The organism is Streptomyces sp. NPDC088147, assembly GCF_044741565.1.
GTDB lineage: Bacteria > Actinomycetota > Actinomycetes > Streptomycetales > Streptomycetaceae > Streptomyces.
This window is the reverse complement of sequence record NZ_JBIUSY010000002.1, coordinates 57,672-114,293: the sequence shown is the minus strand read 5'-3', so window position 1 is coordinate 114,293 and position 56,622 is coordinate 57,672. Positions and strand designations below refer to the sequence as shown.

Below are 56,622 nucleotides of genomic sequence, written 5' to 3'. Positions count from 1 at the left end.
ACGGCCGGGAGGATGGTGACGCTGTCGCCGTCGGCGAGCTTGGTGGAGACGCCGTCGAGGAAGCGGACGTCCTCGTCGTTGAGGTAGACGTTCACGAAGCGGCGGAGCTGGTTGTCCTTGGCCGGGTCGATGAGCCGCTCCCGGATGCCGGCGTGCCGGGTTTCGAGGTCGTCGAAGAGCGCGGAGAGCGTGTCGCCACTGCCCTCGACGGCCTTGGCTCCGTCGGTGTAGGTGCGGAGGATGGTCGGGATGCGGACCTCGATGGCCATGGCATGGGCTCCTGTATCGGGAGAGGGCGTGACGGGGGCGCGGCTCGGGCCCCCGCGCGAGGGGATACGTGGTCCGGACGGCCGGATCGCGGCAGGCGTCGCTCGGGGGCGTCGCTCAGCCCGCGGCGCCGGGACAGATGGCACTGGCGAGGCGGCACAGATCGACGTGCAGCCGCGCCACGAGCAGCGGGGTGCTCGGCGTCTTGTCGCTCACGTCGTGGGAAACCATGCGGTCATCGTAACGATTCCCGGTCGGCGGTCCGGCATGTGATCTCGTATCCCGGACGGTCCCTATCCGTCAGGCGGACGGGGGCAGATAGACGACGGTCGGCGCGCCGGTGGCGGGGTGCGTGCTGACCTCGGCGGTCACCCCGTAGACGGTGGCGAGGAGTTCGGCGGTGAAGACCTCGTGCGGGGTGCCGGAGGCGACGATCCGGCCTTCCTGGAGGACGTAGACGCGGTCGCAGTAGTACGCGGCGAGGTTCAGATCGTGCAGGGCGAGCAGGTTGGTGGTCCCGGACTCCCTGATCAGGGTGAGGATGTCGAGCTGGTAGCGGATGTCGAGGTGGTTGGTCGGTTCGTCGAGTACGAGCAGGGCGGGCCGCTGGACCAGGGCGCGGGCGACCAGCGCGCGCTGGCGTTCGCCGCCGGAGAGGGAGGGGAACGCGCGGTCCGCGAGGCCGGCGATCCCGACGCGGCCGAGCGCGGCTTCCGTGAGGGCGGCGTCGGCGGCGGTGTCGGCCTCCCAGAAGCGTTTGTGCGGGGAGCGGCCCATCGCGACGACCTCGCGGACGGTCAGCTCGAAGTCCAGCTGTCCGTCCTGCGGGACGGTGGCGACGCGGCGGGCCCTGGCCTTGGGGGTCATGGTGAGCAGGTCGTCGCCGTCGAGCAGGGCCCGTCCGTGGCTGGGGCGGAGTGTTCCGTAGACGCAGCGCAGGAGGGTGGTCTTGCCGCTGCCGTTGGGGCCGACGAGTCCGACGGTCTCGCCGGGGGCGGCGGTCAGGTCGGCGCTGTCGACGAGCAGGCGGCCGTCGGTGGTGCAGGAGAGTCCTTCGAGGCGGAGTGTCGCCGTCATACGGGGGCTCCTTCGGGGCGGCGGCGCATCAGCCACAGGAGGGCGGGGCCGCCGGTGAGCGCGGTGAGTACGCCGACGGGCACGTCCTGGGGCGCGGCGACGGTACGGGCCGCGAGGTCGGCGACGACGAGGAGGACGGCTCCGCCCAGTGCCGCGACGGGCAGCAGGGCGCGGTGGCCCGCGCCGACGGCCATTCTGGCGGCGTGCGGGACGAGCAGCCCGATGAAGCCGACGGCGCCGCTCGCGGCCACCATCACGCCGGTGACCAGGGAGGCGAGGACGAAGACCGCGGCGCGGAAGCGCGAGGTGTCCAGGCCGAGCGCGGTCGCGCCCTCCTCGCCCGCCAGCAGCAGATCGAGCGGCCGGGCCAGCGCCATGAGCAGCGCGGTGCCGAGGGTGAGGACGACGCCGGGCAGGAGCAGGGTGGACCACCGGGCGCTGCCGAGGCCGCCGAAGGTCCAGTAGACGGCTTCCTGGAAGTGCTCGGGGCGTGCCGAGACGATCAGGATGAGGGTGGTGAGCGCGGAGAGGATGTACGAGACGGCGACCCCGGCGAGGACGAGCCGGCCGCCGGTCATCGTGGAGCGCCGGCGCGCCAGCCCGTACACCAGCGCCAGTGCGAGGAGCGAGCCGGCGAAGGCCGCGGCGGGCATGGCGACGGTGGTGGTGATCCCGCCGCCGATGCCGAGGACCATGACGAGCACGGCGCCGACGGACGCTCCGGAGGAGATGCCGAGGAGGAAGGGGTCGGCGAGCCGGTTGCGTACGAGCGCCTGGAGGACGGAGCCGACGACGGCGAGCCCGGCGCCGACGATCACGCCGAGCAGCACGCGGGGCAGCCGTACGTCGAGCACGATGGTCCGGAAGGGGCTGGGGTCGGCGCCGCCGGTGAGGATGGTGATGACCTGGCCGGGCGGGATGCGTACGGAGCCGAGGGCGAGTCCCGCGACGACGGCGGTGGCGAGCGCGGCGGCGAGGCAGCCGAGCACCAGGGTGTAGCGCAGCCGCCCGTGGCCGGGCGGGGTGGTCCTGGTCATGGCCGGGTTACTTGACGGACTCGGGGTGGAGCTGCGCGGCGAGCCGTTCGATGGCGTCGGGCGCGCGTACGCCGAGGACCACGTCCGAGAGCGGCATGACGGCGAACCGCTTGTTCCTGACGGCCGGTACGTCCTTGAGGACGGGGTCCTCCAGCAGCCGCTTCTTCTTCTGGGCGACGGTGGTGGAGCCGTAGTCGTAGATGACGATGACGTCGGGCTTGCGGGCGACGACCTGTTCCCAGGTGGCGTCGCCGAAGGACTTGCCGAGGTCGGCGAAGACGTTGCGGCCGCCGGCGCGGGTGATCAGTTCGTTGCCGATGCCCGTGCCGCCGGCGGTGAAGGCGGTCTTGTCGCCGCTGTCGTAGACGAAGACGGAGAGCGGCTCGACGCCCTTGAGCAGGGCGGCGGTGTCCGTGACGGTGGTGCGCGCGGTGGCGATCCACTTCTCGGCGCGGTCGGGGACGCCGAAGGTGCGGCCCGTTTCGCGGACCTCCCGGTAAACGTCGTCGAGGGTCGCCCTGCCCTTGGGGCAGTTCTCGACGTTGAGCCGGGTGTGGATGCCCGCGGACTGGAGGTCGTCGCGGCCGCGGCCGTCCTTGGCGGCGAAGGCGCTGGCGTAGCCGCCGTAGACGAAGTCGGGGTTGGCGGCGAGGAGCCGCTCCTTGGAGGGGTACTCCTCGGCGAGGACCGGGACGCTCTTGTACGCCTTCTCGTAGGCGGGGAGGATCCGGTCGTCCAGCCAGGCGGTGCCGACGAGGGACTTCTCCAGGCCGAGCGCCAGCATCACTTCGGTGACGTGCTGGTTCATGGTGACGACGCGCTTCGGCGGCGCCTGATAGGTGGTTTTCACGCCGCAGTTGGTGACGGTGTACGGGAAGCCGGGCGCGGTCGCCGCGGCCGGGGCGCCGTCCTTCGCGTCCGTGGAGGTGGCGCCGCCGCAGGCGGCGAGCGGGAGCAGTACGGCGGATATGGCGGCGGACGTGAGCGCACGGCGGCGCCGGGACAGCACAGACACGGCAGGGCCTCCTCCGGGGGATTTCCGCGTCCCCTGGCTGGTGGGAGAAGGGCGGCAGGTCAGTTCCTGGCTGCCAAGCTGGGCTTGGTCACAGTGGCGGGACCGCGCCGGATTCACACCGGCTTCCTGATCCCCGCCGCCTCGGTTCGGCGCTCAGTGTGTCAGACCTGGTGAGCGCCGCGACGGGCGCCTCGGCCGATCCCGGCCTCGGTCGGTCCCGGGCCTCAGACGATCTCGACGTCCTCTTCCGTGACCTCGCCCTCGACGATGCGGTACGAGCGGAACTGGAAGGGGCCCGAGTCGTCGTGGTCGGCGGTGGAGACGAGGACGTAGTGGGCGCCCGGCTCGTTGGCGTATGTGATGTCCGTACGGGACGGATACGCCTCGGTCGCGGTGTGCGAGTGGTAGATGATCACCGGCTCTTCGTCGCGGTCGTCCATCTCCCGGTAGAGCTTGAGCAGATCCGCCGAGTCGAACTCGTAGAAGGTGGGCGAGCGAGCGGCGTTGAGCATGGGGATGAACCGCTCGGCCCGGCCGGTCCCGGCGGGACCCGCGACCACGCCGCACGCCTCGTCGGGATGGTCGGCGCGCGCGTGCTCGACGATCTTGTCGTGCAGGGCCTGGGTGATGGTGAGCATGGAGAAAATATAAAGGGACGAGTACGGCCCCTGGATCCGGGAGGGAGTTTCCCGGTTTTTCCAGGGGCCGTCGGGGTCTCGGCGGATTCACTCCGCGGAGGCGTACTCCGGGGTGGAGTCGCCGGCCGTGGTCCGCGGGGCGCGGCGCTTGAGGTACTGCCAGCCGATGAGGAGACAGACCGCCCAGACCGCCCCCACGTAGAGGGAGACCCGTGCGTCCTTGTCGTACGCGATCAGACAGGTGACGAGGGCGAGGAAGCCCGCCGCGACCCAGCTGAACAGCGAACCGCCGGGGGCGGGGAACGAGGAGGCGGGCAGCAGGCCCGCCCGTACCCCGCGGCGGTAGCGGATATGGCTGATGAGGATCATCATCCAGGTCCAGATACCGGCGGCGGTGGCCACGGATGTCACATAGCCGAAGGCCTTCTCCGGGACGATGTAGTTGAGGACCACGCCGATGCCCATGAGGGCGACGGAGACGGTGATGCCGAAGGCCGGGGTCTTGCGGGAGTTGAGCTTGCCGAAGAGCTTGGGCGCCTCGCTGTTGGCGGCGAGGTCGCGGAGCATCCGGCCGGTGGAGTACATCCCCGAGTTGCAGGAGGAGAGCGCGGCGGTCAGCACGACGAAGTTGACGATGCCGGCCGCGAGGGGGATGCCCATCGTCTCGAAGGCGTGGACGAAGGGGCTGGCGCCCGCCGAGAACTCGGTCCACTTGACGACCGCGAGGATGACCGACAGCGCGCCCACGTAGAAGACGATGATGCGCCAGGGCAGCGTGTTGATCGCCTTGGGAAGGGTCTTCTCCGGGTTCTCGGACTCGCCCGCGGTGACGCCGACCAGTTCGACGGCGAGGTAGGCGAACATGACGCCCTGGAGGGTCATCAGGCTGGAGCCGATGCCGTTGGGGAAGATCCCGTCGTGGGCCCAGAGGTTGGAGGCGCTGGCGGTGTCACCGGCGTCGGAGAAGCCGAGGGTGAGCACGCCGAGACCGATGACGATCATTCCGATGATCGCGGTGACCTTGATCATCGAGAACCAGAACTCGACCTCGCCGAAGATCTTCACCGAGATCAGGTTGACGCCGAAGAGCACCACCAGGAAGACCAGGGCGCTGACCCACTGGGGGATCTGGGGGAACCAGAAGTGGATGTAGATGGCCGCGGCGGTCAGTTCCGCCATCCCGGTGACGACCCACATCAGCCAGTACGTCCAGCCGGTGGCGAAGCCGAAGAACGGGCCGAGGAACTCTCTGGCGTACTCCGCGAAGGAGCCCGAGACGGGCCGGTAGAGGAGCAGCTCGCCGAGCGCCCGCATGATGAAGAAGATCACGACGCCGGCGAGGGCGTACATGAGGATGATGCTGGGTCCGGCCTTGGCGATGTTCGCTCCGGCGCCCATGAAGAGCCCGACGCCGATGGCGCCGCCGATGGCGATCATCTGGACCTGACGGCTGCCGAGTCCGCGCTCGTAGCCCTCTTCCGAGGTGCCGTCGGCGGCCGGTCCTCCGGCGGTCCGGTCGCCGCCGTACTCCTTGTCGACCTGCGCTGAGGTCATGGTCGTGCGCCCTTTCTCCATACAGATCCGCGCCGTGCTCGGCCGCGGACCAGTTCCTGATCCCCCCGGATATGGATGGAGTGCCGCCGGCGGTCGGCCGGCCGAAGCACCCCCGGGGACAGGGGTGGCGTCCCCGGGGGGTCGTGCAGATCTATCACGGCGAACCGGGCGGCCGACGGAGCGCGCTGTGGCACAGGCCACAGGGAGAAGCGGACGAATCGCACCGCGAACCGCAAAGGTCGCCGGAGCGGTGACGGGATCGTTATGCCGAATTGAGCGTCACCTGAGCGTACGGAAAGGGGACTGCCGGTAACCGGCATATGACCCGCGGGAGTCACGGCATGAGTGTCTCGACAAGCGATTCCTGGAGCGCGCCGAGCCAGAGGTAGGCCATCACCATCGGCTTGCGCGGGTCGGAGTCGGGCAGCCGGTACAGCTCGCCGCCCTCGTCCTCGTCGGTGACCTCCAGGCGGGTGCCGATCGTCAGCCGCAGGTCGTTGAGCGCGCCGAGCCAGTGCCGGCAGTCGTCGGGGGTCAGCTTGAGGACGGCGGCGCCCCCGCCCTCCACGGCGAGCGCGTCCAGCGTACGGACGAGCGCGAGGCCGTCCTCGCGCTTGCGGCCGCGCAGGTCGTTCTCCGTGAACCGTCTGAACTCTGAGGAGAATTCGCGTAGTTCGTCGTCGTCATCGCCGTACGCGTCCGGGAAGAGCCGGGCCAGCGCCGGGTCGGCGGGCGGCTCGCTCGGTCCCTCGCTGAAGAGCGAGGCGAGCGGGTCCTCGCCCTGGGCCGGCTCGTCACCCGGCCCTATCAGCTCCAGCAGCTGTACGGCGAGCGAGCGCAGGATCGAGACCTCGACCTCGTCGAGCGCGACGGCCGCGCCGCCGCCCGGGATCGCCTCGAACTGCCCGGCCATCAGGCGCGGTCCTGCGAGAGGGTGGCCCACAGCCCGAATCCGTGCATCGCCTGGACGTCGCGCTCCATCTCCTCGCGGCTGCCGCTGGAGACGATGGCGCGGCCCTTGTGGTGGACGTCGAGCATCAGCTTGTGTGCCTTGTCCTTCGGATAGCCGAAATAGGTCTGGAAGACGTACGCCACATAACTCATCAGGTTGACCGGGTCGTTGTGCACGATCGTCACCCAGGGCACATCGGGTTCGGGGACGGCGAAAGTCTCCTCGGCCGATTCGGGGCGTTCGATCTCAGTCGGGGCAACACTCACGGTTCGGGACGACCTTCTTCTCTGCGGGGGCGTGCCGGAATTCACAGCCTCACCTGACCCATGCTGCCACCCGTCGCGGCGTGTCGCACAAACGGCCACGAGAAATCGTCAAGGTGACGAGTATTGGGTAGCATCGTCGTATGAACACTGCGGACCTGGGTTTGCCGGAAGAGGAAGCGCGCGAAGCGCATCCGGACAAGGGTGGCGGCGGGCGACGGGTGGGCGTGCCGTCGACCGCGCTCTTCACCGATCAGTACGAGCTGACGATGCTCCGGGCGGCGCTCCGGGCGGGCACGGCCGACCGGCGCTCGGTCTTCGAGGTCTTCACCCGGCGACTGCCCGAGGGACGCCGGTACGGGGTCGTGGCCGGCACCGGACGCGTCCTGGACGCCGTGGAGAACTTCCGGTTCGACGCGGATGTCCTGGGCTTCCTCCGGGAGCAGGACATCGTGGACGCGGCGACGATCGAATGGCTGGCCTCGTACCGCTTCAGCGGGGACATCTGGGGTTACCCGGAGGGCGAGGTGTACTTCCCGGGCTCGCCGATCCTGCGGGTCGAGGGCTCCTTCGCCGAGTGCGTGCTGCTGGAGACCGTGATCCTGTCGATCCTCAACCATGACTCGGCGATCGCCGCGGCGGCCTCCCGGATGGCGGCGGCGGCGAGCGGGCGCGGGCTGATCGAGATGGGCGCGCGCCGTACGCACGAGCTGGCCGCGGTCGCCGCCGCGCGCGCCGCGTACGTCGGCGGCTTCGACACCACCTCGGACCTGGCGGCCGGGTTCCGCTACGGCATCCCGACGGTGGGCACCAGCGCGCACGCGTTCACCCTGCTGCACGACAGCGAACGGGACGCCTTCCGGGCACAGGTCGACTCGCTCGGCCGGGGGACGACGCTGCTCGTCGACACGTTCGACGTGGCCGAGGCCGTACGGACCGCCGTGGAGATCGCGGGCCCCGAGCTGGGCGCCGTCCGGATCGACTCCGGCGATCTGCTGCTGGTCGCGCACCGGGTACGGCAGCAGCTGGACGAGCTGGGCGCGGTGAACACCAAGATCGTGGTGACCTCGGACCTGGACGAGTACGCGATCGCCTCGCTGGCGGCGGCGCCGGTGGACGCGTACGGCGTCGGCACGCAGCTGGTCACCGGCAGCGGGCATCCGACCTGCTCCATGGTCTACAAGATCGTCGCCCGCGCGACCTCCAACGACCCGAAGGCCCCGCTGCACCCCGTGGCGAAGAAGTCGCTGGGCGGCAAGACCTCCATCGGCGGCCGCAAGTGGGCCGCGCGGCGGCGGGACGCCGAGGGGTACGCCGAGGCCGAGGTCGTCGGCACCGGCCCGGTGCCGCCGGAGCTGCTGGACCGGCAGCTGCTGGTCGAGCTGGTCAAGGGCGGCGAGATCGTCGCGCGCGAGCCGCTGGACGCCGTGCGCGACCGGCATATCGCGGCGCGCGCGGGGCTGCCGATGTCGGCGATACAGCTGTCGCGGGGCGAGCCCGTGATCCCGACCGAGTACGTGTGAGACCGGGCAGCCGGAGGAACGCGTACGTGCGAGGCGGAGGGGGCCGTGATAGCGGTGGGGGTACGGGACCGTACCGGACAACGGCCTGGGTCTCACGCGACACGGGTCCGTACCGGACACGGTCTGGGTCTCCCGCGACGGGGGCGGAGTCTCTAGGCTCGAAAACGTCCCCGAACAGTCCCCGTCACGCGCCCCGGTACCACCCCTCCCCCGGCATCACCCGCTCCCCATCGAAGGATGACCGCCATGCACCGCGCATTGATCGTCGTAGACGTGCAGAACGATTTCTGTGAGGGCGGCAGCGTCCCGGTGGCGGGTGGCGCCGAGGTGGCCGCCGCCGTCACCGATCTGATCGGCCGCGCGACCCCCGGATACCGGTATGTGGTCGCCACCCGCGATCACCACATCGACCCCGGTGATCACTTCGCGGCGCCGCCGGCCGTCCCCGACTTCGTCCACAGCTGGCCGGTGCACTGCGTGGCGGGCACGGAGGGCGTCGGTTTCCACCCGAATTTCGCCCCGGCCGTCGCCTCCGGCGCGATCGACGCGGTCTTCGACAAGGGCGCGTACTCGGCGGCCTACAGCGGCTTCGAGGGCAGCGACGAGAACGGCGTCGGGCTGTCGGACTGGCTGCGGGCGCGTGCGGTCGCCGAGGTCGACGTGGTCGGTATCGCCATGGACCACTGCGTACGCGCCACGGCGCTGGACGCGGTCCGTGAGGGGTTCGTCACGCGCGTACTGCTCGACCTGACGGCCGGCGTGGCCCGGGAGACCACGGAGCGGGCCATGGAGGAGCTGCGCGAGGCGGGTGCGGAGCTGACGGGCAAGCCGGTCGTCCAGCCCGCCTGAGACCGCTCGCCCGTCCGGCTCTCCTCGGACCTTCCGGAAGCCCCCAGCCCCCTCAGTACCCCGCCCTCGCCGCGGGCCTCAGCAGCGCTCGTATCGGCTGCCACAGCTGCTCCAGGCACTCCGGGGTGGTCCGCCACAGCAGGCCGTCCGGGTGGTGGAGCACCGCGGTGATCTCGTCCGGCGTCGGGGGCTCCGCGTTGCCCCGCAGATAGACCGCCCGCAGCCCCAGGTTCCGCAGCCTGGTCAGGGCGCGGGCCCGGTTCGCGGCGTGCACCAGAACGCGCACCGTACCGCCCTCGGCCGCCGGGCTGGGCAGGGTCAGTGCCACCACCACCGTGCCGTTCGGGAGCTTGCTGAAGCCTCCGCCTGCCATGTCCTTCATCTCCCCCGTGAGACATCGTGTCAATAAGAGATCGTAGGACGCACCTAAACACGAACGGCCGCCGCCCGCTAGAGGGCGACGGCCGATCACGCACTTGACCTGCTGTTACTTGGGGTTACTTACCGGAAGGTCCCACCTTGACCGTCATCGTCTGCCCGTCCAGGGGCTGGCTGATGATGCTGATCCTGGTGTTCGTGTCAGTTACCCGGACGCTTCCGCCCTTGTTCTCCTCGTTCCAGTAGGTGCCCTTGCGGTCGTCGAAGACCGGGGCACCGAGCTGCGGAGCGATCCGCGTCAGCTTGTCCGCCTTGTGCAGCGACAGACCGGAGGTCGGCCACCAGCTGAACGTCGAGTCGTACGCCTGGATCCTGTTGCGCATCAGCGTGCCGTCCGCCCACTTCAGCGGCTTGGCGTGCGCGTCGACCGGCAGGATCAGACCCTGGCCGGGGTGCTCGCTGGTGTTGTTGTTCTTCTGCGAGGTGTCCCACTGCCAGATCAGCAGACCGGGCTGGTACGCGAAGTGCTCGACCTTGCCGTCGTTCGGCGCGGTGAAGCCGAAGTTGTACGGGCCGACCTTGAGGGTCTTGTCGTACGAGACGTACTGACGGTTCTCGGCGATGTAGTACTGGTCGTAGTCCTGGGTGAACGACTCACCGATGCGCGAGAAGCCCTTCGCGGTCCAGCCCGCGTCGTCGCCCTCGGCGTTGTCCGTGAACACCGGCGCGCCGTCGGCGACCAGGTTGATCTCGTCCGCGGCGAAGCCCTTGCCGCCCGCGCCGCCGTCCGTCTGGTAGCGGAAGCGGAGGTCGATCTTCTTGCCCGCGTAGGCGTCCAGCGAGTAGACGAGCTTCTTGTACGCGCCCGAGACACCGGTCAGCGTCGGCTTGTCGGCGGCGTCACGGGGGATCGACTTGCCGTCGGCCGTGCCGTCGACCGGCGTGAAGCTGGCGCCGCCGTCCGTCGACACCTCGGTGTAGAGGTAGTCGTAGTCGGCCTCGATGTCCCACCAGCCCTGGAGTTCCAGCGACGCCGCGGACTTGCCGGTCAGGTCGACCGAGCGGGTGAGGGTGTTCTTGAGGTCGTCACCCATGTCGCTCCACCACTGCTTGGAGCCCTCGGTGGGCTTCACCACGGTGGTGGTCGTGGACTTCTTGGGCAGGTCGACGATGAGCGCCTGCGGGTTCTTGGTGTTGTACTCCGAGACGCCCAGCTTGTGGACCGAGTTCGTCGCGGCCTTGGCCTTGGCGTAGTTGAGCCAGCCGAGCTGGAGCTTGTCCCAGGCGGTCATGTCGCCCGGCAGGTCGCCGATCTCGTTCTTGCCGGTGCCCAGCCAGGAACCCGACGACATCAGGGACCAGAAGGCGGTGGAGTTCTCGCCGCCCGCGGTGTCGTACAGGTCGGGCAGGCCCAGGTCGTGGCCGTACTCGTGGGCGAAGACGCCGAGGCCGCCGTTCTCCGGCTGCATCGTGTAGTCGCCGACCCAGATGCCGGTGTCACCGATCTGCGTGCCGCCGGCCTTGTTGTCGGCCGGGCCCGTGCTGCCCGCGTTCGTGCCGTACGCGTACCAGCGGTGCGCCCACAGGGCGTTCTCGCCCTCGGCGCCGCCGCCGGCCGACTCGTCCTCGCCCGCGTGCACGATCTGGAAGTGATCGATGTAGCCGTCGGGCTCGTTGAAGTTGCCGTCGTTGTCGAAGTCGTAGCGGTCCCACTGGTCGTACTGAGCGAGGTCCGCCTTGATCTCGGCGTCCGACTTGCCCTGCGCCTTCTGGTCCGCGGTCCAGGCGGTGACACCGTCGCGCACCGCGTCCCAGACGTTGGCGCAGTTGCTGCTGCCGCAGTAGTTCGAGCCGTAACGGGCCTCGTTGTAGTCGACCTTGACCCAGTCGGAGACCTCGCCGTCGACCGAGTAACGGCCGGAAGAGGTCTTCTCGTAGTAGGTCTTGAGCGACTCCTTCTGCTTGCCGCTCGCGTCCTTGCCCTCACCGAAGTAGAGGTCCTGGAAGTGGGCCTGGTTGTAATCGGCCTGCCAGGCGGTGGAGTTGTCGACCTTGCGGTCGGGCTCGGCTATCTCGTTGTGCTGGGGGCCGGGCTCGCCGCCGAACTTCTTGACGGGCGGCTGCGGCCCGTCGGGGCCGTCCGGATCGTACATCGTGGTGTCGTCGACCTTGTCGCCGAACTCCACGAGGATGGTGAAGATCTTGTCGGTCTTCTCCCGGCCCAGCTCGACGTACTTCTTGTCGCCGAGCTTGACCACCTGGGAGCCGCCGCGCTTCTGCACGCTGGCGTCACCGGCGATGACCTGCTGGAGAGCCGCCTCGCGCTGCTGTGCCTGCTGCTTGCTGAACGGGCCGTCCAAGTCGTGTTCGACATGGCCCTTCTGGGGCGCCGGGTCACGGCGCTCGATGTCCGCGGAGCCGGACGCGGGGTTGCCCTGGGCCTGAGCCGTGGTGAAGGCTGAGGCCGTGGCAGCGGTCGCGGCCAGAGCCACGATCACCGCGGACAGTCTTCTCGCCCGTCGATTGCTGATCACTTGATGCTTGTCCTCCCCGGCGCACGCGATCCGCGGACCGGGAGTGATGGATCCGCGCGCGTATGCGCGTCATAAGTGACGACATTGGACCGGAGTTAAGGAAGAAAAGACAGACCTTGACTTGGACCGGTCAACTGCACTATGCGGCCTTCCGGTTCCGTTATGCGGACATGACTCCAGAGCCGGACGTTTTCGGACAACCGGCGCACCGATACGGCCAGTCGGCCAGGGGCGTGACTCGATGCGCCCCCCGTGCACCGGCACCGTGGGTGAGGTCACGCTTACTACTCGCTCCGCTCGGGCATCCACCGTCGTAGAGTCGCTTGGGAGTGCGACCCGCCCTGCGACGTACGTGCGAGATAGACGAAGCACCCCCCAACACCCCCGAATATGACGCCCCTAGGACGGATTCCGCCATGCCGCGTCCGACTGCCGCACAGCTCGCCTACGGCACCGCCACCGTCGTCTGTTCCACCCTCGTCATGCTTCTGCTCTCCGGCACCACCGCCGGTCTCGGCATCGCGGTGATCGGAATCGCCGCTCTGAGCCTGGGGCTGCTGGTCGCCCTGACCCTCCCGGCCAACAGCCGTCCCGCGACGGCGCGTACGGCCCCCGCGCCGCGGCCCGCCACGCCCACGGCGACGAGCGCACAGCTGCCGGGACAGCGGACAGGAGAGCCGGCGGGACAGCGGGCCGAGGCCCGGGTGGGCCAGCCCTCACTGCGCCGCTGACACCACGACCGTTCTGGCGGCCTTGTCGTGCAGGCCCTGCCGATAGGGCCTGCTGGCCAGGATCGACACGATGATGATGGCCCACCAGATACAGAGGCAGCACAGCAGCGCCGGCACCCAGAGGACCACCGCGCGCAGCAGCGCGGAGCCGGTGTCGGGGACCGCGCCGTCGTTGAGCATGGCGACGCGCAGCTTGAGCCAGCGTTTGCCGAGGGTCTGCCCGTACTTGTGGTTCAGCAGGGTGTCGTAGGCGACGAACAGCACGATCGAGATGACGGACCAGATCCACTGCGTGCCGGTATTCACCTGATCGGTGACCTCGTCCCACGCGCCGGTGCTGTTCGCGGTGTTCCAGCCCCCGACGAACAGCGACACGATCCCCAGCGGGATGAAGATGATCAGGGCGTCGATGACCCGGGCCAGGAAGCGCGTACCGAACGGCGCGAGCGGCGGCATCCCGGCGAGCGGATCCGTACCGCCGTACGGACCCTGGCCGTAGTCACCGGAACCGTACGGGGAGCCGGGGGGCGGCTGCCCGCCGGCACCGCCGTAGGGGGCACCGTACGGGGAGCCGTACGGAGATCCCGGCGGCGGGCCCTGCGACGGCGGAGGCTCCCCGGGTGGAGGCCCCTCGTGCGAGGGCCCTTCGGATGAGGGCCCCTGCGGCTTCTTGAGGAACGGGTCTTCCTCGGGGGGCTCGCCGGGCGGCGGCTGATCATGGCTCATGTGGGCAGTGCACCGCGCCGGGCAGGGGGCCGCAACGGCTTGCCCGCCGTTCGGAGGAACGCCCGGCCGAGGACGGCCCGGACGTCGGACCGACGGCCCGGACGTCGGATCAGCGCTGTCGGATCACTGCTGCCGGATCACTGACGTCGGATCACCGCTGTCAGATCAGCGCTGCCGGATCACCGGCTGTCGGATCACCGGCAGCCGCCCGGCCCTCAGCCCGACACGAACGTATGGGCCGCCTTGTCGTGCCAGCACTGCCGCCAGGGCCGGTCGATCAGACACCAGAGCACATTGAGGACGCCCACCACGAGCACCCCCAGTACGCCGTAGACCAGCCAGCGGCGCAGCGCGGCGCCGAACGCCGGGGCCTCGTGGGTCTCGATGTCCCGTACGTCGAGACCGCACAGCTTCTTGCCCAGTGTGCGGCCCCACTTGGCGGTCGGCAGCGCCTCGTAGAGCACCCCGACGATCAGCAGCGCGACGAGCGCGCCGCCCAGACAGGCCCCGGTCGTGCCGTCGAGCAGCCAGACGGTGACGGTCTCGCCGGTCTGTTCGGCCGCCGCGATCTTGTCGTCGATATGGGCGAGGGCCTTGGACACCAGTGGGAAGGCGAGGGCGCCGACGATCGCGCCCAGCACCACGGTGTCGATCAGCCGGGCCGCGAAGCGCTTGCCGAGAGCCGCGGGCCTGGCGTTCGCCTGGGCCTGCGCGGCTTGCAGGAACGGGTCGTTGACCGGGGGCTTCCAGGGCACGACGGGCTGGTCCGGCTGGTCGGAACGGCCATGCTGACCCGGCTGACCGAGGTGGCCCTGCTGCGCGAGCGGGTGCGCCTGCTGGGCCCAGGACGCCGCGCCGCCGCCGGTGCCGGGGCTGACGGGCGCGTTCTGGCCTGCCGTGGGCGGGGACTGCTGCGGCACGGGAAGCGGCGACGGCTCCGCCGCCCGGCCCGTACCGGCGGCGCCCTGGGTCAGCGCCCCGAGTGTCATGGTGCCGTCGGGCCGCGCCGTACCGCCGGCCGAGGCGTCCTCGTCCTTCGCACGGCGGGCGGCGCGCAGGGCGCGGATGGCCATCGTGCTGTCGACCGACTGCTGCCCGCTCTCGCGCGGCGCGGGCGTCTCTCCCGCGCCCGCGCCTTCTCCGGAGCCGGACGCTGAGCCGGACGGGGAGCCGGACGCGGAGCCGATGCCTGGGCCGGAGCCGGGCCTGACGCCGCGTCGCAGGCCGCGGATCGCGACCGTACCGTCGGTGAGCGGCGGACCATCGCCGGACCCCGACCCGGAATCGGATCCGGAGCCCGCACCGGGACCCAGCGCGCGTACACCGGGCAGGGCGCCGCCGGTTGGATCGCCCGGTGTGGGCGCGGGCAGTTCACGGGCGGGCTCGGGCGCCTGGCCCGGAACGCGCGGATCCGGCCGGGCCGCTCCCCAGGACACCCGGGCGTCGCGCTCACCGCCGAAGCCGGTCTGCCGCGAGGCGTCGGCCTGCCACGCGGACGCCGGTTCCTGGCGGGGCCCCTCGGGAGGGTCTTCGTCGAAGAAGACCGGTCCGGTCTCCTCGACGGCGGCGGGCGGGGTGGAGCTGGCCGGACCCGCCGGGGTGGTACCGGGCGCCGCCTCCCCGTCCTGCGGCGCGGGCCGGCTCGTGCCGGGCACCCAGGCCGCGCCGTTCCAGTACCGGACATATCCAGGGATGGACGGATCCGGGTAGAACCCTTCCCGGGGTACGTTCCCGCCGTCACCAGGAGGAGTAGCCACTGACCCCAACTCCGTTCACTCACACCATTGTCCAAGGAGGACAGTAACGAAGAACACGAGGCCCTGAGGAAGGAGACCGGCAGAAACGGCCGCGTTCGCGCGGCGGACCGCGGACGCCGATGCGAAGCGTGAGGCTACGGGGTGCGATTCGTTCGCCAGGGCGTACGGAACACCGTACGCACGTGCCCGCCCGCGTGGCGACCCCCGCGTCCGGCCACCGTCCGGCCACGTCCAGCCACCGTCCGGGCCCTGCCCGGGACGTGTGTGTCGGAAGTCCCGGAAACTTATCGCCGAAAGTCGCGTCATAGTCGGCGTGGTAGCACCTCTCGACTGGTACGGCCCCCGCATCGGGCCACTCGCCAGGAAAGGAAGTGCCGCTCATGCACACCGTGGTGGAACGCGAACTGGAACTGAATCTGGTGCTGTCGCCCGAGCGCGGCGTCCCCGTCCCGGCCCGGCTGACCTACCGCACGGACGATCCGTACGCCGTGCACATCACCTTCCACATCGGCTCGGACACCCCCGTGCACTGGACCTTCGCCCGCGAGCTGCTGGTGGAAGGGGTGTTCAGGCCCTGCGGGCAGGGCGATGTACGGATCTGGCCGACGAAGGTCGGCGGGCGCACCGTCCTGTGTGTCGCCCTCTCCTCGCCCGACGGCGACGCGCTGCTCGAGGCGCCCTGCGGGGCGGTGTCCGCGTGGCTGGAGCGGACGCTGCGGATCGTGCCACCGGGTACGGAGTCCGAGCAGCTCGGCCTCGACGACGGGCTGGCCGCGCTGCTGACCCCGACACCGGCCGACGATCTGTGGCTGCGGGACCCATGGCCCTCGGACGGGTCCGTGGACGACGAGGCCTAGGGCGTGTCCGTCACGTCCCGCCCGTCTGGCGACGCCCTGCGGGTGGACGGCGCTACTGTCGCAACACGTCCTAGAAGAGCTTCCCCGGGTTGAGCAGGCCCAGCGGGTCGAACGTCCGCTTGATGCCCCGCTGCAACTCCAGGCCCACCGGCCCCAGCTCGCGCGACAGCCACTCCTTCTTGAGGGTGCCGACGCCGTGTTCGCCGGTGATCGTGCCGCCGAGTTCGAGACCGAGCGCCATGATCTCGTCGAAGGATTCCCGGGCCCGCCGTGACTCGTCCGGGTCGGCCTGGTCGAAGCAGACGACGGGGTGGGTGTTGCCGTCGCCCGCGTGGGCGCAGACGCCGATGGTCAGGCCGTACTTCTCGGCGATGGCCGACGTGCCGTCCAGCATCTCGGCGAGGCGCGAGCGGGGCACGCAGACGTCGTCGATCATCGTGGCCGACTTGACGGTCTCCAGCGCGGTGAGCGACAGACGGCGGGCCTGGAGCAGCAGTTCCGACTCGGCGGCGTCCTCGGCGGGGACCACATCGGTGGCACCGGCCGCCGTGCACAGCTCGCCCACGGCGGCCAGATCGGCCGCGGGGTCGGGGGTGTCGAAGGCCGCGAGCAGCAGCGCCTCGGTGGTGTCGGGGAGGCCCATGTTGGCCATCGCGTTGACGGCGCGGATGGTCGTACGGTCCATGAGTTCGAGGAGGGACGGGGTGTGGCCGCGCTCCATGATCCGGCAGACGGCGTCGCAGGCGGCGGCAGCGGAGGCGAACTCGGCGGCCAGCACGAGCTGCTGGGGCGGCTGCGGCCTGAGAGCGAGTACGGCCTTGACGACGATGCCGAGACTGCCCTCCGAGCCGACGAAGAGCCGGGTCAGGTCGTAGCCGGCGACGCCCTTGGCGGTGCGACGGCCGGTGGTCAGGAGCCGGCCGTCGGCGAGGACGACGTCCAGGCCGAGGACGTACTCCGCGGTGACTCCGTACTTGACGCAGCACAGTCCGCCGGAGGCGGTGCCGATGTTGCCGCCGATGGTGCACATCTCCCAGCTGGACGGGTCCGGCGGGTAGTAGAGGCCCTGCTCACCGACGGCGCGGGAGAGCGTCGCGTTGATGACCCCCGGCTCGACGACGGCGATCCGGTCGACGGGGTTGATCTCCAGGATCCGGTCCATTTTCGTCAGGGAGAGGACGATGCACCCGTCCGAGGCGTTCGCGGCGCCCGACAGCCCCGTACGGGCCCCCTGCGGCACGACGGGGACGCGCAGCGCGGTGGCCGTGCGCATCACGTGCTGGACGTGTTCGACCGTGCGCGGCAGCACCACCACGGAGGGCGTGCCCGCCTCGCAGAAGCTCGCCATGTCGTTGGCGTAGGAGGCCGTGACGTCGGGATCGGTGATCAGGGCTTCGGCGGGGAGCCCCGCCCGCAGCTGTGCGAGGAGATCGTCCATGATCCCAGACTCGCATCCGGGGCCATCGGTGTGAACCCGTCTGCGATCCACCACGGCAAGTCGGGGTGTGCTCTTCATATTGACGCACAGTAATCGCCATGAACGCCATGAAAACGGAGCAGGTCAGACAGGTCAGAAGGGCGGCGCTGGCCGTCGGCGTGGGGGCGGTGCTGGTCGGGGGCGTACTGCTGTTCGTCCCCGACGAGGACCGGGCGCCCGAGCAGGGCCCCGAGGCGCGGGCGCGGGCCGCGGTGGGCGTGGGGGCACCGGCCGCGCTGTCGGATCTGACCGCGCTCATCCGCGAGCGGGAGAACTGGCTGCGGACACACCCCGAGGACGGACAGGCGTGGGCGGTGCTCGGCTCGGCGTATGTGGAGCGCGGGGTCGCGGCGGCGGATCCGGCCTACTACCCGAAGGCCGACCGGGCGCTCCAGCGGTCGCTGGCGGTGCAGCCGGGCGGGCCGGGCGAGGGGCAGGCGCGGGGCGCCGGTTCCGGATCCGCGTCCGAGTCAGGGGCCGGGTCCGGATCCGGAACCGGCAAGGACGGGAGGGGCGCGGAGGACGGCAAGCCCGGCAAGGGCAGCAGGGCGGGCAACCCGGAGGCGCTGATGGGGCTCGCCTCGCTGGCCAACGCCCGCCATGACTACGTGGCCGCCAGGCGGTGGGGCGAGTCGGTGCGGACGCAGCGGCCCGAGGCATGGACGTCGTATCCGGTGCTGATCGACGCGTACACCGGCCTGGGCGACTACAAGGCGGCGGGCAGGGCGCTGGAGAAGCTGCGCGCCCTGCACTCGGGGGCGCCGGTACTGATCCGCGCCGCCGAGGTGTACCGCGACCGCGGCCGGAGCGAGGACGCGGTGGCCAAGGCCACCGACGCGGCGGCGCGCGCCGGATCGCCCGCGGAGCGCGCGAAGGCGCTGGACACGCTGGGCGAGCTGGCCCTGGAGCGGGGCGAGCCGACCGAGGCGCTGGGCCATTACGAGGCGGCGCTGACGGCGGCGCGCGGCCGGGCCCAGTCGCTGGCCGGGCGCGCGAGGGCGCTCGCCTCGATGGGCAGGGCGGACGAGGCGACGCGCGAGTACCAGACGGCGCTCGCCAAGCTGCCCCGGCCCGAATACGCCCTGGACCTGGGCGAGTTGTACGACTCGCTGGGGCTGGACGGGGATGCGCAGACGCAGTACGAGACGCTGCGGGAACGCGCCGAGCGTGCGCAGGGGCACGGGGTGAACGAGGAGCTGGTCCTCGGCCGCTTCGAGGCCGACCACGGCGATCCGAAGGCGGCGGTCGCGCGGCTGCGTGCGGAGTGGGCGCAGTCGCACCGGAACATGGAGGTCGCGGACGCGCTGGGCTGGGCGCTGTACCGGGCGGGCCAGGGGCGCGAGGCGCTGGCGTACGCGACGAAGGCCACCGAGCCGGGACGGCGGAGCGCGCTGTTCTCGTACCACCGCGGGGAGATCGAGCGGTCGTTGGGGATGTACGGCGCGGCCCGCCGCCATATCGAGGAGGCCCTGCGGACCGATCCGCAGTTCTCGCCGCTGCTGGCGCCGCAGGCCCGGGAGGCGCTGGACGCGCTCGGCGAACCGGAGGAGGGCGGGCCGAAGGACTTCTACGGCTCGGGGCCCGAGAAGCCCACGCTGGAGCGCAGAGAGCCGGCGCCGCCGCCGCAGGTCTGAGATCCGCGGGTCCGCGAGGACGCGGCCTGAGATCGCGCGGCCTGAAGTCCGGGCGCGTGCCGGGGATGTACCGCTCCCCGGCACGCGTCACGCATCAGGCGTCACGCATCACGCATCAGGCGTCAGGCGTCAGGCGTCAGGCGTCAGGCACTCCGCCGGATCGGCCGTCGGACAGATCGTTCCGTCGGATCAGAGGTTGCCGCGCTTCTCCTGCTCGCGCTCGATCGCCTCGAAGAGCGCCTTGAAGTTGCCCTTGCCGAAGCCCATCGAGCCATGGCGCTCGATCATCTCGAAGAAGACGGTCGGCCGGTCCTGGACGGGCTTGGTGAAGATCTGCAACAGATACCCGTCCTCGTCGCGGTCCACCAGGATCTTCAGCTCACGCAGCGTCTCCACGGGCACCCGCGTCTCGCCCGCCCACTCGCCGAGCGTGTCGTAGTACGAGTCGGGGGTGTCGAGGAACTGCACGCCCGCCGCCCGCATCGCCCGTACGGACCCGACGATGTCGTTCGTGGCGAGCGCGATGTGCTGGACGCCGGCCCCGCCGTAGAACTCCAGATACTCGTCGATCTGCGACTTCTTCTTGGCGATCGCGGGCTCGTTGATCGGGAACTTCACCTTGAGCGTGCCGTCGGCGACGACCTTCGACATGAGCGCGGAGTACTCGGTGGCGATGTCGTCGCCCACGAACTCCTTCATGTTCGTGAAGCCCATGACCTTGTTGTAGAAGCCGACCCACTCGTTCATCTTCCCGAGCTCGACATTGCCCACGCAGTGGTCGATGGCCTGGAAGGTGCGCTTGGCGGCGGGCTCGACGATCGGGGTCGCGGTGGTGAAGCCCGGCAGGTACGGCCCGTCGTAGCCGGAGCGTTCGACGAGGGTGTGGCGGGTCCTGCCGTACGTGGCGATCGCGGCGAGGACGACCGTGCCGTGCTCGTCCTTGATCTCGTACGGCTCCTGGAGGCCGCGGGCGCCGTGCTCGGTGGCGTACGCGTAGGCCGCCCGCGCGTCCGGCACCTCGATCGCGAGGTCGACCACGCCGTCGCCGTGCTCGGCGACATGGTCCGTGAGGAAGCGGCCCCACTCGGTGGACGGCTTGATGACGGACGTCAGGACGAAGCGGGCCGCCCCGTTGGTGAGGACGTAACTCGCGGTCTCGCGGCTGCCGTTCTCCGGTCCGGAGTAGGCGACGAGCTTCATGCCGAAGGCCGTGGAGTAGTAGTGCGCGGCCTGCTTGGCGTTGCCGACGGCGAAGACGACCGCGTCCATTCCCTTGACCGGGAAGGGGTCGGCCTCGCGCGCGGTGTGGGGAGCGGTGTCGATGTGCATCGAGGTGTCAGCCATGGCCTCACCTTCCCGCCGTTCCACAAGGTGCGCAACAGTTCGGTGATTCGCTGGTCAATATGTAGACCGGATGCCCAGAATGGCGAGGCTATCTGCACAGTATGACTACGTTTGATTCGGCAACGGCTTGGGGAGCGGACCATGAGCATCGACGGACTCGACGGCCGGCTGATCGTGCTGCTCGCGCGGGAGCCCAGGATCGGGGTGCTGGAGGCATCGCGGCGGCTCGGGGTGGCCCGCGGCACGGTGCAGGCACGGCTCGACCGGCTTCAGTCGAACGGGGTGATCAAGGGTTTCGGCCCGACCGTGGATCCGGCCGCCCTCGGCTACCCCGTCACCGCCTTCGCCACGCTGGAGATCAAGCAGGGGCAGGGCGCCGATGTACGGGCCCATCTGACGACCGTCCCCGAGGTGCTCGAACTGCTCACCATCACGGGTCAGGGAGACATGCTCTGCCGTCTCGTGGCCCGTTCCAACGCCGATCTGCAACGGGTGATCGACCTGGTCGTCGGTTTCGCCGGCATCGTGCGGGCCGCCACGGCGATCGTCATGGAGAACCCCGTACCGCTGCGGATCATCCCGCTGGTGGAGCAGGCGGCCGAGGATTCCGCCGAGGGCGGCGGAGGCGCCGGAGGCGCGGCAGTGGGTTCCGCCGGGGGCGCCGGGGGTTCGGCCGGGGGCGCCTCCGGGGAAGGGTTCGTCAAGAAGGCGTAGCGCTTCGCGGGGCCTTCCCCAGGACGTGTTCCCGTCCCCACAGGCCGAGCGGCTGGAGGGCGGCCCCCAGGGCGACACCGCGCGGGGTCAGCGCGTACTCGACGCGCGGCGGGATCTCGTCGTACACCTCACGGGAGACGATGCCGTGCGTCTCCAGCTCACGCAGCTGGCTGGTGAGGACCTTCTCCGTGACACCGGGGAGCATCCGGCGAAGCTCGCCGAAGCGGCGCGGGCTCTCGTCCAGCGCCCAGAGGATCAGCACCTTCCACTTTCCGCCGATCACATCCATGGCCGCGTCGATCCCGCAGTGATACGCGTCGGGCGCGCCCGGCCTGCCCACGGTCGCCATCGTCCTCGCCCCCCTCTCTCCGACCTGGTCACATACCTCGGGGGAACCACCCACTTCGGAGTGCGTACTTGTTGGCCCCCGCGCCATCGACCAGCTTATTCGTCATGACCGACAACGTTTCTGACGCTCTTTCCTCTTCCTCTTTCCCCCCCTCTTCCTCTTCTTCCTCTCCCTCTTCTTCTTCCCGTTCCCTCTCGCTGCTCGGGCTCGGAGCCATGGGGACGGCCTTCGCCCGTGCCTGGCTCGCCGCCGGATACTCCGTGACCGTCTGGAACCGGACGCCGGGCCGGGCCGATGCCCTGGTGGCCGAGGGCGCCACGGCCGCCGCGAGCGCCGCCGAGGCGGTGGCCGCGAACGCGCTGGTCGTCACCTGCCTGCTGGACGACGCCTCGGTCGGGGCGGCGCTGGAGGGTACCGACCTGACCGGCAAGGACCTGGTGGACGTCACCACCGGGACCCCGGCCCAGGCACGGGCGCGGGGCGAGTGGGCCGTGGCGCGCGGGGCCCGCTTCCTCAGCGGCGGGATCATGGCCGTACCGCCGATGATCGGGGTTCCCGAGGCGGGCGGCTATGTCTTCTACAGCGGCTCGCACGGACTCTTCGAGACGCACAGGGCTGCTCTGGCGGTCCCGGCCGGCACACGTTACGTCGGCGAGAACGCCGGCCATGCAGCCCTCCAGGACGTGGCGCTGCTGAGCGGGATGTACGGCATGCTCGCGGGCGTCACGCAGGCCTTCGCGCTGGTGCGCGGGGAGGCGGACATCTCGCTGAAGGAGTTCACGCCACTGCTGAGCGACTGGCTGACGTCGATGGCCCCGGTGATCGAGCAGGTCGCCGAGCAGCTGGGGAGCGGCGACTACGCGTCGGACGTCGCCTCCAACCTGGCGATGCAGGTCGCCGGGATCCCGACCTTCGTGGGGACGGCACACGAGCAGGGGGTGAGCCCCGAGCTGCTGACCCCGTACTTCGACCTGATGAAGCGGCGGCTGGAGGGTGGTCATGGGACGGAGGGCGTCACGGGGATCGTCGATCTGCTGATGTCCGACGCCTGACACCTGACACCTGACACCTGACACCTGACGCCCGACGGCAACGGCTGACGCCTCCCGCCGGACGAGCAGGGCCGGGCCGGGATCAAGAACGTAGTCATGCAAAGACTTCCTTGCAAAGGACATGTTGCAAAGAAGCCTTTGCATGTCTACGGTAGAGGCATGCCCGAGCCCGAAGAGCCCGAAGAGCACCTAGAAACCGAAGCACCCGCGGAGCCCGTTGAGCCGGCAGAATCCCGGCCGCAGCAGCGGCCGTGGCCCACGAACCCCAAGCAGCGCACCCTCGACGCGCGCTCGCTCCGCGGTCTGGCCCACCCCTTGCGGATGCGGCTGCTGAGCACCCTCCGCCACGACGGCCCCGGCACCGCCTCCCAGCTCGCCGAGCAGCTGGGCGAGTCCAGCGGCGCCACCAGCTATCACCTGCGCCAGCTCGCCGCGCACGGTTTCGTCGAGGACGACCCGACGCGGGGAAAGGGCCGCGAGCGGTGGTGGAGGGCCACCGACGAGGGCACGACCTTCAGCCCCGATCTGCACACCGACAGCAACCCGGCGGTACGCGGCGCGGTCGACCTCTTCCTGCACGAGGTGGCCACCATCCACACCCAGGAGCTCGCCACCTGGCTGGGGACCGCGAGTGACTGGCCCAGGGAGTGGTCGAACTCCGCGGACCTCAGCGACTTCACCCTGCGTCTGACCGCCGAGCAGCTGCACGAGATGAACGAGAAGCTGCACGAGGTCGTCGAGAGGTACCGCTCGGCCGGTCCCGGCGACGGGGAAGCCCCGCAGGTCCGCATCCATCTGCATTCCTTCCCCCGCACCGGTTCCACCGACAGAAGCTGAAGGAGACCCGCCGTGCACCCCGCCGCGCACCCCGACATACATCTCCGGCTGCACGCCCTGCGCGCCGCCGAACTGCACCACGAGGCCGCCGAGTTCCGGCTCCGTCCGCCGCGCGCGAACCTCCGTACCCGACTCGGCTGGTCCCTGGTCGAGTTGGGGCTGCGCCTCGTCGGCCGGCCGACGGCGCCCCGGCGTCGGCTCGTGCGCCCGTACGCCGCATGACGGCGACGGCCGACACCGGACGCGGCACTGCCGACCGGCGCCCTTTCGCCGCCACCCTCGCCGCCAACACCATCTCCATCGCCGGGAGTTCACTCACCCTGATCGGGGTGCCCTGGTTCGCTCTCCAGACCACCGGCAGCCCGGCCAGAGCCGGGTTCGTCGCCTTCTGCGCGACGCTGCCGGTCGTCGTCTCCGCCATCGTCGGCGGTCCGGTCATCGACCGGCTCGGACGGCGGCGGATCTCCGTCGCCTCCGACCTGATCTGCGGACTCGCCGTGGCGGCGGTCCCGCTCCTGCACTTCGCGGGCGTGCTGGAGTTCTGGATGCTGTGCGCGCTGATGGCCGTCAGCGGCCTTGTCCACTCGCCGGGGATCACCGCCCGCTACGTCCTCCTGCCGGACCTCGCCGAACGCGCCGGGACGACCCTGCCGCGCGCCGCGAGTCTGTACGACGCGGCCTCGCGCGGCGCGCGGATGATCGGCGCCGCGCTCGCCGGACTGCTGATCGCGGTCGTCGGCGCGGAGGCGGTCCTGCTGCTGGACGCCGTGACCTTCGTGGCGTCGGCGGCGCTGATAGCCACCGGAATACGGGGGGTACGCGCCGCTGAGCCACAGCGTGAGACCCCGGTCTCCCTCGCGACGTACCGCACCGAACTCCGCGAGGGCTATGCCTTCCTGCTCCGTACGCGGCTGCTGCTCGGCATCACGGTGATGGTGATGATCACCAACGGCCTGGACCAGAGCTGGAGTTCGGTCCTGCTCCCGGTCCATGCCCGGCAGGAGCTGGGCGGGTCGGCCAGTCTCGGACTGCTCACCGCGCTGTTCGGCGGGGCGGCGCTGCTGGGGGCCCTGCTGTACGGGGCGTACGGCGAACGCTTCCCGCGCCGCGTCGTGTTCGCGGGCGCCTTCCTGCTCTGCGGGGCACCGAAGTTCACCGTGGCGGCGCTCACGGACGGGACCGTCCCACTGGCCGTGACGATGGCCGCGGGCGGACTGGCGGCCGGCGTACTGAACCCGATCCTCACCACGGTCATGTACGAGCGCGTGCCGGACGGGCTGCGCAGCCGGGTGTCCAGTGTGACCACGGCGGGAGTCGAACTGACCATGCCGCTCGGCGGTCTGGTCGCGGGCCTCCTGGTCGAACGCGCGGGGCTGAGCACCACGCTGCTCGCCGTCGGCGGCGTCTATCTCCTGGCGACGCTGAGCCCGCTGGTCTTCCCCGCCTGGCGCACCATGGAACGCATCCCGGAGCGGGCGAAAGACGACGCGGTCAAGGGCCTCAGCAGCTCGGCACCCGACCCGTCTCGCCCCGCTCCAGCGCCTTGAGCGCCGACACCGCGCCATTCAGCGTGGTGACCGGGATCAGCCGCATCCCCTTCGGCAGCTCGGTCCCGGCGTCCCCGCACTCCGCCTTCGGGACGAGGAAGACCGTGGCCCCGTCGCGCCCCGCGGCCTGGGTCTTCAGGGACACCCCGCCGACCGCGCCGACCTTGCCGTCGGCGCTGATCGTGCCCGTACCCGCGATCTTGCGACCGCCGGTCAGATCGCCGCCCGAGCCGTCGCCGTCGAGTTTGTCGACGATGCCGAGGGCGAAGAGCAGCCCGGCGCTGGGGCCGCCGACGTCGGCGAGATGGAGGCGGACGTCGACGGTCTTCGGGTCCTTGCCGAGCAGGCCCAGGGCCGCCTCGGTCGCGGAGTTCTGGGACTCCACCATGTCGTGGGTGTTGTGCCGCTCGATCTCCTTGTCGGACTGCCCCGACGGGTAGACCGCTTCGCGCGGCAGCACGGCGCGGTCCGTACGGAACCAGCCCTCGACCACATCGCCGAAGTCGACATCGGCCGAGGGGCCGGTCGCCACGATGGTCGTCATCCGCAGCTGCCCCTCGGTCTTCCTGGTGGGCGCCCCGCTGATCGTGATGATCTGCCGGCCCTGGTCCGCGCCGAGGACATCCGCGGTCATCCCGGGCTGTGCGACGGAGTACGGCAGCGGAGCGGCCCCGACCACGGCGAACAGCACGACGATCGGGACGGCGCAGAGGGCGAGGGCGCCGGGGCGCGAGAAGCGAGAGAACACGGGTGTCAATCTATCTGGCGCGATCCACCGCCCGGGACGCTGTGTCCCGGCTGCCGGTCCGGTGCGCGGGTACGGTACGCGGGTCCGGTACGCGGGTACGCGGGTCCGGTACGCGGGTCCGGTCCGCGAGGGGCCGGGCGTACCGGCCGCCCTTCCCCGGCCCCGGCCGCCCTTCCCGGGTCGCCCGCTCGGCCTCGGCGCCGCCCGCTCGGCCTCAGCGCAGCGCGTCCGCCACTTCGCGGGCCGCGTCCACGACCCGCGGCCCCACCCGTTCGGGTACGGCGTCCGCGAGCATCACCACTCCCACGCTGCCCTCTATCCCGGTCACCCCGATCAGCGCGGCGGCGGCGCCGCTGGCACCGGCCTCCAGCTCACCGTGGGTGAGGGTGCAGCGGGGTTCGGTGAGGGCGGCCTGACGGGCGGCGAGTATGGCCTTGCCCGCCGCGCCCCGGTCCAGCGGATGGCGGAAACCGGCCCGGTAGGCGACGTGGTAGTCGGTCCAGGTCGGTTCGACGACCGCGACGGCCAGCGCCTCCGCCCCGTCCACGAGCGTGAGATGCGCGGTGGCGCCGATGTCCTCGGCGAGCGAGCGCAGGGCGGGCAGGGCGGCCTCCCGTACCAGCGGATGCACCTGCCGGCCCAGGCGCAGCACGCCGAGACCCACCCGGGCCCGGCCGCCCAGGTCGCGGCGGACCAGGGCGTGCTGTTCGAGGGTGGCGAGCAGCCGGTAGACCACCGTCCTGTTCACCCCGAGTTTGTTGGACAACTCGGTGACGGTCAGGCCGTGATCGGTGTCGGCGAGCAGCTTGAGGACGCGCAGTCCCCGGTCGAGCGTCTGGGAGGTCTCCGCGGTCACGACGCCTTCTCCTTCGGAGTGAGGCCGCCGGCGGGCATCGGCACCACCGACTGCACTACGCGGCGGAGTTGCCACGGAGCGTTTACATTGCGGGGACAGTAACCATGGACACCGCTCAGCGGAAGACCTCGTCCAGAATCCGGGCACAGAAAGAGAGTTGATCCCTATTCGCGGACAAAGTCCGACAGAACGCGGAACTGGATCGATCATTCGTGCCATATCGGACGGCTTCGGAGACGAATACGGCCGTCGAAGGCCCCACCACCGCACCCGGCGGCCCCGCCGCGGCACCCCTCGGCGCTCACGGCGCACGAAAACCGCTACGACCTCTTTCGATCTCCGCTACGGCGCCCGCCGGAAACCTCCACGGCATTACCGCATCCGGGATCACCGCATCCGGGTGGCCCACTCCTGAACCTTCGCGATCCGCTCCCGGATCTGCCCCGCCGTCGCCTCGGCGCTCGGCGGCCCGCCGCACACCCGGCGCAGCTCCGTGTGGATCACACCGTGCGGCTTGCCGCTCTGGTGGACGTACGCGCCGACCATCGTGTTCAGCTGCTTGCGCAGCTCCAGCAGTTCCTTGTGGGAGACCACGGGCCGACGTTCGGCCGGCAGCTCCAGCAGATCCGCCTCGGCGTCCGGCTTCTTGCGGCTGTGCGCGATCTGCCTCGCCTGCCGCTTCTGGAGGAGCAGTTGCACCTGGTCGGGCTCCAGCAGCCCGGGGATACCGAGGTAGTCCCGCTCCTCCTCGCTGCCCGGGTGGGCCTGCATGCCGAATTCGGCGCCGTCGTAGAGCACCCGGTCGAAGACGGCGTCGGACTCCAGCGCCTCGAAGGGCAGCATGTCCTGCTCGCCGGTGTCCTCGTCCTGCTGCTTCTCGGCCTCCGCCATCTCCTTCTCGGACTCGGCGTACGGGTCCTCCTCGCCGGTCTTCTTCGGCTTGTCGAGTACGTGATCGCGCTCGACCTCCATCTCGGCGGCGAAGCCGAGCAGGCCCGGGATGGTGGGCAGGAAGACGGACGCGGTCTCGCCGCGCCGCCGCGACCGGACGAAACGGCCCACGGCCTGCGCGAAGAAGAGCGGGGTCGAGATGGTGGTGGCGTACACGCCGACGGCCAGGCGCGGTACGTCGACACCCTCCGACACCATCCGGACCGCGACCATCCAGCGGTCGTCGCTCTCACTGAACTCGTCGATCCGCTTCGACGCGCCGGTGTCGTCGGAGAGGACGACGGTCGCCTTCGAACCGGTGATCTCGCGGATGAGCTTGGCGTACGCGCGCGCCGAGTCCTGGTCGGTCGCGATGACCAGACCGCCGGCGTCCGGGATGCCCTTGCGTACCTCGGTCAGCCGCTGGTCCGCGGCGCGCAGCACATTGGGCATCCAGTCGCCGCGCGGGTCGAGCGCGGTGCGCCACGCCTGCGAGACGGCGTCCTTCGTCATGGGCTCGCCGAGCTTGGCCGCGATCTCGTCACCGGCCTTGGTGCGCCAGCGCATGTTGCCGCTGTAGCTGAGGAAGATGACGGGCCGGACGACACCGTCGCCGAGGGCGTTGCCGTACCCGTAGGTGTAGTCGGCGGCCGAGCGGCGAATGCCGTCGTTGCCCTCCTCGTACGCCACGAAGGGGATGGGGTTGGTGTCGGACCTGAACGGCGTGCCGGTCAGCGCGAGCCGCCGGGTCGCGGGCTCGAACGCCTCAAGGCAGGCCTCGCCCCAGGACTTGGAGTCGCCCGCGTGGTGGATCTCGTCGAGGATGACGAGGGTCTTGCGCTGCTCGCACCGGTTGCGGTGCAGCATGGGCCGCACCCCGACACCGGCGTAGGTGATGGCGACGCCGTCGTACTCCTTGCTCACCGGACCCGCGGAGTAGTCGGGGTCGAGCTTGATGCCTATCCGCGCGGCGGCCTCCGCCCACTGCTTCTTGAGGTGCTCGGTCGGCGCGACGACGGTCACCTGCTGGACGACATGGTGATGCAGCAGCCAGGAGGCGAGCGTCAGCGCGAAGGTCGTCTTCCCCGCTCCGGGGGTGGCGACGGCGAGGAAGTCACGCGGCTGCTGCTCCAGATAGCGGCCGAGCGCACCCTCCTGCCAGGCACGCAGCTTGTTGGCGGTGCCCCAGGGGGCGCGGCCCGGGAAGGCGGGTGAGAGGTGGTGGGAGGAGGCGGTAGTAGTCACGGTCTCCGGTTCGGGCGCGGGTTGACGGGTCGGGCAGGGGTACGTACGACAACCGGGCCACCCTACCGGTGGCCCGGCGCACGCCTCGTACAAATGGGGCGGGGGACGGCCAGGTGCGACGGGCGCCACATTCCGCGCGGCGGGGACGGGGCGCTGGGCCTGCCGGCGGCAACTACGGGCCGCCGCCGGGCCACCGCCGGGCCGGGTGCTGCCGCCTGTCCGACGGAGGCTCGGGCCGGGTGCTGCCGCCTGTCCGGCCGGGACCGGTGCTCGCTATGCCTGCGCGGCCGGCCGGTCGAGAGGGCCGGGATCTCCGAGCCCGCCGAGGCGCTCGTGGTGGGCCGGGGTCAGGCGGAGGTCCGCCGCGGCGACGTTCTCCTCCAGGTGGTCGATCCGGGCGGTCCCCGGGATCGGAAGGATGACCGGCGAGCGGTCGAGGAGCCAGGCGAGGGAGATCTGCGCGGGGGTGGCGCCGAGTTCGTCCGCCACGCCCGCGATCGCCTCGGACTCGGCGGTCGCGCCCGACGCGGCTCCGGCGACGGGCCGCCACGGCAGGAACGCGATCCCCGCCGCCTCGCAGGCCACAAGCACGGGCTCGTGCTCCCGGTCGACCAGGCTGTAGCGGTTCTGCACGGACACGACGTCGATGATCTCCCGCGCCTGGTCGAGTTCGGCGACGGTGATCTCGGAGAGCCCGAGCCGGCCGACCTTGCCCGCGGTCTGCAACTCCCGCAGCGCGCCGAGCTGGTCGGCGAGGGGCACCTCCGGATCGATACGGTGCAGCTGGAGCAGTTCGAGCCGCTCGACCCGCAGCCGGCGAAGGGCGTTCTCGACCTGGTCGCGCAGGACGTCCGGCCGCCCGTCGAGCCCCCACTCCCCCGTCTCCGCCGACCGCGCGACGCCGACCTTGGTCGTGACGAGCAGCCCGTCCACGTAGGGGTACAGGGCCTCGGCGAGCAGTTCCTCGTTGGCTCCCCCGCCGTACAGATGGGCGGTGTCGATCAGTGTGACGCCCAGCTCGACGGCCCGCCGGGCCACGCCGAGGGAAGCCTCGCGTTCCGGGCCCGGCTCGGTCGGCAGCCGCATCGCTCCGAATCCGAGCCGCCGTACGCTCAGGTCCCCGCCGATACGAAACATGGTCGCTGTCATCGCTCTGTCTCCGCCCCCTCGGTCAAGGGGCCAACGCTAACAGCGCAGTTGAGCGCGGCAGAGGGCATTCCGCAACAGGTCCGTATCCGCGCTCAGGGCTCCGTATCCACGCCCAGCGGGTCCGTATCGATTCTCAGCGGGTCCGTACCCGCGTCGCCACCCACACCCCGGCCAGCGCCACCGCCGCCATCGGCAGGAACACCGCGGCGAAGGCCGCCGGGTGGGATCCCGCGGCGCCGGACGCGGCCGAGACCGCGTGGCTGCCCACCGCACCGCCGCCCAGGGCCGCGAACGCCGCGCCGCCCGCCGCCAGCAGCAGCACGTTCGACAGCCCGTCGGAGATCTGGAGCGCGGCGGAGTTCGCGCCCGCCTCCTCCGGCGCCGAGAGCTTGAGCAGCAGCACGCTGGTGGAGGCGATCACGGCGCCCATGCCGAGACAGCCGAAGGCCCAGGCGACCGCGACGATCCACACCGGTACGGCCTCGATGAGCACGCTCGGCGCGGTCGCGATCGACAGGGCGACCAGCACCATCCCGCCCGCCATCAGCCGCTCGCGGTACGGCTCCAGGCGCGGCCTGGACTGGACGTACGAGCCGAGCGCCCAGGTCGCGCCGCCCGCCGCGAGCGAGAGGCCGGCCATCGTCGGCGACAGCCCGCGCTGGGTGACGAGCATCAGCGGGACGAAGCTCTCGGCGGCGATGAAGGCCCCGGCGGCGACCCCGCGCAGCAGCACCACGGACGGCAGCCCGCGCGCCGCGCGCCAGGTGCCGTGCGGCAGCAGCCCGAGGACGGCGGGGACGAGGAACGCGACCCCGGCCAGCGCCGGGAGGAGCGAGAGCCAGCGCAGATCCTGGCCCGCGTACTGGAGCAGCCCCGCGCCCAGCGAGATCCCGAGCGCGAGCCGGATCCGGCGCCGGTCGAAGACAGGGACGGGCCCCTCGGCATCGGCGGGCCCCGACGCCTTGCGGCGTATCGCGGGCAGCGCGAGCGCCAGCGGCAGCACGACCAGGACCGGGATGCCGATGAAGACCCAGCGCCAGCCGAGGTGTTCGGTGACGGTGCCGGAGGCGAGCGGCCCGACGACGGAGGGGATCACCCAGCTCGCGGCGAACGCGGCCATGATCGAGGGCCGCAGCCGCTCCGGGTAGGCCCGGCTGACGACGACATAGAGCGCGACGATGACCAGCCCGCCACCGAGGCCCTGGACGGCGCGGCCGAGGATGAACAGCCACATGGAACCCGCCGTCCCCGACAGCAGCAGCCCGACGCCGAAGGCGCTGATCCCGGTGGCGAGCGGCGCGAGCGGCCCGCTGCGGTCGGCCCACTGGCCGGAGAGCACCATGGCGAAGAGGCTGGTGGTGAAGTACGCGGAGAAGGCGAAGGCGTACAGCGGAATCCCGTTCAGCTCCCGCGCGGCGACCGGCATCGCGGTACCGACGGCGGTCGCCTCGAAGGCGATGAGCAGGACGACGGAGACGATGCCGATACTGAGCGCCCGGTGCTCGGGCCCCAGCACACCGCCCTGGCCGGGGGCGCCGCCCTGATCGCGGACCGGGGATTCGATGATGGGGTCCGCTACGGCGGATATGTCGGCGGGGGCGACATCGGCGTCGCGTGGGTCCAGGGCGGTCATGGACTCAGCGTAAGGGGCACAGCCCTGATTCGGCCCTGTCGTAGGGCTGATCGGATCTGGTCCCTTGGACGTACGCCTCCCCCGGCCGGCCCGCCGCCCAGCATGAACGGAGTGTGGCAGTCGCGTTGCGGCCCGCCCGGACACCTTGAGCCCCGCGCGGCACGGGCCTACGGTCATGAACAGGAAATAAGGCACGGCCGTGTGCCCGAGTGGTTCAGGGACTCGCCTGCAAAGCGAGTTACGCGGGTTCGATTCCCGCCACGGCCTCCAGGAACACGGAAGCGGCCGCCCCCGGGGATTTCGGGGGCGGCCGTTTCCCGCTTTCAACCGCTACGTCGCGGGCGCGCCCGACGGTTCGACCGGGTCGGCGATCGGCTCCAGGACTACCTTCTCCGGCAGCCCTCCATTGTTCTCGCACCCCAGCTCCTTCGCCACGGCGAGGGCGGCGGCGTGCAGGACGGTGAGATGGGCTTCCCGCGTGGCGCGGGTGTCCTCCACTTCCCAGCTGCCGACGTTCGCAAGCCTTGAGACGGCATCGATTCGCGCCGGCTGCTCGTCCGAACCGTCGATTTGAGGACTCACACACTCGAAGTACAGATACGAGCGCTCGGATCCGGCCAAAGCTCGCTTTCCCAGCCGGTACAGACGCTGATCTTCCGCATGATCAGTACCCAGCACATCGTCCGGCCTGTAGATACCGAAGGTGATTTCCAGGCTGCCGGCTTCACGCATACGCCCCGAGAACGCGCAGAATTCCTTGGACCCAACATACTTCCGCCCGCCGGGATCCTCTGCATAAAATTCTTTGATCGCCGAGGCCGTATTTTCCAGTGCATCGTCACCGGTCCCGTGGAAGGTCTTGTCACCCACCATGGTCTCCACGGCACGTGCCGTATTGTCCGAGAGAATTCCATCGCACACCTTCTCGGCACCGGCGAACGCGGGCCTCTCGTCCTCACTGCCGTCACCGCACGCCGAGACACCAAGGCTGAGAGCCAGCACCGCACCTGCCGCCCTCGTCGCATTCCATATCTTCACGGATCCCGCTCCACTCTCACTCAGCCGGTCTCAGGGCTATGCCCTTGCTGCATCGCTCGACTATTGCCACGCAAGTAGCCAAGATTTGCGGATTCTTCCAGTTCCACACTGAATTTGTGTTCTGGATCGAGCTCGTGGCGGCTGATAAAATCCAGCGTCGGCGCCAGTGCACTGGCCTCACCGGACTCGAATACGGCCGACTTCTCCTCTCCGGTCAGCTCTTCGATCTCTTCCTTTTTCTTTTCGATCGAATTATCCGACCAGTCACCGACAGCCTGTCCGGCGATCTGTTCCAGTGTTCCGCTGCCCGTATCGATAGCAAGCGGAACCAGAACGGCTGCCGCCCCGGCTGCGGCCGCCGTGGCCGGCAGGAACGCCACACCAGCGGCCACGGCCCCGGCACCGATCACCGAGGTCGCACCGAACTCCAGCCAACTGGACCGCTTTTCCTGCGCCGTCTCGAAATCTTCATGTCTCTTCAGACCCTCGGCCTCGACCTGGTCGCCCCGCGACTGATCGAGAATGCCCTGCACCTCGGCTCCGATTCCTACGGCCTTGCACGCCGCCCCCTCGTCAACCCTGCCGTCGGGGCCAGTCTGAGCCTCCAGCACGCTGCTGGTGTAAATCCGTTCCGCGGCCGTGATCGAAGCGTAGGCATCAGGGTGCTGACCCAGCGCGCTGAGGAAACCCCGAGCGTCCCCAGACTTGAACAGAGCATGCGCATCGGGGTTTATGGTCGGCGCGAAGACTCCCTCCCGATGGTTCTCCTGCAATGCCCAGTTGATGTCGTCGATATACCCAGCACCCATACGGCCGAGACTATCCGTCAGCACCTCTTGGTGCTTGAGCAATTGGGCATCGGCTCCATATTTCTCCACGACATCCTGCATGATTCCCGCAGTTGTAGCATCACGGACCGTGTTCGAAGTCGGGGCGTCCCACGCATAACCGAGCGTCGCCGACTCCAAAGCGTGCCCCAGTGCATCGGGCATAAAAGCAGCGGTTTTGCTGTCCTTGTCCGGATCGTAGGAACCGTCAGTATCGGGGAACGACGTGTAGTGTTGATTCGCGAAGTAGTCCAGATAGCCCAAGACATAGCGGCCGTCCTGCTTACCCAAGTCCGGCCCGAAAGCGCCGCTCACGGAACCGTCCTCGTTGTACGCCGTCGGCCTGGCAGAGAAGAACTCCTTCGACGCCTCCGGGCTGTGCCCCAGCGCCTCCAGCATGCTGACGACCGGGTCGTATCCCGCCCCGTTCACCCCCGACGGGTTCAGCCCGTTCGTCTGCCAGCCGCCCGTGGGCTTCGTCTCGGCGAACATGCCGGGGTTCTTGTGCTGAAGCTGAATCGCGTGCTCGGCGATCGGGTTGAGGAACTTCGGGTCATAGTTCCCGTACCGCATGATTCCGCCGAGCAGCTGATAGCCGTACGGCGGATTCATGTCGTACTTGGTCACCGGGATGCGCTCGGCGCCGAGCTTGCGCATCTCGTCCGACCAGTTCTTCGACCACGTATCGTTCTTCCCGGCCGGGTCGGTCGCTGTGGCCAGGTTGAGTCCCAGGTTTTTCTGCAGACTCTGCATGTCCTTGAGACGTTCCTTGTCCTGCCGGGTGCCCTCGTACGTATCACCGGCCAATTGCCCGAAGAACTCAAGTGACTTCTTCGGGCCGCCAAGACCGTCGTAGAACGTCCGGGAGAACTCCCGGGACGCGTGATTGTCGTTCAGCAGTTCGTTGAGCCGCAGAAGCTCCGTGTGCGTGAGGTCGGTGCCCTTCTTCGCCAGGTCGAGGGCGCGCTGGGCCTCCTCCGCGTCCAGGCTCTTGTACTTCGGGGCGCTGAAGTTGTGCTGATCGCCGGTGATGTTGGCCCTGAGCGCGTTGGCCGTCGCGACATCCGCGTCGTCGCACGTCTCCACGAGGGCGTTGATACGCCGCTGCAAGGACTCGATCCTGGCCTGCTGCTCACGGGAGTTCTTCGCGTAGTCCGTTTCGAAGCGGGCACGAACCTCGTCGTCCAGCGGATACAGCGCCTCCACCATCCCGTAAGCGGTGACCACGCATAAGTGTGCCGGTGCGTCCGTGTCCACGATCCTCGCGAGGTCGTCCTTCGCCTTCTTGAAGGCCGCGTACCCGTCCTCCAGGATCAGTCCGATCCCCTTGGCCGCCTTCGCCGCGTCGTCGAACTCCTTGGCCGTCTTGACGATGAACGGTTTGGTGACCGAGGCATTGGCGCCCCGCCAGTATTCGTCCTTGGATTTTTCCGCCATCGTCGTGCGCGCGTCCTCGGCGAGCCTCTCCAGCTTGGCGGTCATCTCGGCCCAGTCGTCCGCCGCCGTCTTCAGCTTGTCCAGCGGGGCGTGGTAGACGTCATAAAAGGTCGGCATGAGCGCTCCAGCACTACTTGAAATACTCGGAGATCCGGGACACACCGAGGCTGGTCCCGATGTCCTGGTCGTCCTTGGCATGCTGCGCGGCGCTGTAGTCGAGGTGGTTGGAAATATGCGCGCAGGCGTCGACGAGCGTCTTCAGCTGCGAGTTCCAGGTGTCGTGCACCTTCCGCATCGCCGGACCGGTTTCGAAGCCGCCGACCGACAGCGCCGCCGCCGCGTCGGACGTACTGGTGCGGGCATGGCCGCCGTCCGCCGTGAGCCTGCCGTGCAGGTCGTAGGCCGCACTGCCGATCCGCCCCAGGCTGTCCCGGTTCACGCTGAGGTCGGCGGCGCCTCCGCCACTGCCGCCGCCCGTCGGCCCTGGATCGCCGGGCAGCTGGTTCAGCCGCATGCGCGCCGAACTCTCCTCGGAAACCTCGCCCTTGAGATTCTCCCACTCTTCCCACACCACGGGCGAGCTCCTCCCCTGCCGACCGGATCATTCGTCCACGTCAACGGCCATCCAAGTCAGCGGAGAAAGGGGAAGTCAACTCGTTGACCGGCGAGTCGAGTTGCTCGCCGGTCCGCAGCCGCGATCACCGACCGGACCGGCGGCGTCACGTACCGTTCCTGCCCTGGACGAGCTTCGGCGGGCGCGTGCGGGGCGACGGCGGAGTCCCGCGCTACGAACCGCACTCACGAAACCGGCACCGACGAACCGCATCGACGAAACCGCACTGACGAATCCCCGCCGCGAAAAACCGCCGCGGAACCCGCTACGAACCCGCTACGAACCCGCCGGCACAGCCGGCACCGCCGCCACCGCCGCCTGCGGGCGGATCGGCAAGCGGCTGATGGGCCGGCCCGTGGCCGCGCGGACCGCCGAGGCGACCGCCGCCGGGGACGTGACCACCGGGGCCGCGCTCGCGGGCTTGGCGCCGAAGGGGGCCACCACGTCGCGTTCCTCGACCAGCTTGACGATACGGATGTCCGGCGCGTCCAGGGACGTCGGAAGCGCGTACCCCGTGAGGTCGGGACGGCGGACCAGACCGCGGGTCGTGCGGAGGTTCTCCGTCAGGGCCGTGCCGATGCCCTGCGTGACGCCCGCCTCGATACGGGTGGCCAGCTGCGCCGGGTTGAGGACGCGCCCGACGTCCTGGGCCACCGCCATCTCCACGACCCGGACCGACCCCAGCTCGATGTCGACGTCCACGACCGCGCGGATCGCGCAGAAGGCCAGCCCCACGAAGGCGTCGCCCTGGCCCGAGGCGTCGAGGGGTTCGGTGGGATGGGGGCGGCACTGGGCCGTCGCCCAGAGTTCCTTGCCGTCCATCGCCTCCGTGACCGTCGTGGACAGCACGCCGTCGTACGAGGTGATCTTGCCGTCCGTGATCTGGAGCAGCTCGGTGGACATCCCGAACTTGTGGGCCAGCGGCTGGAGCAGCTGCGTACGGACCATCTTCGCCGCCCGCTCGACCGCGCCGCCCGAGACCCAGGTGTGCCGGCCGTGGGCGGCCGGGCCCGCCGGGGGCTGGTCCGTGTCGACGGAGGCGACATGGACCTCCTCGATGCCCAGCGTCTCCTGCACGATCTGCCGGGCGAGGGTGGCGAAGCCCTGGCCGGTCTCGACGGCCGCGCAGATGACCGTGGCCACGCCGTCGTGGACCTTGACGGTGGCCGTGGAGACCTCGTCCGCGCCCTCCGCGCCGAGCATGTGGACCATGCCGAGCGCGTAGCCGACGCCCCGGCGTACGGCCCCGGGCTCGCCGGCGCCCTCGGGGCCGCCGGGCAGCAGCCAGGCCGCCTCGGGGGTGTCCTTGGGGAGCGGGGGCAGCGGGAAGTCGCGTACGGAGCGGAGCAGTTCGGCCACGGGGGCCGGGCAGGTCACCGTCTGGCTGGTGGGCAGGATGTCGCCGGTGGCCAGGACGTTGCGCAGCCGCAGTTCGGCCGGTTCCACGCCCAGTTTGGCCGCCAGCTTGTCCATCTGGCCCTCGTACGCCGCGCACACCTGCATCGCGCCTTCGCCCCGCACATGGCCGGAGGGCGGGTTGTTGGTGCGGACGGCCCAGCCCTCGATGAAGGCGTGCGGGACGACGTAGGGGCCGCAGGCGAAGGCGACCGCCGCCGCCAGGGACTCGGACGAGGCGTCCGCGTACGCGCCCGCGTCCAGCAGGATCTGGGCCTCGACCTTGACGAGCCGGCCCTCGGCGTCCGCGTGGTGGCGGTAGCGCAGCAGCGTGGGGTGACGGTGGGCGTGGCCGAGGAAGGACTCCTCGCGGGTCGCGGCGAGTTTGACCGGGCAGCCGGTGCGCAGCGCGAGCAGGCCGAGCGGGATCTGGAAGCCCGGGTCCTCGCGGTCGCCGGTGGCGCCGGGGACGCCGGTGACGACGACCTTCACCCGGTCGGGCTCCAGGCCGAAGCAGGCGGCGGCCAGATCACGGTCGGTGTGCGGGTCGGTGGAGGCGGTGTAGATCTCGACGCCGCCGTCGGGTCTCGGTACGGCGAGGCCCGCCTCGGCGCCGATGGGCGCCGGGTCCTGGCGGCCGATGCGATAGAGCCCCTCGACGACGACCTCGCCGGTGATCTCCGGATCGCCGTAGCGCAGCGGGATATGGCGGATCAGATTGCCGTCGGGGTGCAGCGGCTCGGCGGCGAACGCCTTCTCGGGGTCGGTCACGGGGTCGAGGACCTCGTACTCGACGGCGATGGCGGCGGCGGCGAGCCGGGCCGTGTCGGGGTGGTCGGCGGCGACGGCGGCGATCGCCTCGCCGTGGTGGCGTACGACCTCGGAGGCGAACACGGGGCGGTCGGCGATCCGCCTCCCGTACGCCGAGTCGCCCGGGACGTCCTCGTGCGTGACGACGGCGCGCACGCCCGGCATCTCGGCCGCCGCGGCGGTGTCGATCGAGACGATGCGGGCGTGCGGGTGCGGCGAGCGCAGGATCGCCGCCCACAGCAGGCCCTCGGCCCACAGGTCGGCGGCGTACGGGAACGTGCCCTCGGTCTTCGCGCGCGCGTCGGCCGGGGGGAGGGATGCGCCGAGGCCGTGCGCGGGCGGCTCCTGCTGGGGGCCGTCGAGCGTCGGTGTCCCGGTGGCCGCGTCGTTGCTCACGCCATGCCTCCGTCGGGCGAGTGCGGGTGCGAGGTGGGGTGCGGGCCGGCGTGCGGGGGCTGGACGCCACCGGCCCCTGGGGGTGCCTGGTGCGGGATACGGGCTTCCTCCGAGGCCGCGGCGGCGGCCTCCGCGCTCGCCCTGCGCCCGGCGACGACCTCGCTCACCGCGTCGAGCACGCCGCGGTAGCCCGAGCAGCGGCAGAGGTTGCCGCAGAGCGCCTGGCGGGTCTCCAGCTCGGTGGGGGCGTGGTTGCCCTCCAGGAGGTCGTGGACGGTCATGGCCATTCCGGGGACGCAGAACCCGCACTGCACGGCCCCGCACTTGGCCAGCGCCCGCTGGACGTCGGAGGGTTCGCCGTCGGCGGCCAGCCCCTCGACCGTACGGACCTCGGAGCCGGCCGCGGTGGCGGCGGGGACGAGGCAGGAGGCGACGAGCCGCCCGTCGACCTGGACGTTGCAGGCGCCGCATTCGCCCTGGGAGCAGCCGTCCTTGGCGCCCGCGAGGCCGAGGCGCTCGCGCAGTACGTACAGGAGCGACTCGCCGATCCAGGCGTCGGTGACGGGGCGGTCGGCGCCGTTGACGCGCAGGACGTAGGAGCCGGAGGGGTGTTCGGCGCTGTCGTTGCTGCTGGTGAGCGGCGCGGGTTCGGGCTCGGGTTCCGGTTCCGGCGCGGTCGCGGATTCAGGTCCGGATTCGGGTCCGGATCCGGGTACTGGCTCCGGCGCGGTCTCCGGTCCTGGCTCCGGCGCCGTCTCCGCCACGGGCTCGGGAGCGTGCTCGGACCCGGCGGGGATCTCCGGGGCGGCCTCGGGGGCGGCCTCGGGCGTCGCCTCCCGCACAGTGCCCTGGCCGGGCTCGTACGCGAGGTCCGGTACGGCGTCCGGCAGGGGGGCGGACGGCTCGGGCTCCACGGCGTCCGGGACGCCCGGGATCCCCTGGACGCCCGGTGCCTCGGCGCTCTCCGGGGCGGCGAAGCCGCCGGCGTCTCCGCCGGGCGGTGCCGGTTCCGTCGCCCACGGCGCGGCGGCGCCGCCCGGCAGGGTCGCCGGCGGGCTGCCGCCGTTCCACTGGGACGCCAGCACCGATTTACTGAACTCGCCGGATTCGTCCGGAAGATCACCCTGGGCGATCGGGATCGTCCACTGACCGGTCAGCTCGGACGCACCCGCGGTGTCCCCCGCCGTGGTCTGCTCCGCGCCCGTGACCGCCCCGTGACCGCCGCCGTCGCCCGCGCCCGTGTCGCCGAAGTTCCACTGGCCCGTGCCCTGCGGGTCGTAGCCGCCGCCGGGTCCGTAGCCGCCGTGGCCGTAACCGCCCTGCGCGTAGCCGCCCTGGACGTAGCCGCCCTGCGCGTACGGCGCGTGGTCCTGTGCTCCGCCCTGCTGCGGGTCCGGCCAGTGGACCCCGCCCTGGGCGTCGGCCGCCGACGGGTCCAGCTGCGCCGGCGGCACGATCTGCGGCGGTACGTACCCGTGCCCCGGCGCGGCCAGCGGCGCGTCGAAGGTGTCCTCGGGGGGCAGGTGCACGAAGGCGGTCGACTCGCCGTCGTACTCCCCGCCCTGCGGGACCGGCTGCCAGCCGCCCTGGCCCTCGGGGGCCCCCGAGCCGGTACCGGAGTTCTCGTTGGTGGTCACGACAGCGCCCTCCCCAGTGCTCGTCGGGCCAGTGCGGCGACCGTGCGCCGCAGATGCAGTACGGCGGGCGACGGCGGGGGCACGTCGCCCCCGTCGGCCGGCGCGGGCGGGTCCGGGATACAGGCCGCGGCGACGTACTCGCCGAAGGCGGCGAGCGCCTCCTGCGCGAGCCCGCGCGCGCCGTCCCAGTCGATCAGTGAGGCGATCCAGCGCTCCGCCTCCAGCGGGCGCAGCGGCATCGGCGCGATCGCGCCGACCGCGCACCGCACCCCGCGCCGCGCCGGGTCCAGTACGACGGCCACGGACGCGGTGGCCCGGCCGGGCCCCGTCCGTCCGGTCGCCTTGAGGAAGACCTGGGGGGCGTGCAGCAGCGGCACCCGTACGAAGCCGATGAGTTCGGCGGGCGCGAGCATCTCGCGGCCGGCCAGCAGATGCGAGACGGGGATCTCGCGGCGCGCGCCGCCGGGCCCCCCGATCACCAGATCGGCCTCCAGCGCGGCGAGCACGGGCAGCGCGTCGCCGGTGGGGGCCGCGGTGGCGATATTGCCGCCGAGCGTCCCGGCGTTACGGATCTGGGGCGGGCCCGCGGCGCGCGCCGAGGCGGCGAGCGCGGGGATGAGGGCCGCGAAGTCCGGTCTGCCCATGCGCGCGTGGGTGAGACCGGCGCCGAGGAGGGCGTGACCGTCCTGGTAGTGCCAGCCGCGCAGCTCGCTGATCCGACCGAGGCCGACGAGTCCCGCGGGCCGCAGCTGGCCCTTGTTGACGGCCGCCATGAGATCGGTTCCACCCGCGACGGGCACGGCGGCAGGCATCGCGGTGAGCGCCGCCACGGCCTCGTCGAGCGAGGCCGGCAGCGTCACGAACTGCGCCGTCTGCGGTGCGTGCGTGGTCAACCCAGCTGCCCCTTTCCGGTGTCCCGGTCTCCCGCCTGTGTTGCCGTACCGTACGTGCTCACAGACCGGACGTGGCAACTCTGGCACATCTTCCGGTCCGCCCGACGCGAGGGTCCGCGAAGGACGCATCCGTCCCCCACCAGGGGGAAGGTCCGCTTTCGCACCTCTTCGCCGTCACATACGGAATGCCACTCTTCAGCGGTCGTCGTACGACTTGTCCATACGGATTACTCATCCTTACGAACTACCACGGTCCCAGGGACACCGTTCCGGGGCGGCCATCTCCCCGTGGGCTCACACGTTTGGGGGCGCCCCCTCGATCGGGCGCCCCAGCACTCCCGGGCGGCGCTGCCAGGGCAACGGACCGCCGGGCGGCCGGTATTCGACCCCGAGCGCGTCCAGGCGCCGGTAGTGCTCCGTCATGCGCTGCTCGAAGTCGGCGACATCACGTTCGGCGGGGGCCGGGAGGTCCGACCAGGCGACTTCGGCGAACGCGGCGAGCCGGGGAAAGACCTGGTAGTCGACGCGGGAGCTGTCGTGCATCACCTCGGTCCAGACGTTGGCCTGGGTGCCGAGGACATGGGCCGCCTCCTCCTCGGTGAGCTCCGGCGGCAGCGGCTCGAAACGGTAGACGTCCTCCAGGGTGCGTACGTACCCGATGGGCATCGGCTCGTCGTCACCCGCCGCCTGACGGTGGTCCAGGTACACCTGCTGCTCGGGGCACATGACGACGTCGTGACCGGCCTTCGCGGCGGCGATCCCGCCCGCGTATCCGCGCCAGGACGACACGGCGGCGCCCGGTGCCAGACCGCCTTCGAGGATCTCGTCCCAGCCGATCAGGCGCCGGCCGCGCTCGGCGAGCCAGCGGTCGAAGTGCCGGATGAACCAGGACTGGAGCTCGTCCTCGTCGGCCAGACCGAGCTCCGCGATCCTGGCGCGGGCCGCCGGTGACTCCTTCCACTGGTCCTTGACGCACTCGTCGCCGCCGACGTGGATGAAGGTGGAGGGGAAGAGGGTGAGCAGTTCCTCGAAGACGTCCTCGTAGAACCGCAGGGTGTTGTCGGTGGGGGCGAGTACGTTTGCGGTGATGCCCCAGGTGTCCCAGACGGTGAGGGAGGTCGTGTCGATGACATCGGTGTTGCCGAGTTCCGGATACGCGGCGATGGCGGCCTGCGAATGTCCCGGGATATCGATCTCGGGGACGACGGTGATATGCCGCTCGGCGGCGTACGCGACGATCTCGCGGATGTCGTCCTGGGTGTAGTAACCGCCGTGCGGCTTCTCCTCCCAGAGCTCGGAGGCGCGGTGGCCCCATTTGGTGCGCGAGCGCCAGGAGCCGACTTCCGTCAGTCTCGGATGCTTCTTGATCTCGACGCGCCAGCCCTGGTCGTCGGTGAGATGGAAGTGGAAGACATTCAGCTTGTGGGCCGCGAGCAGGTCCAGATAGCGCAGGACGCCGTCCTTGGGCATGAAGTGGCGTGACACGTCGAGCATCAGCCCCCGCCAGCCGAAGCGGGGCGCGTCCTCGATGAGGGTCATCGGTACGGACCACTCGCGCGCGGGGTCCAGCGGCGCCCTGCGGTACGCGTCGGGCCCGAGCAGCTGGCGGACGGTCTGTGCCCCCCAGAAGACCCCGGCCGCGGCGCCGCCCTCGATACGGATCGCCTCGGCGTCGACGCTGATCCGGTACCCCTCGGGGCCCAGTTCGCGTGCGATGTCCGGGCTGATCCCCAGGACGATCCGGTTGTCCTCGGCGCCGACGACACCGGCGTCGTCCGCGAACGGCAGGCCCGTCGCGGTCCCGACGGCGGTGCGGAACCACCGCGCCACGCCCTCCGTGCCGGGCTGCGCCTCGATCACGGTCCCGCCGTCGAGCGGGAAGACACCCGCTCCCGGCTGTGCCGGCCAGGCCCGCCTGGGGTCCGGGATCAGATCCATGAAGTCCACCTCTAATCCTTGACGGCGCCGCCGAGTCCGGAGACCAGACGCCGTTGTACGAGCACAAAGAAAACCAGTACGGGAACGGTCATCACCGTAGACGCGGCCATGATCCCGCCCCAGTCGTTCTCGTCCGGTTTGAAGAAGACCAGCAGCGCCATCGGAAGGGTCGACTGCGAGGTGTCGCTGATGATGAAGGACTTGGCGAAGAGGAAGTCGTTCCAGGTCGAGATGAAGGAGAAGACACTCGTCGCGACAAGCCCGGGGAAGACCAGCGGGAAAAGGATCTGCCACAGGAACCGGGTACGGCTCGCGCCGTCGATGTACGCGGCCTCCTCCAGCGCCTCGGGGACGGCCTTGACGAATCCGCGCAGCATCCAGATGGCGAACGGAAGCGAGAAGGCGAGATGCGGCAGGACGAGCGAGCCGAGCGTATTGAGCAGCCCGGCGTCCCGCATCAGGAAGAACAGCGGGATGGCCAGCGCCTCGATCGGCACCATCTGCGCGACGAGGAACATGATGAGGAGGGTCGTACGGAATCGGAAACGGAACCGGGTCACGGCCGTGGCGGCCAGAAAGGCGATGAGCGCGGAGGCGATCACGACCGTTCCCGCGACCGCCAGGCTGTTGAGGAAGTACCTCCCGAATTCCTGCTGTTCGAAGACCCGGCGGAACGAGTCGAGCGACGGCGAGAGCGTCCAGGGACGGGCTTCCGTGGACTGGATCTCACCGGCCGGTTTGAACGCGGAGAGGACCATCCAGTACAGCGGAAAAGCCACGATCACGGCGATGACGAGGGCCGATGCCTCCGCCAGCAGCCGCCAGGGACGGCGAATACCGAGCAGGTTCACAGTTCTTCTCCCCGGCGTCGGATCAGTCGCAGATAGACGAGCGTGACCGCCAGCAGAATGAGCAGCATGATCACGCCGATCGCCGAGCCCAGGCTGTACTGCGAGGACGCGAAGGCCTGCTGATAGGCGTAGACATTGAGCACGAGATTCTGGCCGGCGATTCCGCCGCCGTTCGTCATCACATAGATCTGAGTGAAGACCTTGAAGTCCCAGATGATCGACTGGATGGTGACGACGACCAGGATCGGCCGCAGCATCGGCGCGGTGACCGACCGCCAGATCCGCCACTGCGAGGCGCCGTCGAGCGAGGCCGCCTCCAGCACCTCGCCGGGGATGGCCTTGATGCCCGCGTAGACGGTCACCATCACGAACGGGAACGAGCACCACACCACTTCGAACAGGACGAGCGCGAAGGCGCTGTAGCGGCCGTACGTCCAGGAGAAGTCGCCGAGTCCCAGCAGCCGGTTGACCGGGCCGTAGTCCGGGTCGAAGAGGAACACCCAGACCGTGGAGCCGGTGATCGCGGGGGTGGCCCAGGCGCCGAGCGCGGCGAGCATCAGCGCGAGCCGCGGCACGGCCCGTACGCGCGTCAGCAGGACGGCGAGCGCGCAGCCGACCGCGAGGGTGGCGACGACACACGCCGCGGCGAACAGCACGGTCGCCAGCAGCACCTGCCAGAACTGGCTGTCGCCGAAGAGCGCGGTGTAGTTGCCGAAGCCCTTGAAGGAGGTGGGTTCCCCGCCGCTGACCTGCGCCTGGGTGTACTCCAGGAACGAGATCAGGCCGAGTTGGTAGATCGGGTAGACCAGCAGCCCGCCGAGGACGACGAGCGCGGGCGCCAGATAGAGCCAGGGGGTCCAGCCGGCCCGGCCGGCCCGGCGGGGGGTCCGCCGGGCCTTACGGGGTGCCTGCCGGGCCTGGTGCACGGACCCCCGGCCCCCGGTGGCCTCACGGCCGGAGTCGATCCGGCCGGCTTCGGTCGTCATGGCGCTCAGCCCGCGGACGAGAACGCCGCGTCCATCTTCTTCGCCGCGTCGTCCGACGCCGCGGCGACGTCCTTACGGCCGCTGACGATCTCCTGGAACATCGTCGGCAGGACGAGCGAGGAGTCGATCTGCGCCCAGCCCGGCGAGGCGGGGACGAACTTGGCGCCCGCGCCCAGGGTCGTGACGAAGGGCTCGATGAACGGCTGCTTCTTCGCCGAGTCGGCCAGTACGTCCGTGTACGTCGGCAGGAAGCCCATCGCGTCGAACAGCTTGGCCTGGGTCTCCTTGCCGGTGAACGACTTCATCAGGTCGACGGCGAGCGTGCGGCGCGCGCTGCTCTTCAGTACGCCGATGTTGTTGCCGCCCGCGAAGGCCGGCGCGACCGAGCCCGCCTCGACCCCGGGCAGCGGCACGACCGCGTACTTGCCCTTCACCGTGCCCGCCTCGACGGCCTGGTGGCTGAAGTCGCCGCCGATCGCCATCGCGGCCTTCCCGGACGCGAAGGCGGTCACCGTCGCGTTGCCGCCCATCGAGGCGCACTTGGCGGCCGGACAGTTGTCGTCGCCGAAGAGGGAGGTGTACGCCTCGATGCCCTTGCGGGCGGCCGGGCTGTTGACCGCGGCCTTGTACGTGCCGCCGCTCTCCTCCGCCAGTTCGCCGCCGTTCGCCCAGAGGAACGGCATCGCGCCGTAGGTGTACGCGCCGCCGACCGCGAGCCCGTACAGCTCCGGCTTCGCCTTGTGGACCTTCTTGGCCGTGGCGATGAGTTCGGCCTGGGACTTGGGGGCCGTTATCCCCAAGTCCTTGAAGACGTCGGTGCGGTAGTAGAGCGCGCGGACGCCGACGAAGAGCGGCGCTCCGTAGACCTTGCCGTCGACCGTGACGGACTCCCGGGCCGTTGGGTCGGTGTCCTTGGCCTCGTCCCAGGCGTCGAACTCCGCGGTGACGTCGGCGAGTCCGCCGTCCTTGACGTATCCGGCCGTGTCGGTGTTGCCGTATTCGATCAGGTCGGGCGCGCTCTTCGGATCGTTGAAGGCGGCCTTGATGCGCTGGGCGCGGGTCTCGACCGGGATGTACTCGATCTCGACCTTCGTGCCCTCGTGCTTCGTGCCGAAGGCGGCGACCGCGGCGTCGACGACCTGCTCCTTCGGCTTGTTGTTGACTTCCTGGAAGAGCCAGACTCGCAGCGTGCCGCTCTTCTCGTCCTTCGTCGCGCTGGTGTCGGAGGTCTGCGGGGCGCAGGCGGTGGCGGTGAGGCCGGCGAGGGCGAGTGCCGCCACCGGGACGGCCATGCGGGAGGAAAGCTTCATCCGGGATCCCTACGGGTCGGCGTTGCAGCATGCGCAACGAACGTTTCGTGCTGCACAACTCGCAGGAGATTAAGCGCGGCTGGAAGTCGCCGACAAGTGGTCTCAACCAATCTGTGACCGCAGGCCACTCCCCCCACAACGCGAGACGGCCTCCGGGGCGCGCGTCCGCACGCGCGCCCCGGAGGCCGTCTCCGACGGTGGACCAGCGGCCGTTACTTCTTGCCGCTGTCCTTGCCGCCCTTGTCCTTGCCCTTGTCCCCGCCGGGACCCATGGACTCGTAGATCTCCTTGCACATCGGACAGACCGGGTACTTCTTGGGGTCGCGCCCCGGCACCCAGACCTTTCCGCACAGTGCGACCACGGGAGTGCCGTCCAGGGCACTCGCCATGATCTTGTCCTTCTGGACGTAGTGGGCGAAGCGCTCGTGGTCGCCGTCGCCGTGCGACACCTGAGGTGTCGGCTCCACGAGGGTTCCCGTACCTGCCCCGCGCTCGGGCTCAAGAGTGCTCATAACAGCCAAGGGTACCCACGCCCGGGGGATCCCGGAGGCTCCGGGTCCATGCACTCCGGAGCCACACGCTCACGCATCGCGCCGACACGCCGACGACACGCCGAGCGGCGACGGCCGGGACGATCGGCGCGCCGACGGAACGGGCCGGGCCGTCCGGATGGTCAGTTGAGGGAGGGATCATCCGGGTATGTCGCGACCATGGCCAGCTCGCTGCGCTGTCTGCGCAGCACCGCCCGCCACAGGCTCTCCGGACTCGGCGACGACACATCGCCCGGCTCCGACTCCACGACGTACCACGCCCCTTCGCGCAGCTCCTCCTCCAGCTGGCCGGGGCCCCAGCCCGCGTATCCGGCGAAGATCCGCAGCGAGCCGAGCGCCCGCGCGAGCAGCTCGGGCGGGGTCTCCAGATCGACGAGGCCGATCGCCCCGTACACCCTGCGCCACCCCAACGGCCCCTCGTCGCCCGGGATCACGGCGAGGCCGAGCGCCGAGTCCAGCGAGACGGGACCGCCCTGGAAGACCACACCGGGCTCCCCCGCGAACTCCCCCCAGGACTCCAGGATGTCCGCGACACCCACGGGCGTGGGCCTGTTGAGGACCACGCCGAGCGAGCCCTCCTCGTCGTGATCGAGCAGGAGCACCACCGCGCGGTCGAAATTCGGGTCGGCCAGGGCGGGAGTCGCGACAAGCAGCCGCCCTGTGAGCGAGGACACCTCGGTCATGCGAGACATGATCCCGCATATTCGCCGCGCGCGGGGCGCGCCCGGCACAGTACGCGTGAACGCAGCTCAGCACATATGGCGCCGAAGGGGGCGCGCGATTTCCCGCACATCGCGACGGTGACCCTCCGCGAGTGATCCGGAACCGTACGTGGTGAATCGCTTGAATTACGTGTTCCCTGCGTGCCGGCCGCTCCCCGAGCCTTACGGGACGGGGGCCCCGGCCCCTTACCCTTTTCCTTGGCCACCTGCCCGCCCACTCCGGAACGCGAGATTCATGACCGGCACAGACGATGTAATGCTTGTCCACGGCGGAACCCCGCTGGAGGGTGAGATCCGCGTTCGCGGCGCGAAGAACCTGGTGCCGAAGGCCATGGTCGCCGCGCTTCTCGGCAGCGGCCCGAGCAGACTGCGCAATGTGCCCGACATCCGCGACGTACGGGTCGTACGGGGACTGCTGCAATTGCACGGCGTGACCGTACGCCCCGGCGACGAACCGGGCGAGCTGATCCTCGACCCGACCCATGTCGAGAGTGCCAATGTCGCCGACATCGACGCCCACGCGGGCTCGTCGCGCATTCCGATCCTCTTCTGCGGACCGCTGCTGCACCGGCTCGGCCACGCGTTCATCCCGGGTCTCGGCGGCTGTGACATCGGCGGCCGGCCGATCGACTTCCACTTCGACGTGCTGCGGCAGTTCGGCGCGACGATCGAGAAGCGCGAGGACGGCCAGTACCTGGAGGCACCGCAGCGGCTGCGCGGCACGAAGATCCGGCTGCCGTACCCCTCGGTCGGCTCGACGGAGCAGGTGCTGCTGACGGCCGTACTCGCCGAGGGCGTCACCGAACTGTCCAACGCCGCCGTGGAACCGGAGATCGAGGACCTCATCTGCGTCTTGCAGAAGATGGGCGCGATCATCTCCATGGACACCGACCGGACGATCCGGATCACCGGTGTCGACCGGCTGGACGGCTATACGCACCGGGCGCTGCCGGACCGTCTGGAGGCGGCCTCCTGGGCGTCCGCGGCGCTGGCCACCGAGGGCAACATCTATGTCCGCGGCGCACAGCAGCGCTCGATGATGACGTTCCTCAACACCTACCGCAAGGTCGGCGGCGCCTTCGAGATCGACGACGAGGGCATCCGGTTCTGGCATCCGGGCGGCTCGCTCAACGCGATCGCGCTGGAGACGGACGTGCACCCCGGTTTCCAGACCGACTGGCAGCAGCCGCTGGTGGTGGCGCTGACGCAGGCGTCGGGGCTCTCCATCGTCCACGAGACGGTGTACGAGTCGCGGCTGGGCTTCACCTCCGCGCTCAACCAGATGGGCGCGCACATCCAGCTCTACCGGGAGTGCCTGGGCGGCTCGGACTGCCGCTTCGGACAGCGCAACTTCCTGCACTCCGCCGTGGTGTCGGGCCCGACCCGGCTCCAGGGCGCGGACCTGGTCATTCCCGACCTGCGCGGTGGTTTCTCGTATCTGATCGCGGCGCTGGCGGCGCAGGGCACGTCGCGGGTCCACGGCATCGATCTGATCAACCGCGGCTACGAGAACTTCATGGACAAGCTCGTCGAGCTGGGCGCGAAGGTCGAGCTGCCGGGCGGCGCGCTCGTCTGACGCACCGTCACACCCGGCACGCCGTCGGCCCCGCTCTCCCCGGAGCGGGGCCGACGGCGTCCCCGGGGCCGGCGGACGCCCCTGGGGGCTTCTGACGGGCCTCAGACGGCCGCACACACCAGGGGCGGCCACCCGGTTCGGGTGGCCGCCCCTGCGTGTCGCCTATGGGTGTTACTTGCCCTTGGCGGCTTCCTTGAGCTTGGAGCCCGCGGAGACCTTCACGCTGTAGCCGGCCGGGATCTGGATCGGGTCGCCGGTCTGCGGGTTACGAGCGGTCCGAGCGGCACGGTGGGTGCGCTCGAAGGTCAGGAAGCCGGGGATGGTGACCTTCTCGTCGCCCTTGGCGACGACCTCACCGACCGTCTCGGCGAGAGCGGCCAGCACAGCGTCGGCGTCCTTGCGGGTCACCTCGGCGCGGTCGGCCAGGGCGGCCACCAGCTCACTGCGGTTCATGTTGTTACTCCCGTGTTCTTCTTGCCTGTAAGGCGTGAGATCGAAGCCGATGCTGCCAGGGCCCTCGGACAGTCCCCGGACCCGGGTCTGCTGACAGACCCTCGCGCCCGAATACGCATCCTGCCCCCACCAGCGGCGGGAAAGCCAATCCGGCACCCTCCGGAGTCACACGAAAAGCGCCACTGCCTCGTCGTCGTGACGTTCCGTCGACTCTGTGGAGACTCCTTGGAGCCTTGGGGCCCTTGAGCCCGCCGGAGGCCCTGAAAACCTCCCTGGAGCGGCGGTGCTCATGGTCCGCCACCCTAGAGGGGCCCGTGGGGCGCGGCGAATCGCGACGCGCCGGGCACCGGACGGACGTGAGATGTACCGCAGTCCTGGGTAGCGTGACCGGGCTCCGTGGTGGGCCTGGTCACACTTCGGTCCGGGCGGTGGGGGCGTACTTCGCGCTGCCCGGGGCCCGAGGGGCCCGGGGCGCACCCCGGACCCCTCCGGGTCAGACCTGGGTGACGGGAGCCGTCACATCCGCGCCGGCCGCCTTTGCGGCGTCGCGCACCGCGCCCGCCACCGCGCCCGCGACCTTGTCGTTGAAGACCGACGGCACGATGTAGTTCGGGTTGAGCTCCTCCTCGGTGACGACATCGGCGAGCGCCGTCGCCGCGGCCAGCATCATCTCCGTGTTGACCGTGCGGGACTGGGCGTCCAGCAGGCCGCGGAAGACACCGGGGAAGACCAGCACGTTGTTGATCTGGTTGGGGAAGTCGGAGCGGCCCGTGGCCACCACGGCCGCCGTCTCGCGCGCGATCGCCGGGTCGACCTCGGGATCGGGGTTGGCGAGGGCGAACACGATCGCGCCGTCCGCCATGGCCGCCACGTCGTCGCCGTCCAGCACGTTCGGGGCCGAGACGCCGATGAAGACGTCCGCGCCGGCCACGGCCTGCTTGAGCGTGCCGGTGACGCCCTCGGGGTTGGTGTTGTCGGCGATCCAGCGCAGCGGCGACTCGTGGGCGGCCTCCACCAGGTCCTCGCGGCCCGCGTGCACCACGCCGTGGATGTCGGCGACCACCGTGTGCTTGACGCCCGCGGCGATCAGCAGCTTGAGGATGGCCGTACCGGCCGCGCCCGCGCCGGACATGACGACCCGTACGTCCCCGATGCCCTTGCCCACCACACGCAGCGCGTTGGTCAGGGCCGCGAGCACCACGATCGCGGTGCCGTGCTGGTCGTCGTGGAAGACCGGGATGTCCAGGGCCTCGCGCAGCCGCGCCTCGATCTCGAAGCAGCGGGGCGCGGAGATGTCCTCCAGGTTGATGCCCGCGAAGCCGGGGGCGATCGCCTTGACGATCTCGACGATGGCGTCGGTGTCCTGGGTGTCCAGGCAGAGCGGCCAGGCGTCGATGCCGGCGAACCGCTTGAAGAGGGCCGCCTTGCCCTCCATGACGGGCAGCGCGGCCTTGGGGCCGATATTGCCCAGGCCGAGCACCGCGGAGCCGTCCGTGACGACCGCGACGGAGTTGCGCTTGATGGTCAGCCGCCGGGCGTCCTCGGGGTTCTCGGCGATCGCCATGCAGACCCGGGCCACACCCGGGGTGTAGACCATCGAGAGATCGTCACGGTTGCGGATGGGGTGCTTCGACTGCATCTCGATCTTGCCGCCGAGGTGCATGAGGAACGTACGGTCGGAGACCTTGCCGAGGGTGACGCCCTCGATGCCGCGCAGCTGCTCGACGATCTCCTCCGCGTGCCCGGTGGAGCTGGCGGCGATGGTGACATCGATCCGCAGCTTCTCGTGGCCGGAGGCGGTCACGTCCAGGCCGGTCACCGAGCCGCCGGAGGACTCCACAGCCGTGGTCAGCTGGGAGACCGCGGTACCGCTCGCGGGCACCTCCAGCCTGACCGTCATCGAGTACGAGACGCTGGGCGCCGTTGCCATGACCGAGTCCCTCTTCTTTCCCTAGCCTCTTTGCCGCCCCGCCCGACACGCGTCAACGGCGGAGCCTTCAGATGGTCGCACCTACCGGCGGGTAACAGGTAAAGACCTTTATCTACGGAACGCCGTCTCCCATGATGTGAGACGAAAACAGGCCCTCACCACGATCTGGTGAAGGCCCGCCGACGCCGCGCCGACGCCTCTGTGGCGCCTACGCGAAGCTGATGTGAAGGTGGCACCGGCCCGCCATGCTCGCCTCGCGGCAAGTGGTCGCTCGAAGCGACGAAGGTTGGGCCCGGGGGCTTGGATCGAGCCGGTGCCACCCCCAGGCTAACAAACCACCCCGGTAAGTGATTCCCTTCGTGCGAGTTGACTCCCGGTCAATACCGGACCGGTCCCGCGGCCGCCCCAGGAACCGGCCGCGCGGCCGGTTCCGGAATCAGTCCCGCAGCAGGTCCGGTACGCCTTCCGCGTCCGGTTCGTCGCGGGCCGCCGAGACCACCGTGAGCTGCTGGGTCGCGCGGGTCAGCGCGACGTACAGCACCCGCAGACCGGCCGGCGACTCGTCCGCGATCTCCGCCGGGGAGACCACGACCGTCGCGTCGTACTCCAGCCCCTTGGCCTCCAGACTGCCCAGCGCCACCACGCGGTCACCGAGCCCGGCCAGCCAGCGTGCCGCCTGCTCACGCCGGTTCATGGCGACGACGACACCGACCGTGCCGTCCACCTGGCCGAGCAGCCGCCGCGCCTCCGCGCGTACCGTCGCGGCCGGATCGCCGTTCTCCACGACGCGGAAGCGCGGCCGTACACCCGTGGAGCGCACCGCGCGCGGCGACTCCATGCCGGGCATGGCGAGCGCCAGGACCTTCGATGCCAGCTCGGCGATCTCGGCCGGGTTGCGGTAGTTCACGGTCAGGGTGAAACGGCGGCGCGGGCGGGTGCCGAGCGCCTCGTCGCGGGCCTCCGCCGCCTCGTCCGGGTCCGACCAGGACGACTGCGCCGCGTCGCCGACGACCGTCCAGGTGGCGTGCCGGCCGCGGCGGCCGACCATCCGCCACTGCATGGGGGTCAGGTCCTGCGCCTCGTCGACGATGACGTGCGCGTACTCCGTACGCTCCGCCGCCAGCCGTTCGGCCCGCTCGCGCTGCGACTCCTCGCGCTGCGGCATCAGCTCCTCAAGGCCGGTCAGCTGGTCCAGCGGGTCGAGATCGCGCCGCTTCCTGGGACGGGGCGGCGAGCCGAGCAGTGCCTCCAGCTCGTCCAGGAGCGCCACGTCGTGGACGGAGAGCGGGCCTCCGCCGTCCGGGCCCAGCCGCTTGAGGGAGCGGGCCAGACGGCGGTTCTCGCCCTGGTTGAGGATCCGTCGCGACCAGCGGCCGAGCCGCCGCTCGTCGGCCATCGCCGCGAGCACCCCGCGCGGGGTCAGCTCGGGCCACCAGGCGTCCAGGAAGGCGAGGAAGCTGTCCTCGGACGTGACGTCCTCGTCGAAGGACGAGCGCAGTTCGGCGGCCAGCTCCGGGTCGGTGTGCCGCTGGGCCGACCCGGACTTCGCCCAGAGGGCGTCCAGCAGGAGTCTTCGGGCGCGCGGCCTGAGCAGGTTGACGGGCGCGGTGCCGCTGAGCACGGACTGCCGGATGCGGTTCAGCTCACCGGCCTCCAGCTCCAGCCTGCGGCCGAAGGCGACGACCCGGAGCAGATCGGTGCGTACGGGCGCGCGCCCGGCGCCCCCGTCCCCGGCTCCGTCTCCGGCTCCGTCCAGGTCCTCGCCGAAGGCCAGCTGCCCCCGCTGATCACGGCTCCGCGCGCCGGAAAGCGCCGGGAACGAACCTTCCAGCGCCCCTCTGGCCGCTTTCCGCAGCACCTTCAGCATCCGCGCCGAGCCCTTGACCCGCGCCACCGCCGGTTCGTCGTACGCCGTGGCCTCCGCGCCGTCCACCAGCGACCCGACCGCGCGGATCGCGACCTGCCCCTCCTCGCCCAGCGACGGAAGCACGCCCTCCGTGTACGCGACGAGCAGCGGCGTCGGCGAGACGACCAGGATGCCGCCCGCGTACCGCCGCCTGTCCTGGTAGAGCAGATACGCGGCGCGGTGCAGCGCCACGGCGGTCTTGCCCGTGCCGGGGCCGCCCGCGACCTCGGTGACCGAGGCGGCGGGGGCCCGGATGACCAGGTCCTGCTCGGCCTGGATGGAGGAGACGATGTCCCGCATGGTGTGCCCGCGCGCCTGGCCGAGCGCGGCCATCAGCGCGCCGTCCCCGATGACGGCCAGCGCGGCGCCGTCCAGCGAGGCGGTCAGCTCCGGGCGCATCAGATCGTCCTCGACACCGAGGACCCGGCGCCCCTTGGAGCGGACGACCCGGCGCCGTACCACCCGGCCGGGGTCCACCGGGGTGGCGCGGTAGAACGGCGCGGCGGCGGGCGCGCGCCAGTCGATGACCAGCGGCGAGTAGTCGGAGTCCAGGACTCCGATCCGGCCGATGTGCAGCGTCTCGGCGATCTCGACGGTACTGCCGGGGCCGATGGCGTCGTCGGCGGGCTCGACCGAGGTGTACGCGCCGTCCGCGCCCTTCTTGCCGTCCTTGCCCCGGAGGAGGTCGATCCGCCCGAACAGGAAGTCCTCGAACTCGTTGTTGAGCCGGTTGAGGTGGATCCCGGCGCGGAACACCTGGGCGTCCCGCTCGGCGAGGGCTCCGGGCGTGCCGACCTGCCCCTTCTTGGCGGCGTCGTTCATCAGGAACTCCGCCTCGTGGATCTTCTCCTCGAGGCGGCGGTACACCTGGTCCAGATGGCGCTGCTCGACGCCGATCTCGCGGTCGCGTACGGAGTCGTGCTCCGTGTCGCGTACGGGATCGACGGCGGGTCCAGCGGTTTCTACAGCGGCATCCTGCGCGGCCACCGAGGCCCCCTTCATGACGTGCATTGGGCAGCCGTCAACCGTACGCGAAGGGGGCGGGTATGTCAGGCGTCGACTTCCACCAGTCGTTTGCCGTCGAACGTACGGACCTCGAAGTGATCGATGTCATTGCTCTCCATGGCCGTACCGCCCTCGACGTAGAGCGGCTTCTTGCCGTTCTCGTCCGGGCTGTCGGGGATGCCGTACCCCCACGCCGGGACCGACCACGAGGTGACGACCTCCTGCTCGCCGGTCTTGGAGACGGCGACCAGACTGCACTTGAGCGGGCCCTTCACATTCTTCAGTTCGAGGGCGGTTCGGGTGCCCCAGGCCTTCGGCTCCATGGCGATGGCGGCGCTGACCTTGGTGACGGTGTCCGTGGCGCCGATCTTGCCCGGCATACGGGCGAACTCCTGGGCCGGGGTGCGCTCCTCCGCCACCGCCGGGCCCGCCTCGGCGCCGCCCGAGGTGGCGATCCCGACGCCGACGGGCCCGCCGATGATCAGCACCGCGGCGGCGGCGACCAGATACAGCCCCCGGCGCTTGCGCCGGGCGCGCTTGACGGCGACCTCGTCGACCAGCCTGCCGAGCAGCCCCGGGCTGGGCCGCACGGACACGGAGGGGGTCGGCAGCTGTGCGAGGGGCACCGGGGGCGGGGTCAGCGCGGTGGGCGCGAGGAACGGGTCGGGATCGTCCGCCAGCATGGCCAGCATCGGCTCCATCCCGGAGAACTCCTCCAGGTGGACGGCGCAGATCCGGCAGCCGGCCAGATGCGCCTCGAAGGCCGTGGCCTCGGCATCGTCCAGAATTCCGAGAACGTACGCTCCGACGGCTTCATGCACAGTACTTTCGTCGCCCAGTCCGTACTGCTCGTGCGTGGTCATGCCGAGACCCCCCTCTCCTCCAACGCGAGCTTCATCGACCGTAGTGCGTAGAACACACGGGAACGCACGGTCCCGCTGGGTATGCCGAGTGTCTCGGCCGCCTCGTTGACCGTGCGTCCCTTGAAGTACGTCTCCACGAGTACTTCCCGGTGGGCAGGGGTCAAATCCTCAAGCGCGTCCGAGAGCGTCATCAGCCACAACGCCTTGTCGATCTCGTCCTCCGCGGGCATGACCTCCAGCGGCGACGGGTCGACTTCCTGCGGCCGGGCCTGCCGGCTGCGGTGACCGTCGATGACGATGCGCCGGGCGACCGTCACCAGCCAGGGTCGGACAGAGCCGGTCGCCCGGTTGAGCTGGCCGGCGTTCTTCCAGGCACGGATGAGCGTTTCCTGTACGACGTCCTCGGCGCGCTGGCGGTCGCCCGCGACGAGACGCATGACGTAGGCGAGCAGCGGTCCCGCGTGTTCCCGGTAGAGGGCGCGCATCATCTCCTCGTCGGGGACGGAGGTGTTGGCGCGCGGTGCCGCGCTCCGGTGTCGGGCCCGGTGAGGGCGGTCATCGGCCACGGCCGCATCTTTGCGCACCTAAACCTCCCGGTCGAGACCTTCATGGCTGCTTCTCCCTCATCACTACGGACGCCCGGGTGAGGGCACTCAATGGCCGACGCAAAAACTTTCAAGATCTTTTGCGTCCGTAGGGAGGGCGAAGCAAGGCGGCATGAGGGGGTTCGCGCCGGTCCGGGACCCGTGCGGGATTGATGGAGGACACGTGGAGGGCATGTCTCCGACTCGCAGAGATACCGTGCGGTAGTTGTCTGAAAATCGCGCAACAACCTTACGGAAAGATCCGGCCGGGTTCGCCGGGAAAGACCCGGCCGGACCGCGTCAGGACCGGGCGAGAGCCGCCCTGCGGCGGTGCCTGGCGACCCGCTCGCGGTTGCCGCACACCTCGCTGGAGCACCACCGGCGCCGCCGCCCGCGCGACGTGTCCAGGTAGACGCGCCGGCAGCTGTCGCCCTCGCACTCCCGCAGCCGGGCCCGCGCGGCGGGATCGGTGAGCAGCTCCACCGCGTCCCTGGCCACGGCGGCGAGCAGCGCGTCGCACTCGGGCTCGGCGCTCAGCGCCCGTACGAGATCGCCGTCCTCGTCCCGTACCGCCCTGATGCCCGGCGGCGCCCCCGCTGCCAGCGTGTTCACCCGCTCCAGCGCCCCGGCGGCTTCCCGTCCGTCGATCTCGGCGTGTACCAACTGCCCCACTCTGTCGCGCAGTTCGGCGAAGGACCGGACCCAGCGGGCGTCGACACCCGCGAGCGGCGTCCCCTCGGGCACCAGCCCCGCGCCGACCAGCCACCGGCCGAGCGGCGCGGCGCCGTCGAGCCGCTCGGGGCCTCTGGAAGTCCGTTCTCCCGTGGCCACCAGATCCAGGCAGATCCGCCCGGAGTCGAACCGCCACTCGTACGAGCCCATGCCCGCCGTCATGTGCCTGTCACCGCCTCGGGGTCACCGTGGGTGCCGTCCTCCTCAGAGTGCCTGCCCCGGGACGCGGCCGGAACCCCTGCTGCCGGTGGCGGTTTCGCCGAAGGCTCGCTACCCGGCCGCGTTCGGCGGGCCGTTGTGCAGGACGCGTTGGAAAAGGTGGTGATCGCGCCACTCGCCGTCGATGTGGAGATAGTGCGGGGCCGTGCCGATCAGCTTGAAGCCGCATTTGCGCAGCACGCGCTGCGAGGCGACGTTGGCGAGGACCGCGGCGGCCTCGACGCGATGCAGGCCCAGCTCGTCACGGGCGGTGCGGCAGACCTCCTCGACGGCGCGG

At 70.6% G+C, this 56,622-nt stretch carries 50 protein-coding genes, 1 tRNA gene, 1 pseudogene and 1 riboswitch (2 of these 53 running past the window's edge); of the genes and pseudogenes, 12 read left to right on the top strand and 40 right to left on the bottom strand.

The window, feature by feature from the left end; translation table 11 throughout:
• The 9 genes from ACIOGX_RS05870 to clpS form a co-directional block, all read right to left on the bottom strand.
• A protein-coding gene (locus ACIOGX_RS05870; RefSeq protein WP_356508656.1) for a MoaD/ThiS family protein crosses the window boundary here: on the bottom strand, window positions 1–269 show its 5' portion. Its footprint begins 34 nt before the window's first position; 269 of the gene's 303 nt are visible here — the first part of the coding sequence; the start codon lies at window positions 267–269; the stop codon falls past the left edge of the window.
• Window positions 270–384: 115 nt separating this feature from the next.
• Complete coding sequence (locus ACIOGX_RS05865) at window positions 385–498, bottom strand: putative leader peptide (RefSeq protein ID WP_345790136.1); 114 nt, start codon at window positions 496–498, stop codon at window positions 385–387.
• Window positions 499–567: 69 nt separating this feature from the next.
• Window positions 568–1,344 (bottom strand): ABC transporter ATP-binding protein, encoded by a 777-nt coding sequence (locus ACIOGX_RS05860; protein WP_401767786.1) that lies wholly within the window; start codon window positions 1,342–1,344, stop codon window positions 568–570.
• Window positions 1,341–2,381 (bottom strand): iron ABC transporter permease, encoded by a 1,041-nt coding sequence (locus ACIOGX_RS05855; protein ID WP_356508660.1) that lies wholly within the window; start codon window positions 2,379–2,381, stop codon window positions 1,341–1,343. Before ACIOGX_RS05855 ends, ACIOGX_RS05860 begins: the two co-directional genes overlap by 4 nt.
• A 7-nt stretch (window positions 2,382–2,388) precedes the next feature.
• Entirely contained in the window at window positions 2,389–3,387 is a 999-nt protein-coding gene (locus ACIOGX_RS05850) for an ABC transporter substrate-binding protein (protein ID WP_356508829.1), read from the bottom strand.
• Between the two features lie 48 nt (window positions 3,388–3,435).
• Window positions 3,436–3,568: riboswitch (cobalamin riboswitch) on the bottom strand.
• Between the two features lie 52 nt (window positions 3,569–3,620).
• The gene (locus ACIOGX_RS05845) at window positions 3,621–4,034 is read right to left on the bottom strand and encodes a Mov34/MPN/PAD-1 family protein (RefSeq protein ID WP_129769061.1); all 414 of its coding nucleotides are present in this window, start codon (window positions 4,032–4,034) and stop codon (window positions 3,621–3,623) included.
• Between the two features lie 87 nt (window positions 4,035–4,121).
• A complete protein-coding gene (locus ACIOGX_RS05840) occupies window positions 4,122–5,588 on the bottom strand; it encodes an amino acid permease (protein ID WP_401910678.1) in 1,467 nt (488 codons plus the stop codon).
• Between the two features lie 334 nt (window positions 5,589–5,922).
• On the bottom strand, window positions 5,923–6,501 hold the full coding sequence (locus ACIOGX_RS05835) for a DUF2017 domain-containing protein (protein ID WP_129769063.1): 579 nt from the start codon (window positions 6,499–6,501) through the stop codon (window positions 5,923–5,925).
• Entirely contained in the window at window positions 6,501–6,806 is a 306-nt protein-coding gene (gene clpS, locus ACIOGX_RS05830; protein ID WP_030355090.1) for an ATP-dependent Clp protease adapter ClpS, read from the bottom strand. The genes ACIOGX_RS05835 and clpS overlap by 1 nt, the downstream gene beginning before the upstream one ends.
• A gap of 140 nt (window positions 6,807–6,946) precedes the next feature.
• Between clpS and ACIOGX_RS05825 the strand changes: the two genes are divergently transcribed.
• Both ACIOGX_RS05825 and ACIOGX_RS05820 read left to right on the top strand, forming a co-directional pair.
• A complete protein-coding gene (locus tag ACIOGX_RS05825) occupies window positions 6,947–8,326 on the top strand; it encodes a nicotinate phosphoribosyltransferase (RefSeq protein WP_383966507.1) in 1,380 nt (459 codons plus the stop codon).
• A 246-nt stretch (window positions 8,327–8,572) separates the two neighbouring features.
• Window positions 8,573–9,175, top strand: coding sequence for an isochorismatase family protein (locus tag ACIOGX_RS05820; protein WP_356508664.1), 603 nt, complete (start codon window positions 8,573–8,575; stop codon window positions 9,173–9,175).
• 52 nt (window positions 9,176–9,227) lie between these two features.
• On the opposite strand, the gene ACIOGX_RS05815 is transcribed toward ACIOGX_RS05820, so the two are convergent.
• Together ACIOGX_RS05815 and ACIOGX_RS05810 are read right to left on the bottom strand one after the other, a co-directional pair.
• A complete protein-coding gene (locus tag ACIOGX_RS05815; protein ID WP_129769066.1) occupies window positions 9,228–9,548 on the bottom strand; it encodes a hypothetical protein in 321 nt (106 codons plus the stop codon).
• Between the two features lie 124 nt (window positions 9,549–9,672).
• Window positions 9,673–12,087, bottom strand: coding sequence for an immune inhibitor A domain-containing protein (locus tag ACIOGX_RS05810; RefSeq protein ID WP_356508666.1), 2,415 nt, complete (start codon window positions 12,085–12,087; stop codon window positions 9,673–9,675).
• A 416-nt stretch (window positions 12,088–12,503) separates the two neighbouring features.
• On the opposite strand from ACIOGX_RS05810, the gene ACIOGX_RS05805 reads away from it, so the two are divergent.
• The gene (locus ACIOGX_RS05805; protein WP_356508668.1) at window positions 12,504–12,818 is read left to right on the top strand and encodes a hypothetical protein; all 315 of its coding nucleotides are present in this window, start codon (window positions 12,504–12,506) and stop codon (window positions 12,816–12,818) included.
• Here the strand turns inward: ACIOGX_RS05805 and ACIOGX_RS05800 are convergent.
• On the bottom strand, window positions 12,804–13,544 hold the full coding sequence (locus ACIOGX_RS05800; RefSeq protein WP_356508670.1) for an RDD family protein: 741 nt from the start codon (window positions 13,542–13,544) through the stop codon (window positions 12,804–12,806). The genes ACIOGX_RS05805 and ACIOGX_RS05800 overlap by 15 nt on opposite strands.
• Window positions 13,545–13,759: 215 nt before the next feature.
• The gene (locus tag ACIOGX_RS05795; protein WP_401910671.1) at window positions 13,760–15,301 is read right to left on the bottom strand and encodes an RDD family protein; all 1,542 of its coding nucleotides are present in this window, start codon (window positions 15,299–15,301) and stop codon (window positions 13,760–13,762) included.
• A gap of 380 nt (window positions 15,302–15,681) precedes the next feature.
• Between ACIOGX_RS05795 and ACIOGX_RS05790 the strand changes: the two genes are divergently transcribed.
• Window positions 15,682–16,158: an SsgA family sporulation/cell division regulator gene (locus tag ACIOGX_RS05790; protein ID WP_356508674.1), complete on the top strand. Its 477-nt coding sequence runs from the start codon at window positions 15,682–15,684 to the stop codon at window positions 16,156–16,158.
• 70 nt (window positions 16,159–16,228) lie between these two features.
• On the opposite strand, the gene ACIOGX_RS05785 is transcribed toward ACIOGX_RS05790, so the two are convergent.
• Window positions 16,229–17,596, bottom strand: a complete 1,368-nt coding sequence (locus ACIOGX_RS05785; protein ID WP_129769072.1) for an FAD-binding oxidoreductase — start codon at window positions 17,594–17,596, stop codon at window positions 16,229–16,231.
• Window positions 17,597–17,694: 98 nt separating this feature from the next.
• Here ACIOGX_RS05785 and ACIOGX_RS05780 point away from each other — a divergent pair, with 98 nt between their 5' ends.
• Window positions 17,695–19,269, top strand: coding sequence for a tetratricopeptide repeat protein (locus tag ACIOGX_RS05780; RefSeq protein WP_356508676.1), 1,575 nt, complete (start codon window positions 17,695–17,697; stop codon window positions 19,267–19,269).
• 189 nt (window positions 19,270–19,458) lie between these two features.
• On the opposite strand, the gene hppD is transcribed toward ACIOGX_RS05780, so the two are convergent.
• Window positions 19,459–20,598, bottom strand: coding sequence for a 4-hydroxyphenylpyruvate dioxygenase (hppD, locus tag ACIOGX_RS05775; protein ID WP_401911975.1), 1,140 nt, complete (start codon window positions 20,596–20,598; stop codon window positions 19,459–19,461).
• Window positions 20,599–20,754: 156 nt separating this feature from the next.
• Here hppD and ACIOGX_RS05770 point away from each other — a divergent pair.
• Window positions 20,755–21,222: pseudogene (locus ACIOGX_RS05770) on the top strand (Lrp/AsnC family transcriptional regulator); the annotation flags it as partial.
• Between the two features lie 91 nt (window positions 21,223–21,313).
• Here the strand turns inward: ACIOGX_RS05770 and ACIOGX_RS05765 are convergent.
• Complete coding sequence (locus ACIOGX_RS05765; RefSeq protein ID WP_401767799.1) at window positions 21,314–21,676, bottom strand: winged helix-turn-helix transcriptional regulator; 363 nt, start codon at window positions 21,674–21,676, stop codon at window positions 21,314–21,316.
• A gap of 68 nt (window positions 21,677–21,744) precedes the next feature.
• On the opposite strand from ACIOGX_RS05765, the gene ACIOGX_RS05760 reads away from it, so the two are divergent.
• The 4 genes from ACIOGX_RS05760 (at window position 21,745) to ACIOGX_RS05745 (ending at window position 25,112) form a co-directional block, all read left to right on the top strand.
• Window positions 21,745–22,728 (top strand): NAD(P)-dependent oxidoreductase, encoded by a 984-nt coding sequence (locus ACIOGX_RS05760; RefSeq protein WP_401910666.1) that lies wholly within the window; start codon window positions 21,745–21,747, stop codon window positions 22,726–22,728.
• Between the two features lie 159 nt (window positions 22,729–22,887).
• On the top strand, window positions 22,888–23,565 hold the full coding sequence (locus tag ACIOGX_RS05755; protein ID WP_401910663.1) for an ArsR/SmtB family transcription factor: 678 nt from the start codon (window positions 22,888–22,890) through the stop codon (window positions 23,563–23,565).
• A 12-nt stretch (window positions 23,566–23,577) separates the two neighbouring features.
• Complete coding sequence (locus ACIOGX_RS05750; RefSeq protein ID WP_383966538.1) at window positions 23,578–23,787, top strand: hypothetical protein; 210 nt, start codon at window positions 23,578–23,580, stop codon at window positions 23,785–23,787.
• Window positions 23,784–25,112, top strand: a complete 1,329-nt coding sequence (locus ACIOGX_RS05745; protein WP_401910660.1) for an MFS transporter — start codon at window positions 23,784–23,786, stop codon at window positions 25,110–25,112. The genes ACIOGX_RS05750 and ACIOGX_RS05745 overlap by 4 nt, the downstream gene beginning before the upstream one ends.
• Here the strand turns inward: ACIOGX_RS05745 and ACIOGX_RS05740 are convergent.
• The 5 genes from ACIOGX_RS05740 to ACIOGX_RS05720 form a co-directional block, all read right to left on the bottom strand.
• Window positions 25,066–25,860, bottom strand: a complete 795-nt coding sequence (locus ACIOGX_RS05740; RefSeq protein WP_356508697.1) for a S16 family serine protease — start codon at window positions 25,858–25,860, stop codon at window positions 25,066–25,068. The two genes, ACIOGX_RS05745 and ACIOGX_RS05740, sit on opposite strands and share 47 nt — an antisense overlap.
• A gap of 214 nt (window positions 25,861–26,074) precedes the next feature.
• The gene (locus ACIOGX_RS05735) at window positions 26,075–26,716 is read right to left on the bottom strand and encodes an IclR family transcriptional regulator (protein WP_030355108.1); all 642 of its coding nucleotides are present in this window, start codon (window positions 26,714–26,716) and stop codon (window positions 26,075–26,077) included.
• A gap of 387 nt (window positions 26,717–27,103) precedes the next feature.
• Window positions 27,104–28,891: a DEAD/DEAH box helicase gene (locus ACIOGX_RS05730; RefSeq protein WP_356508701.1), complete on the bottom strand. Its 1,788-nt coding sequence runs from the start codon at window positions 28,889–28,891 to the stop codon at window positions 27,104–27,106.
• A 273-nt stretch (window positions 28,892–29,164) separates the two neighbouring features.
• Complete coding sequence (locus ACIOGX_RS05725; RefSeq protein ID WP_401910655.1) at window positions 29,165–30,040, bottom strand: aldo/keto reductase; 876 nt, start codon at window positions 30,038–30,040, stop codon at window positions 29,165–29,167.
• 133 nt (window positions 30,041–30,173) lie between these two features.
• Window positions 30,174–31,673, bottom strand: coding sequence for an MFS transporter (locus tag ACIOGX_RS05720; RefSeq protein WP_356508705.1), 1,500 nt, complete (start codon window positions 31,671–31,673; stop codon window positions 30,174–30,176).
• Window positions 31,674–31,868: 195 nt separating this feature from the next.
• On the opposite strand from ACIOGX_RS05720, the gene ACIOGX_RS05715 reads away from it, so the two are divergent.
• A tRNA-Cys gene (locus ACIOGX_RS05715) sits at window positions 31,869–31,943 on the top strand.
• 60 nt (window positions 31,944–32,003) lie between these two features.
• Here ACIOGX_RS05715 and ACIOGX_RS05710 read toward each other — a convergent pair.
• From ACIOGX_RS05710 to ACIOGX_RS05655, 12 genes are all read right to left on the bottom strand, one after another.
• Window positions 32,004–32,711, bottom strand: a complete 708-nt coding sequence (locus tag ACIOGX_RS05710) for a hypothetical protein (RefSeq protein ID WP_401910652.1) — start codon at window positions 32,709–32,711, stop codon at window positions 32,004–32,006.
• A gap of 20 nt (window positions 32,712–32,731) precedes the next feature.
• Entirely contained in the window at window positions 32,732–35,092 is a 2,361-nt protein-coding gene (locus ACIOGX_RS05705) for a hypothetical protein (RefSeq protein WP_401910650.1), read from the bottom strand.
• A 13-nt stretch (window positions 35,093–35,105) separates the two neighbouring features.
• On the bottom strand, window positions 35,106–35,549 hold the full coding sequence (locus tag ACIOGX_RS05700; RefSeq protein WP_356508711.1) for a hypothetical protein: 444 nt from the start codon (window positions 35,547–35,549) through the stop codon (window positions 35,106–35,108).
• Window positions 35,550–35,864: 315 nt separating this feature from the next.
• Window positions 35,865–38,189, bottom strand: a complete 2,325-nt coding sequence (locus ACIOGX_RS05695; protein WP_356508713.1) for a molybdopterin cofactor-binding domain-containing protein — start codon at window positions 38,187–38,189, stop codon at window positions 35,865–35,867.
• Window positions 38,186–39,826: a 2Fe-2S iron-sulfur cluster-binding protein gene (locus ACIOGX_RS05690; protein ID WP_401910647.1), complete on the bottom strand. Its 1,641-nt coding sequence runs from the start codon at window positions 39,824–39,826 to the stop codon at window positions 38,186–38,188. The genes ACIOGX_RS05695 and ACIOGX_RS05690 overlap by 4 nt, the downstream gene beginning before the upstream one ends.
• Window positions 39,823–40,719 carry an FAD binding domain-containing protein gene (locus ACIOGX_RS05685; RefSeq protein ID WP_356508717.1) on the bottom strand — a complete coding sequence of 299 codons (897 nt, stop codon included), beginning with the start codon at window positions 40,717–40,719 and terminating at the stop codon, window positions 39,823–39,825. The genes ACIOGX_RS05690 and ACIOGX_RS05685 overlap by 4 nt, the downstream gene beginning before the upstream one ends.
• Window positions 40,720–41,013: 294 nt before the next feature.
• On the bottom strand, window positions 41,014–42,657 hold the full coding sequence (locus tag ACIOGX_RS05680) for a beta-N-acetylhexosaminidase (RefSeq protein ID WP_401910644.1): 1,644 nt from the start codon (window positions 42,655–42,657) through the stop codon (window positions 41,014–41,016).
• An 11-nt stretch (window positions 42,658–42,668) separates the two neighbouring features.
• Window positions 42,669–43,502 (bottom strand): carbohydrate ABC transporter permease, encoded by an 834-nt coding sequence (locus tag ACIOGX_RS05675; protein ID WP_356508833.1) that lies wholly within the window; start codon window positions 43,500–43,502, stop codon window positions 42,669–42,671.
• A 2-nt stretch (window positions 43,503–43,504) separates the two neighbouring features.
• The gene (locus ACIOGX_RS05670; protein ID WP_356508721.1) at window positions 43,505–44,494 is read right to left on the bottom strand and encodes a sugar ABC transporter permease; all 990 of its coding nucleotides are present in this window, start codon (window positions 44,492–44,494) and stop codon (window positions 43,505–43,507) included.
• 5 nt (window positions 44,495–44,499) lie between these two features.
• On the bottom strand, window positions 44,500–45,804 hold the full coding sequence (locus tag ACIOGX_RS05665; protein WP_356508723.1) for an extracellular solute-binding protein: 1,305 nt from the start codon (window positions 45,802–45,804) through the stop codon (window positions 44,500–44,502).
• Window positions 45,805–46,016: 212 nt separating this feature from the next.
• Window positions 46,017–46,316, bottom strand: coding sequence for a DUF3039 domain-containing protein (locus ACIOGX_RS05660; RefSeq protein WP_030355120.1), 300 nt, complete (start codon window positions 46,314–46,316; stop codon window positions 46,017–46,019).
• Between the two features lie 161 nt (window positions 46,317–46,477).
• On the bottom strand, window positions 46,478–47,038 hold the full coding sequence (locus ACIOGX_RS05655; protein WP_129769094.1) for a YqgE/AlgH family protein: 561 nt from the start codon (window positions 47,036–47,038) through the stop codon (window positions 46,478–46,480).
• A 274-nt stretch (window positions 47,039–47,312) separates the two neighbouring features.
• Here ACIOGX_RS05655 and murA point away from each other — a divergent pair, with 274 nt between their 5' ends.
• The gene (murA, locus tag ACIOGX_RS05650) at window positions 47,313–48,653 is read left to right on the top strand and encodes a UDP-N-acetylglucosamine 1-carboxyvinyltransferase (protein WP_356508726.1); all 1,341 of its coding nucleotides are present in this window, start codon (window positions 47,313–47,315) and stop codon (window positions 48,651–48,653) included.
• A gap of 171 nt (window positions 48,654–48,824) precedes the next feature.
• Here the strand turns inward: murA and ACIOGX_RS05645 are convergent, their stop codons facing one another.
• The 7 genes from ACIOGX_RS05645 to ACIOGX_RS05615 all read right to left on the bottom strand — a co-directional run.
• Complete coding sequence (locus tag ACIOGX_RS05645; protein WP_004571953.1) at window positions 48,825–49,106, bottom strand: HU family DNA-binding protein; 282 nt, start codon at window positions 49,104–49,106, stop codon at window positions 48,825–48,827.
• Between the two features lie 493 nt (window positions 49,107–49,599).
• Window positions 49,600–51,036 (bottom strand): NAD-dependent malic enzyme, encoded by a 1,437-nt coding sequence (locus ACIOGX_RS05640; RefSeq protein ID WP_129769096.1) that lies wholly within the window; start codon window positions 51,034–51,036, stop codon window positions 49,600–49,602.
• Between the two features lie 436 nt (window positions 51,037–51,472).
• The gene (locus tag ACIOGX_RS05635; RefSeq protein WP_401910639.1) at window positions 51,473–53,929 is read right to left on the bottom strand and encodes a HelD family protein; all 2,457 of its coding nucleotides are present in this window, start codon (window positions 53,927–53,929) and stop codon (window positions 51,473–51,475) included.
• A gap of 62 nt (window positions 53,930–53,991) precedes the next feature.
• On the bottom strand, window positions 53,992–54,810 hold the full coding sequence (locus tag ACIOGX_RS05630) for a zf-HC2 domain-containing protein (RefSeq protein ID WP_401910636.1): 819 nt from the start codon (window positions 54,808–54,810) through the stop codon (window positions 53,992–53,994).
• Window positions 54,807–55,394 carry a sigma-70 family RNA polymerase sigma factor gene (locus ACIOGX_RS05625; protein ID WP_129769098.1) on the bottom strand — a complete coding sequence of 196 codons (588 nt, stop codon included), beginning with the start codon at window positions 55,392–55,394 and terminating at the stop codon, window positions 54,807–54,809. Before ACIOGX_RS05625 ends, ACIOGX_RS05630 begins: the two co-directional genes overlap by 4 nt.
• Window positions 55,395–55,694: 300 nt before the next feature.
• The gene (locus ACIOGX_RS05620) at window positions 55,695–56,288 is read right to left on the bottom strand and encodes a CGNR zinc finger domain-containing protein (protein WP_401910634.1); all 594 of its coding nucleotides are present in this window, start codon (window positions 56,286–56,288) and stop codon (window positions 55,695–55,697) included.
• A gap of 108 nt (window positions 56,289–56,396) precedes the next feature.
• Window positions 56,397–56,622 carry the 3' portion of a GNAT family N-acetyltransferase gene (locus ACIOGX_RS05615; RefSeq protein WP_383973611.1) on the bottom strand. The gene runs 305 nt beyond the window's last position, so the window shows 226 of its 531 coding nt (coding positions 306–531); the start codon falls outside the window, past its right edge — the gene reads right to left on this strand; it ends in the stop codon at window positions 56,397–56,399.

What these genes read in the sequence shown, in the direction of transcription:
- ACIOGX_RS05865 (WP_345790136.1), bottom strand. Translation starts at nt 498, where the DNA reads ATGGTTTCCCACGACGTGAGCGACAAGACGCCGAGCACCCCGCTGCTC.
- ACIOGX_RS05860 (WP_401767786.1), bottom strand. Translation starts at nt 1,344, where the DNA reads ATGACGGCGACACTCCGCCTCGAAGGACTCTCCTGCACCACCGACGGC.
- ACIOGX_RS05855 (WP_356508660.1), bottom strand. Translation starts at nt 2,381, where the DNA reads ATGACCAGGACCACCCCGCCCGGCCACGGGCGGCTGCGCTACACCCTG.
- ACIOGX_RS05845 (WP_129769061.1), bottom strand. Translation starts at nt 4,034, where the DNA reads ATGCTCACCATCACCCAGGCCCTGCACGACAAGATCGTCGAGCACGCG.
- ACIOGX_RS05840 (WP_401910678.1), bottom strand. Translation starts at nt 5,588, where the DNA reads ATGACCTCAGCGCAGGTCGACAAGGAGTACGGCGGCGACCGGACCGCC.
- ACIOGX_RS05835 (WP_129769063.1), bottom strand. Translation starts at nt 6,501, where the DNA reads ATGGCCGGGCAGTTCGAGGCGATCCCGGGCGGCGGCGCGGCCGTCGCG.
- ACIOGX_RS05825 (WP_383966507.1), top strand. Translation starts at nt 6,947, where the DNA reads ATGAACACTGCGGACCTGGGTTTGCCGGAAGAGGAAGCGCGCGAAGCG.
- ACIOGX_RS05820 (WP_356508664.1), top strand. Translation starts at nt 8,573, where the DNA reads ATGCACCGCGCATTGATCGTCGTAGACGTGCAGAACGATTTCTGTGAG.
- ACIOGX_RS05815 (WP_129769066.1), bottom strand. Translation starts at nt 9,548, where the DNA reads ATGGCAGGCGGAGGCTTCAGCAAGCTCCCGAACGGCACGGTGGTGGTG.
- ACIOGX_RS05805 (WP_356508668.1), top strand. Translation starts at nt 12,504, where the DNA reads ATGCCGCGTCCGACTGCCGCACAGCTCGCCTACGGCACCGCCACCGTC.
- ACIOGX_RS05800 (WP_356508670.1), bottom strand. Translation starts at nt 13,544, where the DNA reads ATGAGCCATGATCAGCCGCCGCCCGGCGAGCCCCCCGAGGAAGACCCG.
- ACIOGX_RS05790 (WP_356508674.1), top strand. Translation starts at nt 15,682, where the DNA reads ATGCACACCGTGGTGGAACGCGAACTGGAACTGAATCTGGTGCTGTCG.
- ACIOGX_RS05785 (WP_129769072.1), bottom strand. Translation starts at nt 17,596, where the DNA reads ATGGACGATCTCCTCGCACAGCTGCGGGCGGGGCTCCCCGCCGAAGCC.
- ACIOGX_RS05780 (WP_356508676.1), top strand. Translation starts at nt 17,695, where the DNA reads ATGAACGCCATGAAAACGGAGCAGGTCAGACAGGTCAGAAGGGCGGCG.
- hppD (WP_401911975.1), bottom strand. Translation starts at nt 20,598, where the DNA reads ATGCACATCGACACCGCTCCCCACACCGCGCGCGAGGCCGACCCCTTC.
- ACIOGX_RS05765 (WP_401767799.1), bottom strand. Translation starts at nt 21,676, where the DNA reads ATGGCGACCGTGGGCAGGCCGGGCGCGCCCGACGCGTATCACTGCGGG.
- ACIOGX_RS05755 (WP_401910663.1), top strand. Translation starts at nt 22,888, where the DNA reads ATGCCCGAGCCCGAAGAGCCCGAAGAGCACCTAGAAACCGAAGCACCC.
- ACIOGX_RS05745 (WP_401910660.1), top strand. Translation starts at nt 23,784, where the DNA reads ATGACGGCGACGGCCGACACCGGACGCGGCACTGCCGACCGGCGCCCT.
- ACIOGX_RS05725 (WP_401910655.1), bottom strand. Translation starts at nt 30,040, where the DNA reads ATGACAGCGACCATGTTTCGTATCGGCGGGGACCTGAGCGTACGGCGG.
- ACIOGX_RS05720 (WP_356508705.1), bottom strand. Translation starts at nt 31,673, where the DNA reads ATGACCGCCCTGGACCCACGCGACGCCGATGTCGCCCCCGCCGACATA.
- ACIOGX_RS05705 (WP_401910650.1), bottom strand. Translation starts at nt 35,092, where the DNA reads ATGCCGACCTTTTATGACGTCTACCACGCCCCGCTGGACAAGCTGAAG.
- ACIOGX_RS05680 (WP_401910644.1), bottom strand. Translation starts at nt 42,657, where the DNA reads ATGGATCTGATCCCGGACCCCAGGCGGGCCTGGCCGGCACAGCCGGGA.
- ACIOGX_RS05670 (WP_356508721.1), bottom strand. Translation starts at nt 44,494, where the DNA reads ATGACGACCGAAGCCGGCCGGATCGACTCCGGCCGTGAGGCCACCGGG.
- ACIOGX_RS05665 (WP_356508723.1), bottom strand. Translation starts at nt 45,804, where the DNA reads ATGAAGCTTTCCTCCCGCATGGCCGTCCCGGTGGCGGCACTCGCCCTC.
- ACIOGX_RS05660 (WP_030355120.1), bottom strand. Translation starts at nt 46,316, where the DNA reads ATGAGCACTCTTGAGCCCGAGCGCGGGGCAGGTACGGGAACCCTCGTG.
- ACIOGX_RS05655 (WP_129769094.1), bottom strand. Translation starts at nt 47,038, where the DNA reads ATGACCGAGGTGTCCTCGCTCACAGGGCGGCTGCTTGTCGCGACTCCC.
- murA (WP_356508726.1), top strand. Translation starts at nt 47,313, where the DNA reads ATGACCGGCACAGACGATGTAATGCTTGTCCACGGCGGAACCCCGCTG.
- ACIOGX_RS05645 (WP_004571953.1), bottom strand. Translation starts at nt 49,106, where the DNA reads ATGAACCGCAGTGAGCTGGTGGCCGCCCTGGCCGACCGCGCCGAGGTG.
- ACIOGX_RS05640 (WP_129769096.1), bottom strand. Translation starts at nt 51,036, where the DNA reads ATGGCAACGGCGCCCAGCGTCTCGTACTCGATGACGGTCAGGCTGGAG.
- ACIOGX_RS05630 (WP_401910636.1), bottom strand. Translation starts at nt 54,810, where the DNA reads ATGACCACGCACGAGCAGTACGGACTGGGCGACGAAAGTACTGTGCAT.
- ACIOGX_RS05620 (WP_401910634.1), bottom strand. Translation starts at nt 56,288, where the DNA reads ATGACGGCGGGCATGGGCTCGTACGAGTGGCGGTTCGACTCCGGGCGG.